The organism is Xenophilus azovorans DSM 13620, from assembly GCF_000745855.1.
Lineage (GTDB): Bacteria > Pseudomonadota > Gammaproteobacteria > Burkholderiales > Burkholderiaceae_C > Xenophilus > Xenophilus azovorans.
The window spans coordinates 54,964-110,645 of sequence record NZ_JQKD01000006.1 but is presented as its reverse complement, the minus strand read 5'-3'; the positions used below and the strand labels follow the sequence as shown (position 1 = coordinate 110,645).

Below are 55,682 nucleotides of genomic sequence, written 5' to 3'. Positions count from 1 at the left end.
GTCACCCGCGTCTTCTCCTTCCAGGGCGACGTCTGGCAGTGGCGCTACCTGCAGCTCAATTCGCCGCGCCTGCTCTTCATCTACATCGACCCGCAGGGCGTGGTGCGCCGCTACCACACGGGGGACGACCTGCGCTTCGTGCCGCCGTCGCCCGGCCGCAACTGAAAGGCCCCGTGAGGATCGTCTTCGCGGGCACGCCCGAGTTCGCGCGCGTCGCCCTGGCGACGCTGGACGCCGCCGGCTTCGACATCGCCCTGGTGCTCACCCAGCCCGACCGGCCCGCCGGCCGAGGCATGAAGCTGCAGCCCTCGCCGGTCAAGGCACTGGCGCTGGAACGCGGCTGGCCCGTCGCGCAGCCGCGCAGCCTGCGTCTGGACGGCAAGTACCCCGATGACGCCGCCGCCGCCCGCGCCGCCCTGGAGGCCGCCGGCGCCGACGCCATGGTGGTCGCTGCCTACGGCCTGATCCTGCCGCAGTGGGTGCTGGACCTGCCACGGCTCGGGTGCCTCAATATCCACGCCAGCCTGCTGCCCCGCTGGCGCGGCGCGGCACCCATCCACCGTGCCATCGAGGCCGGCGATGCGACCACGGGCGTGACCATCATGCAGATGGACGCCGGCCTGGACACCGGCGGCATGCTGCTGGCCGAGGCGCTGGACATCGGCGACGACAGCACCGCCCGCCTGCACGACCGGCTGGCCGCGCTGGGCGGCCGGCTCGTCGTCCAGGCCCTGCGCGACGCCGAAGCCGGGCGCCTGCGGCCCGTGCCCCAGCCTGCCGAAGGCGTGACCTACGCCGCCAAGGTCGAGAAGGCCGAGGCGCGCATCGACTGGGCGCAGGACGGCGGCGCCATCGTGCGCCGCATCCGCGCTTTCGACCCCTTCCCCGGCGCCAGCACCGAACTGGACGGCGAGGTGCTCAAGCTCTGGGCCGCCAGCGCGCGCGCCGCCGCGGTGGAGGAGCGCCCCGGCACCGTGCTGGCCGCCGGGCCGGCCGGCATCGAGGTGGCGGCCGGCGGCGGCGTGGTCACCCTCACCGAACTGCAGCGCGCCGGCGGCCGGCGCCTGGGCGCGGCGGACTTCCTGCGAGGCTTCGACGTCAAGCCGGGCCAGGTGTTCGGCTGATGTTCCTTTCCTCCGCCATCCGCCGGCGGCCGGCCTTCCGCGAGGGCTGGCGCACCATGGCGCCGGTGGCCCTGGGCATCGGCGCCTGGGGGCTGATGACCGGCGTGGCGATGCTCAAGTCGGGCCTGAGCGTCTTCGAGTCCGTCGCGATGACGCTGCTGGTGTACGCGGGCAGTTCGCAGCTTGCCGCGCTGCCGCTGCTGGTCGCCGGCGCGCCGGCCTGGGTCATCCTGGCCACCGGCTTCTGCGTCAACCTGCGCTTCGTCGTGTTCAGCCTGCACCTGCGGCCCTACCTGCTGCACATGCCGCGCTGGCGGCGCCTGCTGCACGGCTACCTGACGGCCGACCTGAGCTACGTGATGTTCACCCGGCGCTTTCCGCGGCCCGCCGATACGCCCGCCGGGCTCGACGCGCAGGAGGCCTACCTCACCGGCGGCTACGCCGTCACCTGGCTCGCCTGGATGCTGCTCAGCCTCACCGGCATCGCACTGGCGAACTTCATTCCCACCCACTGGGGGCTGGGCTTCGCCGGCGTGCTCAGCCTGGTGGCGATCGTCTGCTCGATGGCCACCACGCGGCTGCGCATCCTGGCTGTGCTGGTGGCCGCGGCCACCGCGGTGGCCGCCTACGCGCTGCCGCTGAAGCTCAACATCGTGGTGGCGATCGGCGCGGCGGTGCTGCTGTGCTTCTGGCTGGAGAAGCGGCTCGGGCTGGATCCGGCGCAGGAGGACGAGGTATGACGGCGGAGCAGACCGACGCCTGGACGCTCCTGGTCATCGTCGGCCTGGCCGGCGTGACGGTGCTCACGCGCTGCTTCTTCTTCATCCTCGACCGGCCCTGGACGCTGCCGGACTGGGCCCACCGGGCGCTGCACTATGCGCCCGGAGCCGCGCTGGCGGCGGTGATCGCGCCCGAGATCCTGATGACGGGCGGCCACTTCATCGATACCTGGCGCGACGCGCGGCTGTACGCCGCGGCTGTCGGCGTCGCCTGGTACTTCTGGCGCGGCGGCGTGCTGGGCACCATGCTCGCCGGCATGGCGGTGTACCTGCCGCTGCACCTCGCGCTGGGCTGGTAGCGGCCGGGCCGAACGCGGCCGGCGCGGGTCCGGCATTCAGTGGCCGGCGTCGCCGGCAGCGGACAGGGACGGTACGGGCAGTGCGTGGAGGGCGTCGGCCAGTGCCTGGCGGCATCGTGCCTCGTCGCCGAGCTGCTCGAACAGCAGCAGCGCCAGGCGGGCCAGCAAGAGCGACTCGCGCTCGGCGCCGGCCTCGCTGACGGCGCGGGCGCACTCGGCGTACAGGCGGTCGCGTGCCTCGGGGGCGAGGGTGGCGGTCATGCGGTCTCCTTGACTTTGACGGTGTGCACCGAGGCGCGCTGCAGCGCGGCGGCGATCTGCGCCGCCGAAGGGGCGCGCCAGCGCGCGGCCACATGGCCATCCGGGCGCAGCAGGTAGACCGCGCCGCCCGGCTCGGCGCCCAGGGCGCGCAGCACCTCGGCATCGGCCTGCGCGTCCGCGCCTTCATCGCCGCCGATGCGCACCACCCGCAGCACCGGCGGCAGGCCCGCTCCGGGCAGGCGTGCCTCGCCCAGCACCAGCAGCGTGAAGCACGGCCCGATCCAGTCCGTCAGGTGACCCCGGCGCAGCGGCTGGTCGGCCATCACCTCGCCGGGCACCGGGCCAGCCGGCAGATCGTCGCCGGGGCTGGACAGGGGCGAGTCGGCGTAGCACACCGCCTGCGTCTGCCGCGGATTGACCAACTGCGCGATGCCGCGGTGCTTCTCGGCCAGCGACAGCGCCGCCTCGCGCAGCAGGTCGAAGCCGCGCGAGGGCGGCGACATGAACTCCGTGCTGCGCATCGCGTTCTCGGCGTTGACGTGGAAGGCGGCGATGCGCTCGGCCGAGTAGCTGTCCAGCAGCGCGGCATCGGACTCGCCCTTGGCCACGGCCGCCAGCTTCCAGGCCAGGTTGTCCGCGTCGTCGAAGCCGGAGTTCAGCCCGCGCACGCCGAAGATCGGCATGGCGTGCGCCGCGTTGCCGGCGAACAGGATGCGCCCGTGCCGGTAGTCGGCCAGGGTCATCGCGCCGGCGCGGTACACCGAGGTCCACACCGGCTTCCAGGGCAGGTGGCCCTCGCCGATGGCGTCCAGGTGGCGCTGCACGAATTCGCGCACCGCCTCGGGGGTGAGCGCCTGCTCGGTGCTCTGGCCGGGGCGAAGCTGGTAGTCGATGCGCCAGATGTCGTCCGGCTGGGGGTGCATCAGCACGGTGGAGCCGGGGTTCCAGGGCGGGTCGAACCAGGCGCGGCGCTCGGTGCGGTGGCGGCTGGGCAGCTCGATGTCGATGATCACGTAGCGGCCCTCGTAGGCCGCGCCCTCCAGGGCCAGGCCGAGCGACCTGCGCACGAAGCTCTGGCCGCCGTCGCAGGCGGCCAGCCAGCCGGCGTGCAGGGTGTAGGTGCCCAGCGCGTTGCGCGCCTGCAGGGTCACGCCGCCTTCGTCCTGCGAGAAGCCGCTCAGCTCGGTGCCCCAGCGGATGTCGATCAGGCCCGGCTGCGCGGTGTTGCGCCTTTCGATCTCGTCCAGCAGGTACTGCTCGATGTAGTACTGCTCCAGGTTGATCATCGGCGGCAGCTTCTCGCCCGGGTGCGTGGGCATCTCGAAGCGGAACACCTCGGTGGTCTTGTAGAAGCTGGTGCCGGAAGTCCAGGGCAGGCCTTTGGCCATGAAGGCATGCAGCGCACCCAGGCGCTCCACGATCTCCAGGCTGCGGCGCGAGATGCAGATCGCGCGGCTGCCCACGCACACCGTGTCGTCCGCCTCCAGGACCACGCTGGGCACGCCGTGGTTGGCCAGGCCCAGCGCCAGCGCCATGCCTACCGGGCCGCCGCCGGCGATCGCCACTGCGTGGCGCTGCGTCTCCGTGCCGTCCTGCAGCGCGGGCAGGCGTGGCGCGAAGCGCGTGTAGTGGAAGGGGCCCACCGGCGGCGGCAAGGCGTCCGTGGCGGCGGGAGGGACCGGGCCGCCGGTGGCATCGGCGCCGCGGGCGCCGGGGACCGCGGCCGGGGTGGCTGCGCTCGTCATCGTCTGTCTCCTTCAAGAGCGGATGCGGGGAATTGTCCTGATGCGCCGCGAGCCAGGGTGTCGTAACTTCTTATGAAGTGTTGACCCTGATCCAACCCCGGATGCCCGCATGAGGCGCTGGCGCATCCGTCCCTCCGCCCAGCCGCTGGCGCCGCGCCTGGTCAGCGGCGTGCTGGCGGGCGTCGGCACGCCCGAGTTGGCGGCGCGCTACCTGGCGGCGATGCAGCAGCAGTTGCCCGTCACCTTCTGTACCGTGTTCGCCGTCGGCGCGCACGGCCGGCTGGAGACCGTCTCCGCCGCCAGCACCTACGGCCAGACGGCCGAGCGCACTGCAGAGCGCTACGTGGCCCGCCGCTTCGACCGGCTCGATCCGCACATGGCCTGGCTGGCCACGCGCCAGCGCCCGGCGCGCATGCAGCTCTGGCTGGGCCACCACCGCGGCGACGAACTGGCCGACGCCGACTACCGCGCCGCCTGTTATGGCGACGTGGGCATCCGCGAGCGCGCCTCGGTGCTGATGCTGCTGCCCACCGGCCAGCGCGCGGCCGTGAGCTTCTACCGCAGTCTGGCGCAGCCCGAGTTCGATGCCGGCGACTTCGCGCTGCTGGAGGCGCATGCCGGCCTGCTGGCCGACGCCACCGCCGCGCACGGCCGCATCGCCCTGGCCACCGGCGCCACCGTGGAGCCCGGCTTCGCCGCGCGCCTGCTGGCCCTGAGCCTGCGCGAGCGCGAGGTCATCGCCCACCTGCGCGAGGGCCGCACCGCCAAGGAGGCCGCCCGCGCGCTGGGGCTGGAACTGAGCACCGTGCGCACCCATCAGTACCGGGCGTTCCGGCGGCTGGGGATCCGGACGGTGAAGGAACTGCTGCGGGGTGCCGTAGCCTAGTGTGCTGTCCCGCAAATACCTGCACATGAAGTCGCGTCTTCGCGTCCAGGGCGGCGTTGCAAATCCTCGCGATAGCTTCGGCTATCGCTGCGGTTTGTGCCTTGCCCTGCACACGAATCCATCGATTTCATTTTGTGCAGCTATTTACGGGACAGCACACTGGGCGGACCGCTGCGTCAAGCCGAGCATCGACGTCACGTGGCGCTGGTGCAGCTCGAACACTTGCGTCATCTTGTCCAGCACCGTGCGTTCGGCGTCCGTGGGTGCATCGTGTGCATCGATCTGCGTGCGCACCTTGTCCCACGCGGGGAGCAAGGCCAGCGCCAGCGCCTGCAACTCCTTCAGCGTTTCTTTCGCCGCAAAGCCGCAATCCTGGCAAAAGCCCTCCCAGGAGTGCATGCCCACCGCGTCGAAGCTGTCCTCGTCGCCGATGAACAGGGCCAGTCCCGTGTCGCCATAGGCGCGTACACAGACCAGATCGTAGAAGGGCGCGAGCCTGAATCCCGGCCGGCCGCCGTCGATCAGCACCGACAGGTTCTTCGCGTGCGCGTCTGCATTGCCGATCAGGTAGTTGAACATCACCCAGCGCTGAAAGGCGAGCATGTCCTTTCCTCGCACGCCCAGCGCGCGCAGGGCCTGCACGAGCTTCGGCAGGCTCACCAGCCCCCCGCTGCGCTCGTATTTCCAGTGCGGACCGTGGCCCAGGAGCTGGCAGCCGTCGATCTGGTGCAGGCTCACGATGTCGCCATGGGCGGGAACCTCGCGGTCGTAGCGCTCGACCACATAGGCCGCCTCCGGCACGCGCAGCAGCCACACCCTGGGCACGGGCAGCTTGAGCGAACGCGCCAGCTTCATGCAGGCGTATTCGTTGATGACGCTGGGCGCGTAGCGTGCCTGGCGGATGTCGGGCTTGAGGATGTGCGTGGTGGGCGACGGCCCCAGGCTGTCCCACAACCGGTTCGTCTTCGCGTCGAAGCGCAGGCCGATCTTGTCCTGTGCGCCGGCCAGCGACATCGTGGTGTGCGTGTTGGCCACCAGCAGCGGCACCTGCTCGCGGGCGCCGATGCGCTGGCTCAGCGTGTCGTGCGGCAGGGGCGCGTAGGCCTGCTGCTGCGTGCGCACCTCGTCCTCGGGCAGCAGGCTCAGCACGCCGGGCAATTCCTTGCCCAGCACGCCCAGCACCTCGAATGGCGAGGGATTGCGCAGGTGGACGGCGGCCAGCACGTCTTCCAGCGCCTGGCCCTCGGGCAGCAGGTTCTCGAAGAAGTTGCGCACCGGAGCGCCCCTGAAGCGCTGCGGCCCCAGGGCGAACTGCGGCGCCAGCACGTAGCCCCCTGGCTGCTGGAGCCATTGGCCGTCGTACTCGAAATAGAACTCGCCGGCCTCGTGTCCGAACCAGCCCATCGGCCGCGCATTGGCCCACACGCGCAGGCGGGTCATGCGGGCCCCGGTCCTTCACGCTCGGACGCTGTTGGCAGCGTCGGCGTTTCGTCCGACCAGCCATGCGTCTCCAGGCTCAGGCCCAGCCCGCGCATCAGCAGCAGCAGCTTGCCGAGGGAGCAGCGTGCCGGGTCGCTTTCGGCATCGCGGATGAAGGACGTGCTTACGTTGCATACGGCCGCGGCCTGTTCGCGCGACAGTCTCTGGTGTTTGCGTTCGGCCTGAAGCCGCCTGGCCAGTGCGGGCAGCGTCTCGGATGCGATGTTCATGAAAATGTCCTGAGCGGAACATTTTCAATGAGCAAGGACGCAAAGTCGACTGAAAACGTTCTCTTGGGAGCAAATTTTCGGCTGCGCATTGTCAGTTGAAAATTTTGTCCTTAAGAGAGCAATATCTATCGAAGCGGCAAGCGTAGTCGGATATTTGTTCCTGAGAGAGCAAATATCTACACCCAAAGAAGTCCGATGAAATCTGCTCAGTCTTCGAGCGCCTCATCGTCGGCACGCCCGTTCGGCGTCGCGTGCTCCGCCGCCTGGCGGCGCCCGCCCGGCGGCACCACCTCCTGCTCGATCGCCCCGAACAGCGACCGGCCGTCCAGCCCCTTCATCTCGATGCGGATGGTGTCGCCGAACTTCATGAACTCGGTCTTCGGCTCGCCGTCGAGGATGGTTTCCATGCTGCGCTTCTCGGCGATGCACGCGTAGCCCTTGGGCCATTCCATGCGGCCGTTCTTCTCCACGCCGGGGTTGCTCACCGTGCCGCTGCCGACGATGCTGCCGGCGCGCACGTTGCGCGTCTTCGCGATGTGGGCGATGAGCTGGCCGAAGTGGAAGCTCATGTCGGGGCCGGCGTCGGTGAGGCCGACCTTGCGGCCGTTCCAGGTGCTCTGCAGCGCCAGGTGCACCCGGCCCTGCTCCCACGCCGGGCCCAGCTCGTCCAGCGTCACGGCCACCGGGCTGAAGGCGGTGGCGGGCTTGCTCTGGAAGAAGCCGAAGCCCTTCGCCAGCTCGGCCGGGATCAGGTGGCGCAGGCTCACGTCGTTGGCCAGCATCACCAGCCGGACGGCGTCCAGCGCCTCGTCGGGGCCGGTGCCCATCTTCACGTCGCCGGTGACGACGGCGATCTCGGCCTCGAAGTCGATGCCCATCGCCTCGCTCGGCACCACGATGTCGTCGCAGGGGCCGAGGAAGTCGTCGCTGCCGCCCTGGTACATCAGCGGGTCGGTGTAGAAGGAGGCGGGCACCTCGGCGCCGCGCGCCTTGCGCACCAGCTCCACGTGGTTCAGGTAGGCCGAGCCGTCGGCCCACTGGTAGGCGCGCGGCAGCGGCGCCATGCACTGCGCCGGGTCGAAGGGGAAGGCGTGGCGCGCGCGGCCGTGGTTGAGCTGCGTGGACAGGTCCTCCAGTTGTGGAGCCAGAAAGCCCCAGTCGTCCAGCACCTGCTGCAGCCGGTGGGCGATGCCGGTGGCGTAGTGGGCGTGCGAGAGATCGCGCGAGACGACGACCAGCTGGCCGTCGCGCGAGCCGTCCTTGAGGGTGGCGAGTTTCATGGGAGGGCCGGGCGCCCGCGACGGCGCCATGACTAAACTGGTTGGGCGGCCGGCAGTGTAGCGAGCGCCATGGATGCCACCTTTCCCCCCTTTCACGCGGCGCCGCGCCGGCCCTGGCGGGCGCTCGCGTTGTTGACGCTGACCGTGGCGCTGGTGCACGTCGGCGTGCTCGGCCTGGCGCCGCTGGGCAACGAGCCCGAGGCGCTGCCGCTGACGCAGCATTTCAGCACCCGCACGATCGTGATCGCGCCGCCGGCGCCGGCCCCTGCGCCCGCCGCCGCGCCGCCCGCGCAGGCGGCACCGGCAGCGGCGGCCCCGAAGCGGCCCTCCGCCCAGTTGCGCAAGGCGCCACGGCCCCGTCCGCCGCCCGAAGCCGCGCCGGCGCCCGAGCCGCCACCCGTATTGGCTGGAGACACGGACACCGAGGCGACCGCGCCGCCGCCGGCCGAAACCGCACCCTCTCCAGCAGAACCGGCGCCCGCCGAGGCCGGGCAGGGCGAAGGCAGTGACGCCCCGGCCGCGGCGCCGGGCCAGGGCGAGGCGTCCGGCGCGGGGGCCGCCGGCGGCACCCCCGGCGCCACCCGGGCGCTCCAGGTGCCGGGCTCCGTCACCCTGGACTTCGCCGTCACCGGCCAGCAGGGCCCGCAGCCCCTGTCGGGCGTGTTCGGCGAGCTGGTGTGGCTGCAGGACGGCGGCCAGTACAACGCCCGCCTGTCGCTGAAGATGCTGTTCCGCACCCTGCGCGCACAAACCAGCGTGGGCCGCGTCGGGCCGGACGGCATCGAGCCCCTGCGCTTCTCCGACCGGCGCAAGAGCGAGGTGGCGACGCACTTCGTGCGCGAGGGGCCGGGCGCCGGCGAGATCGTCTTCAGCAGCAGCAACCAGCGCGTGCCCCTGGCACCCGGCGCGCAGGACCGCCTCTCGGTCGTGATGCAGATCGTCGCCCTGCTGGCCGGCGATCCGGCCGCCTACCCGGCGGGCAGCCGCATCGCCATGCAGACGGCCGGCCCGCGCGATGCGGAGACCTGGACCTTCACCGTCGACGGCGACGAGGCCCTGGACATGCCGGCCGGCCACTACCAGACGCGCAAGCTCACCCGCCTGCCGCGCAAGGAGATGGACCAGAAGATCGAACTCTGGCTCGCGCCCGAGATCGGATGGTTGCCCGTGCGCATCCGGCAGACGCAGCCCAACGGCGATTCCGCTGACATGCAACTGCGCGGCGTGGGCGCGCCGCGGCCCGCTGAATGACATCCGGCAGGCCGCCGCGGGAACACCGTCACGCCACGGTCGTACGCGGCGCGGCCGTTGCGCCTACAACACGTCGGCGCCTCTTGAAACTGGCGCGTTGATTGCTAAATGCCGAACATGTCCCTCATCGACACCCTGAAGCACCCCGCCATGCGCATGCTCTACGACTCCGAGGCCTTTGCCGTCGTCCACGTGCAGCCCAACGCGGACGACGCCCCCGTGGCGCCGCACGTGCCGGCCCTGGCGCGCGACGGGTTCGAGATCGTCGACAAGCGCTCCGGCAAGGAGGTGTACCTCGACGGCTCCTGGGCCGAGCTGTTCCAGCAGCAGATCGCCGCCTGGCAGCTCAACACCCCGACGCAGGAAGAGGTGGAGGACACGCTGGAAGGCTATGCCGAGCTGGCCCAGACCCCGGTGGTGATGCACTGAGCGGCCCGCCTCCCGGTTCGACGAGCCCCGCCCTGCGCGGGGCTTTTTGTTGGGCGCGCGACGAATGAAAGTATTTGCTTACTTTCAGAATGAATCCGTGTGGCCGTACAGCCACCCGTACAGCGGCCCCGTCAGCACCAGCACCGCCACCAGCCGGCACACCTGGAAGGCAGTGACCACCGGCACGCCGAGCTGCAGCACCTTGGCCGTGATCGACATCTCCGCGATGCCGCCCGGCGAGGTGCCCAGCACCATCGTCGCCCAGTGCAGCCCGGTGGCGCGCGCCAGCAGCACCGCGAAGCCGCCGCACAGCACGACCATGACCACCGTGCCCCCGGCCGTTGCGGCCAGCCAGCGCGGCGCCGTGTGCAGGAACTCGCGCGAGAAGCGCACGCCCAGGCTCACCGCGATGACGAGCTGTGCCGCGTTCGACAACCACAGGGGCACCGCCGACAGCGTGTGCCCGCCGAGCGTGAAGCCCATCGCCACCAGCAGCGGCCCGATGAACCAGGGATTGGTGCGCCGCAGCGCCTGCATCGCCAGCGCCCCGGCGGCCGTGCAGGCGGCCAGCACCGCCAGGCCGCCCCAGTGCACCTCGCGCGAGGCGGGCGGCAGGTTGTCCAGCCCGTGCAGGCCGCTCCACTGCATGGCGAAGGGGATGCCCACCGTCACCACCACCAGCCGCACGCTGTGGGCGGCGGCGACCAAGTCGGTGCGGGCGCCGGCGCGCTCGGCCATCAGCGTCATCTCCGAGGCGCCGCCGATGGCACCGGCGAAGTAGCTGGTGGCGCGCATCGCCGGCGCGGGCACGTGCGGCATCCGGTGCGCGTGCAGCCGCTGCAGCGCCAGGCCGAAGCCCCAGCCCAGCGCCAGCGCCCAGGCGATGGCCAGCGCGATGGCCCACCACAGCCCCGCCACCAGCGCGCCTACCTGCGGCGTGAAGTACAGGCCGAGCGCCGCGCCGATCACCCACTGCCCCGCGTTGCGCAGCGGCACGGCGCTGGCCGTCGGCAGCCCCGCGATGGACGCCAGCGACACCGCCAGCAGCGGCCCGATCATCCAGGGCAGCGGCGCGTGCAGCACCAGGCACAGCCCGGCGGCGGCCAGGGCCAGCGCCAGGGTGGCGGCGGTGCGAAGCAGGTAGCGCGGGGAGAAGAAGAACAACGACAACGAGAAGAGGCGGCGGACGGCAGCCGTGCGGCAGCGTGGCCGGCATAGTATGGCGCGATGGCTGCACTGACCCTGTCCCTGCGCGCATCGCGCCGGCCCGCCGGCGCGATGCTGGCGGCGATCGCCCTGCTGCTGGCCGGCTGCGCGGCCGGCCAGCGGGCCTCCGACCCCGACGCCCCCGTGCCCGAGCGCATCGAGGCCCTGCTGCCGGCCGACGTGCTGGTGCTCGGCGAGCAGCACGATGCGCCCGAGCACCATGCCCTGGAGCGCGAGGCGGTCGAGGCGCTGGCCGCGCGCGGCCGGCTCGCCGCGCTGGCGCTGGAGATGGCCGAGTCGGGCCGCAGCACCGCCCGGCTGCCGGCCGCCGCCACCGAGGCGCAGGCGCGCGCCGCGCTCGGCTGGGACGCGAAGGCCTGGCCCTGGGACGACTACGGCCCCGTCGTCATGGCAGCCGTGCGCGCCGGCGTGCCGGTGCTCGGCGCCAACCTGCCGCGCGAGCGCATGAAGGCCGCGATGGCCGACGTCTCGCTCGACGCACAGCTGAGCCCCGAGGCCCTGGCCGCCCAGCGCGCCGCCGTGCGCGACGGCCACTGCGGGCTGCTGCCCGCAGCGCAGATCGAGCCCATGACGCGCATCCAGATCGCCCGCGACCGCGCCATGGCGCAGACGCTGATCAAGGCGCTGGAGCCGCGCGCGCCGGGCCGCACCGTGCTGCTCGTCACCGGCGCCGGCCACGCCGAGCGTGCCCTGGGTGTGCCGCAGCACCTGCCCACCGACCTGGTGGTGCGCACCGTGCGCCTGGCCGCCGGCGGTGGCGATGCCCCGGGCTTCGACGCCACATGGCCCACGCCCGCGCTGCCGGCCAGGGACTATTGCGCCGGCGTCCGGCCCAAAGGCTGAGCGGCCGCGTGCGGATGGGGCGGCACCGATAATCCCGCCCCTCATGAGCGTTTACATCCTCACCCTCTCCTGCCCGGACCGCGTGGGCATCGTGCATGCCGTCTCGGGCTTCCTGCTCGAGCGCGGCGGCAACATCGAAGAGGCCGCCCAGTACAACGACCACGGCACGGGCCTGTTCTTCATGCGCGTGCGCTTCGCCTGCGAGCGTGTGCCCGAGGCGCAACTGCGCACCGACCTCGGCGGCCTGGCCGAAGGCTTCGGCATGGCGTGGAAGCTGCACGCCGCCGAGCAGCCGATGAAGACCGTCATCCTCGTCAGCAGGGAGGGCCACTGCCTGAACGACCTGCTGTTCCGCTGGAAGAGCGGTCTGCTGCCGGTCCACATCGCCGCCATCATCAGCAACCACCGCGACTTCTACCAGCTCGCCGCCAGCTACAACGTGCCCTTCCACCACATCCCGGTGACGGCCGCCACCAAGGCCCAGGCCGAGGCGCGGCAGCTCGAGGTGATCGAGGCCGAGGGCGCGCAGCTCGTGGTGCTGGCGCGCTACATGCAGATCCTGTCGAACGAGCTGTGCGGCCAACTGCAGGGCCGCGCCATCAACATCCACCACTCCTTCCTGCCCAGCTTCAAGGGCGCCAAGCCCTACTACCAGGCGCACGACCGCGGCGTGAAGCTGATCGGCGCCACTGCCCACTACGTGACGGCCGACCTCGACGAGGGCCCCATCATCGAGCAGGACGTGGCCCGCGCCGACCACACCGACACGGTGGAGGATCTCACGGCGCGTGGGCGCGACACCGAGAGCCTGGTGCTCGCGCGCGCCGTCAAGTGGCACAGCGAGCACCGCGTGCTGCTCAACGGCCACCGTACCGTCGTCTTCCGCTGAAATGTTCCCACCCCCAGTCTCCGCGGACTTCGTTCCGCTCCGCCAACCCCCTCAAGGGGGCACATCCTGCGGCCCGGCAAAGCCGGTTCCGCGGATGTTCCCGCATGGCCTGCTCCGCGGCCTTCGGTGCGGCGGCGTTTCGTGTGCGCAGGGCGCGCCTTCCTGCGAGGCGATGAGTCCATGAATGGCCTGCGCGGCCTGGCCTGGCTGCTGGTCTTCCAGTCGGCCGGCGAGCTGATCTCGCGGGCGCTCGCGCTGCCGCTGCCCGGGCCGGTGCTGGGGCTGGTGTTCGTGCTCGTCGCCCTGCGCTGGCCGGTGGTGCGCGAGCCGGTGAGCGAATGCGCGCATTTCCTGCTCACGCACCTGTCGCTGCTGTTCGTGCCGGTGGGCGTGGGCGTGATGACGCACCTGGCACTGCTCACGCAGTACGGGCTGCGCATCCTGGTCGTCATCGCCCTGTCGACCTGGATCGGCCTGGCGGTCACGGCGCTGGTGCTGTACGGCTGGCCGCGCCGCGGGGAGGCCCGCTGATGCCGCGCTTCGTCGAGCTGTGGGTCTACCTCTCGGCCACGCCGCTGTTCGGTCTGACGGCCACGCTGGTGGTCTACCTGCTGGCGCAGGCCGCGTATGCGCGGCTGGGCAGCCCGCCCTGGGCCAACCCGGTCATGTGGTCGGTGGTGGCCCTGGCCTGCCTGCTCACCGCCACCGGGGTGGACTACCCGAGCTACTTCGCCGGCGCGCAGTTCATCCACTTCCTGCTCGGGCCGGCGGTGGTGGCGCTGGCCTGGCCGCTGTGGCTGCGCCGCGCCGAACTGCGGGCGCGCGGCATGCGGGTGATGCTGGCGGCGCTGCTCGGCGGCGGCGCGGCGGCCGCGTCGGCCGTGGGCCTGGCCTGGGCCTTCGGCCTGCCGCCCGAGGTGGTGCTGTCGATGGCGCCCAAGTCCGTCACCGCGCCGGTGGCCATGGGCATCGCCGAGAAGATCGGCGGCGTGCCGGCGCTGTCGGCGGTGTTCGCGGTCATCACCGGCATGGTGGGCGCGCTGACCGGCAAGTACCTGTTCGACCTGCTGCGCGTGCCGGCCGCCGGCGAGGGCTGGACGGCGCGCGGCTTCGCGCTGGGCACCGCCTCGCACGGCATCGGCGCGGCGCGGGCGCTGCAGGTCAACGCCGACGCGGGCGCCTACGCCGGGCTGGCGCTGGGGCTGCAGGTGGTGCTGGCGGCGCTGCTGATGCCCCTGGTGTTCCGGCTGCTCTGAGCGGCCGCGCCGCGGCGGCGCTCCTACAATCGGCGCGCTTTTTCGTTCAGCAAGCCGTGCGTCCTGCGGGGACAGCGCTGCCAGCCAGCCCTGTCCCCTTCTTCCTCGCAGGAGCACCCCATGCCTTCATCTCCAAGGCGGTGGGCCGGCGCGTCGCCGACCCCCCTGGCGCTGGCCGCCGCCGTCCTCGTCCTTCTGTACGGCAGCGCCCGCGCGCAGGACGCCGCTTCCGGCGCCTCCACCAAGGACCTCGATGCCGTCACCGTCGAGGGCGCGCGCGAAAGCGCCTCCACCCGGCTGCCGCTCACCGCCAAGGAGACGCCGCAGTCCGTCAGCACCGTCGACCGCGAGCAGATCGAGCGCCAGACGCTGACCAGCATCGACTCGGTGATGCGCAACGTGACCGGCGTGGCGGTGAGCTTCTACGACACGCAGCGCCCGCTGTACTACGCGCGCGGCTTCCAGATCACCGACTTCCAGATCGACGGGCTGCCCAGCTACAGCGCCAACACCAACCAGGAGTTCGACACCGCGCTGTACGAGCGCATCGACATCGTGCGCGGCGCCAACGGCATCCTGACCGGCGTGGGCACGCCCTCGGCCACCGTCAACCTGATCCGCAAGCGGCCGCAGCGCACCTTCGGCGGCTCGGTGGCGCTGACGGCCGGCTCGTGGGACTTCTTCCGCGCCGAGGCCGACCTGAACGTGCCGCTCAACGCCGACGGCAGCGTGCGCAGCCGCTTCGTCATCGCGCCGCAGAAGAAGGACAGCTTCCGCGACCGCTATTCGGAGGACAAGCTGGCCCTGCTGGCCGCGGTGGAGGCCGACCTCGGCGCGCACACCATCGTCTCGCTGGGCTTCCAGCGCCAGCGCAACGACCCCAAGGCGCCCATCTGGGGCACCATCCCGCGCTTTGCCAGCGACGGCGGCACGATCGACCTGCCCACCTCGACCAGCTTCTCGCCCTCGTGGACGCGATGGAAGCGCGAGTCCGAGACGCTCTACGCCACGCTGGAGCACCAGTTCAACGAGGACTGGAGCCTCAAGGCCAGCCTCGCGCGCACCGAGGGCGAGACCTTCAGCCTGCGCACCTACGGCTACGGGCGCACCACCGCCACGCCCCTCTTCATCAACCGCTACACCGGCGCCGGCGCCACGATCTACGCCGGCCTGGGCGGCGGCAGCGAGACGCAGACCGCGCTGGACACCTACGTCTCGGGCAAGCTGCCGCTGTTCGGCCGCAAGCACGACCTGGTGCTGGGCGTGAGCACCTCGCGCACCGAGGGCCGCACCGACGGCTACACCTCGGTGGCGCGCTGGAACTACGTCATCCCCAACATCTACACCTGGGACGGCTACGCGCCGCCGCCGATGTACGCCAAGACCGGCGCGTGGACCATGCAGACCACCCGGCAGATCGGCCTGTACGCCTCGGCCCGCTGGCGCCTGACGGACGCGCTGTCGCTGCTGACCGGCGTGCGCCTGACCAACTGGAGCCGCCAGACCGACGCCTTCAACACCGCCGGCCTGTACACCGGCACCACCGGCGTGCAGCGCGTGCACCGCAAGGCCACGCCCTTCGTCGGGCTGGTCTACGACATCACGCCCGAGCTGAGCGCCTATGCCAGCTACGGCCGCATCTTCAACCCGCAGAACTACAAGGACGTGAACAACCAGCCGCTGCCGCCGGTGCAGGGCAGCAACGCGGAGCTGGGGCTGAAGGGCCAGTTCCTCGACGGCCGGCTGAACGGCAGCTTCGCGCTGTACGAGACCAAGCAGGACAACTTCGGCGTGCGCGACAGCAGCGTGCCGCCGGGCACCCTGCCCGACGGCGGTTCCGCCTACCGCGCGGTGAGCGGCACGCGCTCCTACGGCTTCGAGGCCGAGCTGTCGGGCTACATCACGCCGCGCTGGCGCATCGGCGCGGGGCTGACGCGCACCAAGGTCGAGCGCAACGCCAGCGACCTGATCTACGCCAACTTTCCCGAGTACCTGATGCAGCTGTCCACCGACTACCAGTTCAGCGGCGCGCTGGCGCCGCTGTCGCTGGGCGGCAGCCTGCAGTGGCAGACCAAGATCGAGGGCTTCAACATCCCGCATCCGCTGCTCGGCACGGTGACGGTGACCGACCCGCCCTACGCGCTGCTGAACCTGCGCGCGACCTGGCGCTTCAACGACCGCCTGAGCGCCACGCTGGCGCTCAACAACGTCACCAACAAGAAGTACTGGGCCAACCTGGACTACGCCAACTACGGCGACCCGCGCAACGTCATGCTGACGGTGCGGGCGAAGTTCTGACCACCGCCGCACACGAAAAAAAAGCGCCTGCCCAGGACGGCAGGCGCTTTTTTCTTAGGGCCGTTCAGCCCGCGTCAGTTGCGGTACGGGTTGTCGGGCCGGCGGTCGTAGCGGTTCGGCACGCCGTCGCGGTCGCGGTCCCAGCGGCCGGAGCGGTATTCCCAGCGGCCGTTGCGCTCGCGCCATTCGGGCGCGCGGTAGGCGTAGCCGGGGCGGGCCTTGATCCAGGTGCCGCGCACCCACACGTGGCGGTGGCCGCGCGCCTCCCAGTGGCCCGGCGCCCACACGTAGCCGCGGCGCGGCGGCGGCACGCGCTCGAAGCGCGGCGGCGGAGGCGGGCCGATCTGCACGTTGATGACGGGCTGGGCCTGCGCGGCGGTCGGCAGCGCGAAGCCGCCGATCGACAGCAGCGCGGCAGCGCCGGCCGCGAGGGTGATCTTCGAGAGTGCCTTCTTCATGGTGTGATACCTCGGGAGGGATGAACGAGCCTTCATCGTGCCGGCCCGTTGTGAAGGCGCCGTCAACCCCGAGCGAAGCTTTGTGTAAGGCTGTATCGCGTGCGTGTGATGCACAGGTCAGCGCTCACTCTCGCAGTTCGGGCACGTCTGCCGCGGCGGCCATCGCGGCGAAGCCGGCTTCGCTGGGGTGCAGGTGGTCGCCGCTGTCGAAGGCGGGATGCAGCATCAGCGCATCCTCCTTCGCGCGCAGCGCGGCGTCGAAGTCGATCACCGCGTCCACGTCCTGGCGGCCGCGGATCCAGCGGTTGACGGCCTGGCGCGTGCGCTCGTTGTCTTCGCTCCAGTAGGGCGAGCCCTTGAAGGGCGGCAGCGTGCCCAGCAGCACCTTCACGCCCTGCGCGCGCGCTTCGCCCACCAGCCGCTGCAGCCCGGCCGTGATGGCATCGGGCGTGGCCACGTCCCACGGCGGCACCAGCCAGACCGGCCGCTCGCCGCCGGCGGTGCCCCAGCCGATGTCGTTGATGCCGATGAGCACGATCACGTGGGTCACGCCGCTCACCTGCAGCGCATCGTGCGCGAAGCGGGCCAGGCCGCGCGGCCCGGTGCCGTCGCGCAGCAGGCGGTTGCCCGACAGGCCGGCGTTGAGCACCACCACCGGCGGCGCCTCGCGCGCGCCGCGCAGGCGGGCGGCCAGCCGGGCCGGGTAGCTGGCGGCGGTGCTGTCCGCGGCGCTCGCGCCCTGCGTGATCGAGTCGCCGAAGGCCACCACCACCTTGGCCGGCTGCTGCGCGATGCGCACGTCGATGGCGGTGACGATGGGGTTCCACGGCAGGTCGACCGGCGCGGCCAGGCGCGAGTGCATCACCTGGTCGCCCGCGGCGGCCTGGCTGCTCGCGGGGCTGGTCGCGTGGCCGGTGCCGATCACCGTGGCCTGCGGCAGGTGCAGGCTGACGGCCAGGCGCTGGTCGGCCGTCACCTCCAGCGCCACCGGGTCGCTCCAGCGCTCGGTGTGGGGCGCGAGCGTGGTGCCCGGCCGGCCGTCGAAGCGCAGCGGCCGCAGGGTGCCGGGCGAGAGCGCGTCCGGCCCGGTGCACAGGCCGACCCCGGCCGCGCCGACGACCAGGGGCTGGTCGCCGAAGCGGTTGGACAGGCGCACGCGCAGTGCATGGCCGCCGGCGGCCACGAGCATGTGCTGGCGCACGGTCTGGTCCTGCAGCACCACCGGCGGCATGCCCAGCGGCAGCAGCAGGGCGCGATGGTCGTGCGCGGCGGCGATCCAGCCCGCCACCCATTCTTCGTCCTCCGCCGGCTCGGCGCGCGCCGCCATAGGCCGCCAAGGCAGACAGGCGCAGGCGAGCAGCCCGAGGCAGCGGCGGCGGGTGAGGAGCGAGGCGGGGGAAGCGGGCGCGAAAGGCAAGACCCCGCAGTGTAGGGATGCCGCGCCCGGCCGTTGCCGGCGCCTACCAGGTGTCCACGTAGGCGGTGGGCGCGTCCGGCGGCCGATGCGCCGAGGCCAGCCCGCGCAGCAGCCAGGCACGCGTGTCGGCGGGGTCGATCACGGCGTCGATCTCCAGGGTCTGCGCCATGTTGATCGCCTCGCCGTCGGCGTACTGCTGCGCCACCAGCTTCCTGAACAGCGCCTCGCGCTCGGGGCCTTCCGGCGCGGCCTCCAGCTCCTTGCGGAAGCCCAGCCGCACCGCGCCCTCCAGCCCCATCGCGCCGAACTCGCCGCTGGGCCACGAGATGTTGAACACCGGCGCGTCGAAGCCGCCCGCCGTCATCGCCTGCGCACCCAGCCCGTAGCCCTTGCGCAGCACCACTGCGAAGAAGGGCACCGTCAGGTGCGAGGCGATCATGAACATGCGGCAGACGTGGCGCACCTGCGCCTGCGCCTCGACGTCGGGGCCGACCATGAAGCCGGGGGTGTCGACCAGCGAGACGATGGGCAGGCCGTGCGCGTTGGCCAGTTGCATGAAGCGGGCGGCCTTGTCGGCGGCATCGACATCGATCGCACCGCCCAGGTGATGCGGGTTGTTGGCGAGCACCGCGACCGGGCGCCCCTCGATGCGCGCCAGCGCCGTCACCATGCCGGCGCCGAAGCCGGCGCGCAGCTCCAGCAGCGAGCCGGCGTCGAACAGGCCGCGCATCACGGCGCGCACGTCGTACACGCGCAGGCGGTTCTCGGGCACGGCGTGGCGCAGCAGGCGCTGGTCGGCGCACTGCCATTCGGCCAGCGGGCCCTGGAAGTAGCCCAGGTACTGCTTGGCTACGGCCACTGCCTCGGCCTCGTCCTCCACCAGCACGTCGATCACGCCGTTGGCCGACTGCACGCGGCTGGGCCCGATCTGCTCGGGCGTGAAGGTGCCCAGGCCGCCGCCCTCGATCATGGCCGGCCCGCTCATGCCGATGTTGCTGGCACGCGTGGCGATGATCACGTCGCAGCAGCCCAGCAGCGCCGCGTTGCCGGCGAAGCAGCGCCCGTGCACCACGCCCACCACCGGCACCTTGCCCGACAGCGCCGCGAACTGGCTGAAGGTGTGGTTGTTCAGCCCCGCGACGATCGGCATGTCGGTGTCGCCCGGCCGGCCGCCGCCGCCCTCGGCGAACAGCACCATCGGCAGCTTCAGCTGGTGCGCGACGGCGAGCATGCGGTCCTGCTTGTGGTGGTTGCGCATGCCCTGCGTGCCGGCCAGCACGGTGTAGTCGTAGGCCATCACGACGGCGCGCGAGCGCTCGGGGCCGAAGTGCTTCGCGTTGACGCTGCCGATGCCGGTGACGATGCCGTCGGCCGGCGTGTTGGCGACCAGGTCCTCCAGGCTGCGGCGGCGCGTCTGCGCGGCGATGGCGAGCTGGCCGTACTCGATGAAGTTGCCGGGGTCGTCGGCCAGTTCGCACAGGTCGGCGACGTTCTCGCGCGCGGTGCGCCCGCCCTGCGCATGGCGCTTGGCGACGGCCTTCCCGCGGTTCACGTCGAGCGTGGGCGCGTGGCGGTCGATCACCTTCTGCAGGTCGGGGCGGATCGCGTCGAGGTCGAGTTCGGCGCCCTGCTGCACCTGCACGGCGCCGGCGTCGACGGCCTCCAGCCGCACCAGCGGCTGGCCTTCGGTGAGGTAGTCGCCGGGCTGCGCGAGCAGCGCGACCACGCGGCCGGCCTGCGGCGCGTGCAGCAGGTGCTCCATCTTCATCGCCTCCAGCACGCCGAGCTGCGCGCCGGCGGGCAGGATGTCGTCCACCTCGACCTCGAACTGCACCAGCCTGGCCGGCATCGGCGCGCGCACGGTGTGGATGCCTTCGGCATCGGTCTCTTCGGCGGCCGACGGCTCGGCGGCGTCCGGTACGGCCGTGGCGAGTGTCCTGCCGGTCTTCGCGATCGCGTCGGCCGCTGCGAGCAGGTCGCCCAGATACTCCTCCACGAAGCGCGTATGCACCGCCTGTGCCGTGAACTCGGGCCGCTCGCCGATGGCGCGCAGCAGCGCCAGGTTGGTGGCCACGCCCTCGATGCGGCATTCGGCCAGTGCGCGCAGCGAGCGGCGCTGCGCGTCGGCGAAGTGGGGCGAAGCGCTGCTGACGATCAGCTTGGCCAGCAGCGTGTCGTAGTGCGGCGAGGGCGCCAGGCCCGCGTAGCCCTGCGTGTCCACGCGCACGCCGGGCCCGGTGGGCAGGTCGAAACGCGCCAGCCGCCCGCCGCTGGGGCGCGCCTGGCCCTGCGTGTCCAGCGTCTCGGCATTGATGCGCCACTGGATCGCGAAGCCCTTCTGCGGCGCGGTGGCATCAGCCTGCACGCCCAGCGCGGCCAGCGTCTGCCCGGCCGCCACGCCGATCTGCAGTTGCACCAGGTCCAGTCCGGTCACGGCTTCGGTGACGGTGTGTTCCACCTGCAGGCGCGGGTTGGCCTCGATGAAGACGAAGGGCAGGGATGTGGCCCCCACGCTCCCCGCTGCGCGTGGTTCGCTGCCCCCCGAGGGGGCGCTCGCCGCCTTGGGGCGGCCCGGCGGCGGCTCGACGGCATGCTCGTCCACCAGGAACTCGAAGGTGCCCAGCCCGCGGTAGCCGACCTGCTGCGCCATGCGCAGCGCGGCCTGCGTGATGCGCGCGCGCAGCGCCTCGGGCAGCGAAGGGCTGGGCGCGATCTCCACCAGCTTCTGGAAGCGCCGCTGCAGGGTGCATTCGCGCTCGCCCAGGCTGGCGACGGCGCGGCCGTCGCCGAGGACCTGGATCTCGATGTGGCGCGCCTGCTTCATCAGCCGCTCCACGTACACGCCCTCGACACCGAAAGCGGCCTTCGCCTCCGACATGCAGCGCGCGTGCGCCTCGGGCAGGTCCTCGGCGCACAGCACCGAGCGCATGCCGCGCCCGCCGCCGCCGCCGATGGCCTTGATCATCACGCCGGCGCCGTCCTTCGCCTGCTCGGCAAAGAAGGCCTGCGCCTCCGCAAGCGTCACGGCGCCGGCGCTGCCGGGCATCACCGGCACGTCGCATTGCTGCGCCAGTTCGCGGGCGCGGGCCTTGTCGCCGAAGAGCGCGAGCTGCTCCGGCGTGGGACCGATGAAGACCAGGCCCGCATCGGCACAGGCCTGCGCGAAGTCGGCGCGTTCGCTGAGGAAGCCGTAGCCCGGGTGCACCGCGTCGCAGCCCTGCGCCTTCGCCACCGCCAGCAGCGCGGGGATGTCGAGATACGCCGAGGGGCCGGTGCCCTGCAGCGCGACGGCGGTGTCGGCCAACTGCACGTGCAGTGCCTGCGCATCGTCCTTCGCGTGGACCGCGACGCTGGCGATGCCCAGGTCCTGCAACGCGCGCACGAGTCGCACGGCGATCTCGCCGCGGTTGGCGATCAGTACCTTCGTGAACATGAGTCAGTTTTCCGTTGCGTTGGGCATCGCCAGGGGGCCATGAAATACCTCTGCACCAGAGGCCGCGGAGCAGGCCATGCGGGAACACGCGCGGAACCGGCTTTGCCGGTCCGCTGCGTGTGCCCCCTGGAGGGGGTTGGCGGAGCGGAACGAAGTCCGCGGAGACTGGGGGTGTTTCACATGTCTTTCAGCATGCGGCGCAGCACCTTGCCAGCGCCCGTGGCCGGCAATGCGTCGATGAAGCGAATGTGCTTTGGCGCCTTGTAGGTGGCCATGTTCTCGCGCGACCAGGCGGTGATCTCCTCGGCCGACACCTGCGCGCCCGGCTTCTTCACGATGAAGGCCTTCACCACTTCGCCCTTGTCGGGATCGGGCTGGGCGATCACGGCCGCCTGCGCGACGGCCGGGTGTTTGATGAGGATGGCCTCGACCTCCTCCGGGAACACGCTGTAGCCCGAGACCTTGATCATCTCCTTGAAGCGGCCGGTGAAGGTGAGGTAGCCGTCCTCGTCGAACTTGCCCATGTCGCCGGTGTGCACCCAGCCGTCGCGCAGCGTGGCGGCGGTGGCCTCGGGCTTGTTCCAGTAGCCCTTGAAGACGCCCGGGCTGGTCAGCACGATCTCGCCCAGTTCGCCGGTGGGCAGGTCGCGGCCCGTCTCGGGGTCGACGATGCGGATGGTCACGCCCGGCGCCGGGATGCCCTGCGTGCCCCACTTCGCCTTGCCCGCGGGCGTGTAGGTGTCGCAGGTGTGCGTCTCCGACAGGCCGTAGGCCGCCTCCTGCGAGGTGCAGTTCTTCGCGAAGGAGCGCCACTGCGCCGCCAGCGGCTCGGTGAAGGCGATGCCGAAGCTGGTCACCGGGTTCATCTTGAGGCTGGAGAGATCGAAGGCGGCGATGTCCGGCTGCTGCATGCAGGCCACGTTCATCGGCGCGATGCTGTACCACCAGGTGACCTTGTAGCGGTCGATGGCCTGCAGCACCGCGTGCGGGTCGAAGCGGTGCAGCAGCACGCTGGTGGCGCCGGTGATCACCGGCACGTTCACGCCCATCAGCATGCCGGCGATGTGGTACAGCGGCGCGATGGACAGCAGCACGTCGTCCGGCTGCACGCCGTTGCAGTCGGCGGCCACCGTGGTCTTGAACAGGGCGTTGCCGTAGCTGAGCATGGCGCCCTTGGGCAGGCCGGTGGTGCCCGAGGTGTAGGTCATCAGCGCCACGTCGTCCAGCGAGAGCTCGACCGGCGCCGGCTTCGCGTCGCCGCGCATGGCGGCGAGGAAGTCCTCGCAGCCGGCGGGCACGGCGCGCGCCTCCTGCTGCGCGGCTGCGAGTTCGGCGGGCAGGTCCAGCGTCGGCCCGGCCGGCAGCAGGTCGGCGTAGTGCACCGCGAAGACGTGCGCCAGCGCGCTGCCGGGCCTCACCTTCTCGACCACCGGCACCAGGTTCGAGGCCGCCACGATGACGCGCGCCTTCAGGTCGTTCACCTGGTAGGCGAGCTCGTGCTCCTTGTTCAGCGGGCCGCTGGGGCAGACGATGGCGCCGATCTTCTGGATCCCGTAGTGCGCCACCAGGTACTGCGGGCAGTTGTTGAGGAAGAGCACGACCGGGTCGCCCTTGCCCACGCCCAGCGCCTGCAGCCGCGCGCCGAAGGCGTCGCTCGCGCGGTCCAGCTCGGCCCAGCTCATCGCGCTGCCGTACCAGATGCAGGCGGGGTGGTCGGGGCGCTCGCGCGCGTTGGCGCGCAGGTACGCGTGCAGCGGCTGCTGCGGCCGCGAGGGCAGGGCGGCGGGGGTGGTGCTTGTCTCCATGGTGTCAGCCTGTCAGGGTTATCGATAGCCGTGGATGGCGCGCGGATGCTTGCCGTGGAACCGATGGTGCCCCAACAATCCTACCGATGGGTAGAACATCGGAGACACCGCACAAACCCCCGCACCCTTCGCACCTGCCGCAGGGCACGGGCCGTCAGCGCGCGAGCACGCCCGGCACCGACGTGCAGCGCGAGCGCATCCTGCAGGCGGCGGCGCGCCTGTTCGCGGCGCAGGGCTATGCCAACACGACCATGGCGCAGATCGTGCGCGAGCTGGGCGTGAGCAAGCCTTTCGTCTACTACTACTTCCGCGACAAGCAGGAGATCTTCGAGACGCTGTCGTGGAAGCCGGCGGTCGAGTGCTTCACCGTGCTGGACTTCGCCGACACGGACACGCGCCGCGCCAGCGAGAAGGTGATGGAAGGGCTGGAGCGGCTGATCCGCGCCACCATCGAGAACCAGCCGGTGGCTTTCTTCCCCTACCGCGAGCCGCAGGTCTACCGGCCCGAGTACCTGGCCGCGCAGAAGAAGCTGGCGAACCACTTCTACGACCGGCTGTGCCCGCTGCTGGAGCAGGCGCGCCGCGACGGCGACCTCGACTTCAACGACACGCGGATCACCGCGCTGGCGGCCTGCAGCCTGCCGGGCTTTCTCTACAACTGGTACCGGCCGGGCGGGCGCTTCTCGCCCGACGAGGTCGTCGCCGAACTCACGATGCTCGCCTCGCGCGTCATCGGCCTGCGCCGTGCGCCCGCGCGCGGCAGGGGCTGAATTCCGGCCCTTCTTCCATTCCAGCGATTCCGCCTGTTCATCTGCCGCGCCCTGCGCGCGGATGCCGTTCCTTCCCCCTTTTCCTTGGAGACCCTCGCCATGACCGTGCCACGCCGACTCGCCCCGCTCGCCCTCGCCGCCGCCCTCGCGGCCGCAGGCGCCCACGCCCAGGAGGTCTACAAGATCGCCTACATCGACCCGCTGTCCGGCCCCTTCGCCAACGTGGGCGAGCTGATGCTCATGCACGTGCAGTACGCGGTGGAGGACGTCAACGCCAAGGGCGGCGCGCTCAAGGGCACCAAGCTGCAGCTGCTGCAGTTCGACAGCAAGCTCTCGGCACAGGAGAGCCAGAGCGCGCTGCAGGCCGCCATCGACCAAGGCGCGCGGGCCATCGTCACCGGCGGCTCGGGCTCGTCGGTGGTGACGGCGCTGGTGCAGGCCGTCAACCGCTGGAACCAGCGCAACCCGGGCAAGGAGATCCTGGTGATGAACCACTCCTCCATCGACCCGGAACTGACCGGCAAGGCCTGCAGTTTCTGGCACTTCCAGACCGAGGCCAACACGGCGATGAAGATGAAGGCCATCGCCAACTACGTCAAGAAGACGCCGCAGGTGAAGAAGGTCTACCTGCTCAACCAGGACTACGCGCACGGCCGCCAGTGGGCGGCCTACGGCAAGCAGATGGTGGGGCTGGCACGGCCGGACGTGCAGTTCGTCGGCGAGACCTTCCATCCCATCGGCCGGGTGAAGGACTTCGCGCCCTACGTCGCCAGCATCAAGGCGGCCGGCGCGGACTCGGTGATCTCCGGCAACTGGGGGCAGGACATGACGCTGCTGCTCAAGGCGGCCGGCGACGCGGGCTACAACCTGCACTACTTCAACCACAGCGCCGGCTCGGTGCCGGGCACGGTGACGGCCGTGTCGCAGGCCAAGCTGGGCGAGTTGACTTGGGTGGCCGAGTGGCACCCGGGCCAGGCCGACACGCCGAAGGTCGATGCGCTCGCCAAGGCCTACAAGGCCCGCACCGGCAAGGACTTCCTCGCGCCGCGCATCGACATGGTGCCGCGCCTGCTGGCGGCGGCCATCGACAAGGCGGGCAGCACCGACACGGTGAAGGTGGCCCGCGCGCTGGAGGACCTGACCTACGATTCCGTCGTCGGCCCGGTGCGCATGCGCGCCGAGGACCACCAGCTGCTGCTGCCGCAGGTGGTCAACACCATCGCGCCGGTGGACGGCAAGGCGGTGAAGGCCGGCTACGAGGGGACGAACTACGGCTTCCGCACCGATGCGGTCTACACCGGCAACGAGATCGCGCAGGGGACGGAGTGCAAGATGCAGCGGCCGTGACGACAAAAGCAAAAGGGCGCCCGAGGCGCCCTTTTTGCTCTGCGTTCCGTCGTCAGGCCCGCGTCGGGTCCGGGTACACCAGCGGCCCCAGCAGCTTGCTGTCGAAGGGCGCCCATCCACCCTCGGGCTGGGCCAGGCGGTCGGCCAGGGCATAGAGCACGGCGGGGTGCGCGCCCAGGCCGATGTGGCTGGCCAGCACCTCGATGTTCTCGGCCTGCGGGCCGGGGTCGTTCAGGCTGCACTGCCAGGCCACCACGCCGTCGCTGCGGCTGAAGATGGAGGTGGTGGGCATCTCGGGCAGCGGGGTCACCATGCGCATGCGATCGGGGTCGCGCGAGCTGCGGCCGCTGACCAGCTCGTAGACGCGCCATGCGTTGGTGGACTGCGCATGCCCGCGCAGCGGGCTGCCCAGGGTGACGACGTTGCGAACGCGGTCGGGGTGCCTGTTGGCCAGCATCCGGGCGTAGATGCCGCCCAGGCTCCAGCCGACCAGGCTGACCTTGCGGCCGTGGCGCTCGTTCAGCTCGTGCAGCAGGCGCTCCATGCCGGCCTCCACGCCTTCGCGCGGACCGAAGTTGCGGCCCAGGCCCCAGCCGTGCGCGTCGTAGCCGCGGCCCTTGAGGTAGCGCCGCAGCAGGCGCGTGGAGGCGTCGCTGGCCACCAGGCCGGGCAGCACCAGCACCGGGTGGCCGTCACCGCGCGGCGCCAGCTGCAGCCAGGGCCACATGGCGATGGTGGCGCCCGCTTCCCAGAACACGCGGCCCTCGGCCAGCATGAGCAGGTGCGACGGGGGCGGCACCACCGAATCGTGGCTGTCGGCAGCGATGGATGAGGGGTTCGACATGCTTCTTTCCTCCGGGTTGGATGCGGTCAGCCGAGGTACTTGGCTCGCAGGTAGTCAAGGTAAGCCCTGGATTCGCGGGAAACATAGGGAGAAACCAGCGTCAGCGTGTAGTACGCCGCCAATCCGGTGTCGCCTTGGGGACGCTGGGCGGGGCCGGGCACCATCTGCTCGAAGCCGAGCCAGCAGGTGGTGGTGAAGACGATCTGCAGCGCCAGCGTCTGCGCCTGCTCGGGCGTGGCGTCGATCACGCCCGCGTCCGCCAGCGACTCGCACAGCGCCTGCATGGCCACCAGGCTGCGGCCGTTGAGGTCGCGGATGCGCTGGCCCAGCGGCGGGTATTCCAGCGCCAGATGCCCCATGTCGCGGTAGACGAAGCGCCAGGCCTGGATCGCCTCGAAGCGCAGGTGCAGCGCCAGCCACAGGTCGTCGATGGCGCCGATGCCGCCGGCCGAGGCGTCGAGCGTGTCGATGCGCTCCTCGAAGCGGCGCAGCAGCCACTCGACGATCTTCTGCTTGGTGCTGAAGTGGTAGTGCAGGTTGCCGGCGCTGATGCCGGTCTCGGCGGCGATGCGGTGCGTCGAGACCGCGGCCAGCCCGTGTTCGTTGAACAGCTGCAGGCTGGCCTGCAGGATGCGCTCGCGGGTGGGGTGTCCGGCCACGCGATGATGCCCGTGCGTCAGCGGCCTGTGGTGCGGGGCGCGCGGCGCGCGGCGGGCGGCTTCTTCGCGGGCTTGCCCGCTGCCGTCGCGGCGGGCGGGCCGGCCGGAGGCGCCGCGCCCAGGCGCTCCAGTTGCGCCAGCACCGCGTCGAGCTGGGCGCGCAGCGCCTGCAGCTCGTCGCGCGTGGGCATGCCCAGGCGCTCGAGGGCGGCGGCCACGCGCTGGTCGAACACGTCCTCGAACTTGCGCAGGCCGAAAGGATCGAGGCCGGGGAAGACGCCGTGCGGCGCAGCGGCCTCCTCGACCACGCGCCGCACCGGGGCGATGCCCAGCAGCGACTCGATGACGCTGGCGTGGCGGCGGGCGGCGTCCTGCCGCACCGTGTCCAGCGCCTTCAGGCCGGCCTGCCACAGGCTGGCGCCCTGCTGCGCTTCCTCTGCGCCGCGTTCGGCCGGCGCCTGCGGTGCCGGGGTTGGCCCCTTGCGGGCCGCGGCCCGGCGGGGCCGCGGCGGCGGCTGGCCGTCGGCGGGAGCGTTGGAGCGTCGTCGGGTGGCCATGGCAGTCTCCAGTCGTCGTCAAGGGGCGCGGCGGCCCCGGGATGCAGCGCCGGGCCGGCGGGAGAAGGCTCAGGCCTTCTCGGCGGCGGCGCGGGCGCGCTGCGACTTCACGCGCACGGTGGTCGCGCCGTCGGCCGATTCTGCCGTGGCGGCCACGCGGGCTTCCAGTTGCTCGGCGCCGGTGGCGATGCTGTCGGCCACCTTCAGCGAGATCTGGGCCAGCGGCAGGTGCAGCGCGCGCAGCGTGTTCAGCAGCGACACGCCGGGCTCGACCGTCACGCGCTGGGCGGCGTCGGCCACGGCCTGGATGCCGCCGGTCGTGCGGTCGGCCACGATGTCCATGACCTGCGCGGCCAGGGCGGTGTCCTTGTCGAGGCGGTCGGCCAGGAAGCCGTTGAACTTCGCCTGCGCCTCGGCCACTTGCTGGCCGATCTTCTCGCCGACGAAGGCGGGGGTGGCCGGCGTGCGGGTGGCGGCGCCGTCCAGCAGGCGGCGGGCGCCGGCGCGGTACGCGCCCAGCAGGTGCTTGCCGGCGGCGTTGTACTGGCCCACCACGTCGATGGCGATGGCGTGCAGGGAGGTGTCGGCGGTGGTCATGTTCGTGTTCCTCTGAAAGGTGATCTGGATGGGATGGCATGGATCATCCGGCCAAAGCCCTGGGGCGGTGAAGCCAGAAAGTGCAGGAACTTAGGGCAGTTGCCCTATCCGGAGCGCCTGCTCCGTACACTGCCCGCGATGAACACCGTGCGACTCATCGGCGCGCCCACCGACGTGGGCGCCAGCGTGCGCGGCGCCGGCATGGGCCCCGATGCGCTGCGCGTGGCCGGCCTGCCCGAGGTGCTGGCGCGGCAGGGCCTGAAGGTGGTCGATGCCGGCAACCTGGCCGGCCCTGCCACGCCGTGGCGCGCACCCGAGGGCGGCCTGCGCCACCTGCCCGAGGTGGTGGCCTGGAACCGCGCCGTCTACGAGGCGGTGGACGCCGCGCTGGGCGCCGGCGAGGTGCCGCTGCTGATGGGGGGCGACCACTGCCTGGCGATCGGCTCCATCAGCGCCGTGGCCTGGCATGCGCGCCGGCGCGGGCAGCAGTTGCGCGTGCTGTGGCTGGACGCGCACTCCGACGTCAACACCGAGGCCACCAGCCCCAGCGGCAACATCCACGGCATGCCGGTGGCCTGCCTGCTGGGCCACGGCCCGGCCGCGCTTACCGGCTGGAGCGGCGCGCCCGGCGCGCTGGACGCCGACGCCGTCCGCTTCCTCGGCATCCGCAGCGTCGACGCCGCGGAGCGCGAGGCCATCCGCGACCTGGGCCTCGCGGTCTTCGACATGCGCCACATCGACGAGCACGGCATGCGCACCACGATGCTGGAGGCGCTGCAGGACGTGGACGAGGCCACCCACCTGCACGTGAGCTTCGACCTCGACTGCCTGGACCCGGGCGATGCGCCCGGCGTGGGCACCGGCGTGCGCGGCGGCCCGACCTACCGCGAGATGCAGCTGTGCATGGAGATGATCGCGGACACCGGCCGGCTGGCCTCGCTCGACGTGGTCGAGATCAACCCGGCGCTGGACGTGCGCAACCGCACCGCCGAGGTGGCGGTGGAGCTGATCGAGAGCCTGTTCGGCAAGTCGACGCTGGTGCGCTGACGGCCCGGCGTTTTCTCCTACACGCGTCGGCGCCACGGCTGTCGTCGCGGCGGCGGTGCGGCGCCGTAGAGTGGCGGCCTCATGCCAGACGTCCCTGCCGCTCCCGTGCTCTTCCGCACCCTGCGCGTGCTGGTGGTCGACAACGACCGGCGGCAGCTGCGCGCCACGCTCGACATGCTGGCGGCGCTGGGGCACTGGGCCACCGGCGTCGACAGCGCGGAGCAGGCCTGCACGCGCTGGTTCGACGGCGCCTTCGACCTGGTGCTGACCGAGGTCCGCCTGCCGGCGCTTTCCGGCTTCGACCTGGCCGAGACCCTGCGCCGGGGACGCGCCGTGCGGGTGCTCTTCGCCACCGGCCTGCCGCGGCCCGCGGCGCGCCTGCCGGTCCGCACGGGCTGGCTGGCCAAGCCCTTCGGCCGCGACGAGCTGGCGGCGGCGCTCGATGCGCTGGTGTCCGTCAGCCTCGCGACGCCGTCGGCGGTATGGGCACGTCCGCAGGAGACGGCGTCGCTGCCGGAGCGGCTGGCGCCAGTTCGCGCACCGGCGGTGGCTTCGCCTGGGTCACCGGCACGGCGACCGAGCCTGCCGCGCCGGATGGCGCTGCCGGCGGTGCGGGCAGGTAGCGCTCCATCAGCGTGAAGAAGCGGTCGTAGAAGTCGTCGCCTGTCAGCGTCTCGCTGGCCACCTTGACCAGCGCGTCGCTGCTGGCGGCGAAGGGCAGCGACAGCGAGCCGATGGCGCCCACGCCCACGCTGGCGGAGTTGTTGACCTTCTTCAGTTCGTAGCGGTCCTGCACGGCGGTGGCGAAGGCGGTGGAGCCCGGCCGGCCCGCCGCGGCGGGCGCGCAGACGACGCGCATCTCCACCTCCACGTGCACCTCGGCCGCCGGCTGGAACTGCTTGCGGCCGCTGAGCTGCTCGTCCGACGCCGCGGAGATGAAGAAGCCCTGGCTCAGCAGGGCGCGGCGCGCCGCCTCGCAGGTGTCGGCCGCCGCGGCCGGGTAGTCGCGCGTGTGGGTGGTGGTGGTGGCGAAGTCCTCTGTCGCGTAGCGCGGGGCGCGCGGCCCCGGGCCGGCGCAGCCGGCGGCGAGGGCCGCGGCCAGCAGCGGCAGGGCCGCGGCGAGAGGCAGGCGCCGGGCGCGAAGCGGCGGACGGGGCGGATCGGAGCGGGGCATGGACAGGGAAGCGGGCGGGAAGACGCCGCACGGCGCGGCGTTCGAGAGAGGAGGGCGCGGGCCGGAGGTTCCCGCCGGCCGCGGTGCGCCGGCGATTCTGCCCTCAGCCGGGCCAGCGGAACACGTGGTCCGCGCGCGCCCGGCCGGCGGCGATGCGCTGCGCGTTGGGCTCGTCGGTGGTCTCCACCCAGCGGCGCGCCGCCTCGGTGCTGCGGCCGAAGCGCCGGTGCCGCTCCACCAGGCGCTCGCGGCGCAGCGCGTCGTCCACCTCGACCCACCAGCAGGCGTCCAGCAGCGGGCGCACGCCGGCCCAGCCGCCTTCGTCCAGCAGCAGGTAGTTGCCCTCGGTGATGACCAGCGGCACGTGGGCCTCGACCGCGATGGCGCCGGCCACCGGCTCCTCGATCTCGCGGCGGAAGGCCGGCGCGTAGACGGCCGGGTCGCCCGGCCGCTGCGCCCGCAGCCGCGCCAGCAGCGCGGCGTAGCCGGCCGCGTCGAAGGTGTCGGGCGCGCCCTTGCGCCCGGCGCGGCCGAGCCGCTGCAACTCGGCCTGCGCGAGGTGGAAGCCGTCCATCGGCACCACCACCGCCCGCGCGCCGCAGTGCGCCGCCAGCGCCTCGGCCAGCGTGGACTTGCCCGCGCCCGGCGGCCCGGCCAGGCCCAGAAGGAAGCGCCGCCCGGCGGCCATCAGGCCATCGAGGCGGCGAAGGGTGTCGGCGGGCAGGGCGGGGGTGGCGTCGGCCATGCCCCCGATGATGCCTGTCAGGGGTACAGGCCGCGTTCCTCGCGGGCGATCAGGATGCGCTCGCAGGCCACCGCGTAGGTGGCGGTGCGCAGCGGGATCTTGTGCTCCTCGCCCTTGGCCCAGATGTGGTCGAAGGCGCCGACCATGATGCGGTCCAGCCGCTGGTTGATCTCGTCCTCGGTCCAGAAGAAGCTGGAGAAGTCCTGCACCCACTCGAAGTACGAGACCGTCACGCCGCCGGCGTTGCAGATCACGTCGGGCACCACCAGCACGCCGCGCTGCGCCAGGATGTCGTCCGCCTCGGGCACCGTCGGGCCGTTGGCGCCCTCGAGCACCAGCTTGGCCGTCAGCTGGCGCGCGCGCGCGGCGGTGATCTGGCCTTCCAGCGCGGCCGGGATCAGGATGTCGCACTTCACGCCCCAGAAGGCGTCGTTGTCCACCTTCTCGCCGTCCTTGAAGCCGGCGATGCCGCCTTCCTTCTGCGAGAAGGCGATCAGCGCCTTCATGTCGAAGCCGTTCTCGTTGACCAGCGTGCCGGTGTGGTCCTGCACCGCCACCACCTTGGCGCCGGCCTCGGCGAACAGCTCCGCCGCCACCGAGCCCACGTTGCCGAAGCCCTGCACCGCCACGCGCGCGTTCTCCAGCTTCAGGCCCATGCGGCGCGCCGCCTCGCGGCCGGTGACGAACACGCCGCGGCCGGTGGCCTTCACGCGGCCGAGCGAGCCGCCCAGGTGGATCGGCTTGCCGGTGACCACGCCGGTGGCGGTGGCACCGGTGTTCATCGAGTAGGTGTCCATCATCCAGGCCATGATCTGGCCGTTGGTGTTCACGTCCGGCGCCGGGATGTCGGAGTGCGGGCCGATGATCAGGCCGATCTCGCTGGTGTAGCGGCGGGTGACTTTCTCCAGCTCGTTGCGCGAGAGCTTCTTCGGATCGACGCGGATGCCGCCCTTGGCGCCGCCGTAGGGCAGGTTGACGGCCGCGCACTTGACGGTCATCCAGGCCGACAGGGCCATCACCTCTTCCAGCGTCACTTCCGGGTGGAAGCGCACGCCGCCCTTGCCGGGGCCGCGGCTGAGGTTGTGCTGCACGCGGTAGCCCTCGTAGTGGGCGATGGTGCCGTCGTCCATCTCGATCGGCACGTCCACGATCAGCGCGCGCTTGGGGCGCTTGAGCGTTTCGGTCCAGCGCGCCAGCTTGCCGAGGTAGGGCACCACCCGGTCGACCTGCGACAGGTAGGTGCCCCAGGGGCTGGTGGGCGAGGGGTGGACGTACGAGAGTTCGCTGAGGTGGCTCATGGCGGCAGCAGGCGCGAAGTTGGGATGGCCGCTACCTTATTCCTCGGCTGCCGGCGATGCCAGCGGGTATGCGCGGCGCGGCGGATCGTATGCGCGAGCCGCAAGGGCCGGCGCGCGCTCAGCGCCGGCCGAAGATCGCCGTGCCCACCCGCACCATCGTGCTGCCGGCGGCGACGGCGGCCTCCAGGTCGGCGCTCATGCCCAGCGAGAGGGTGTCCAGCACGATGCCTGCCGCGCGAAGCTGGTCGAAGACGGCCGCGGCGCGCAGGAACAGGGCCCGCTGCGCTTCGAAATCGGGAGCGGGTTCGGGGATCGCCATCAGCCCGCGCAGGCGCAGCCCGGGCAGCGCCGCCACCGCCCGCGCCAGCGGCAGCGCTTCCCCGGGTGGCACGCCGGACTTGTTGGCGCCTGCGTCCACGTTCACCTGCAGGCAGACCGAGAGCGGCGGCAGGTGCGCCGGCCGCTGTTCGGACAGGCGCTGCGCGATCTTCAGCCGGTCGACGCTGTGGACCCAGTCGAAGTGCTCGGCCACCGGCCGCGTCTTGTTGCTCTGCAGCGGGCCGATGCAGTGCCATTCCAGTTCGCCGCGCAGGTCCGCCAGCGCCTCGATCTTGGTCAGGCCCTCCTGCACGTAGTTCTCGCCGAAGGCGCGCTGGCCGGCGGCGTGGGCGGCGCGCACCGCCTCCGGCCCGAAGGTCTTGGACACCGCCAGCAGTTGCACGCCCGCCGCATCCCGGCCCGCTGCCGTGCAGGCCGTCACGATGCGAGCACGTACTTGTTGGAGGTTGGCGGCAATCATCGTCATAATCTTACAAAGCGTTTCAAAACGTCACGGTGCGGCGGCGCCCGCCTGCCGGGGACGATTTCCCCCTACCGAGGAACTCGCGTGGACATCACCCAGCTGCTGGCATTCAGCGTCAAGAACAAGGCTTCCGACCTGCACCTCTCGGCCGGCCTGCCGCCGATGATCCGCGTGCACGGCGACGTGCGGCGCATCAACGTCGACGCGCTCGATCACAAGGCGGTGCACGCCATGGTGTACGACATCATGAGCGACACCCAGCGCAAGCACTACGAGGAGTTCCTGGAAGTGGACTTCTCCTTCGAGATCGAGGGGCTGGCGCGCTTCCGGGTCAACGCCTTCAACCAGAACCGCGGCGCCGCGGCCGTGTTCCGGACCATCCCGAGCAAGATCCTCACGCTGGAGCAGCTCAACGCGCCCAAGATCTTCGGCGAACTGGCGCTCAAGCCCCGAGGGCTGGTGCTCGTCACGGGCCCCACCGGCTCGGGCAAGTCCACCACGCTGGCCGCGATGATCAACTACCTGAACGAGACCGAGTACGGCCACATCCTGACGGTGGAGGACCCGATCGAGTTCGTGCACGAATCCAAGAAGTGCCTGATCAACCAGCGCGAGGTCGGGCCGATGACGCTCTCCTTCGCCAACGCGCTGCGCTCGGCGCTGCGCGAAGACCCGGACGCCATCCTCGTCGGCGAAATGCGCGACCTGGAGACCATCCGCCTGGCGATGACGGCGGCCGAGACGGGCCACCTGGTCTTCGGCACCCTGCACACCTCCAGCGCCGCCAAGACGATCGACCGGATCATCGACGTCTTCCCCGGCGAGGAAAAAGAGATGATCCGCGCCATGCTGTCCGAGTCGCTGCAGGCCGTGATCTCGCAGACCCTGTGCAAGACCAAGGACGGCTCGGGCCGCGTGGCGGCGCACGAGATCATGCTGGGCACCCCCGCCATCCGCAACCTGATCCGCGAGGCCAAGGTGGCGCAGATGTACTCCTCCATCCAGACCGGCCAGGGCCAGGGCATGCAGACGCTGGACCAGTGCCTGACGGACCTGGTGCGGCGCGGCATGATCTCCGCCGCCGAGGCGCGCGGCAAGGCCAAGATCCCGGAAAACTTCCCGGGCTGAGCCCGCAGCCCTTTCGACGGAGCGCACGCACATGGAACGCGATCAAGCCAGCCAGTTCATCAACGACCTGCTCAAGCTGATGGTCAGCCGCGGCGGCAGCGACCTGTTCATCACGGCCGACTTCCCGCCCGCCATCAAGATCGACGGCAAGGTGACCAAGGTGTCGCAGCAGGCCCTGTCGGGCCAGCACACGCTGGCGCTGACGCGCTCCATCATGAACGACCGCCAGACGGCCGAGTTCGAGCGCACCAAGGAGTGCAACTTCGCCATCTCGCCCTCGGGCATCGGGCGCTTCCGCGTCAACGCCTTCGTGCAGCAGGGCCGCGTGGGCATGGTGCTGCGGACCATCCCGCAGCAGCTCCCCACCATCGACGGCCTGAACATGCCGCAGGTGCTCAAGGACATCGCCATGACCAAGCGAGGCCTGGTCATCCTGGTGGGCGCCACGGGCTCTGGCAAGTCCACCACCCTGGCGGCCATGGTCGACTGGCGCAACGAGAACTCGCAGGGCCACATCGTCACGGTGGAGGACCCGATCGAGTTCGTGCACCCGCACAAGAACTGCGTGGTCACGCAGCGCGAGGTGGGCATCGACACCGACAGCTGGGAAGCGGCGCTGAAGAACACGCTGCGCCAGGCGCCCGACGTCATCCTCATGGGCGAGATCCGCGACCGCGAGACGATGGACAACGCCATCGCCTTCGCCGAGACCGGCCACCTGTGCATGGCCACGCTGCACGCCAACAGCGCCAATCAGGCGCTGGACCGCGTCATCAACTTCTTCCCCGAGGAGCGGCGCATGCAGCTCCTGATGGACCTGTCGCTCAACCTGCGCAGCCTGATCTCGCAGCGCCTGATCCCCACCGAGGACGGGCGCGGCCGCGCCGCCGCGGTGGAGATCCTGCTGAACACGCCGCTGATCTCCGACCTCATCTTCAAGGGCGAGGTGGGCGAGATCAAGGAGATCATGAAGAAGAGCCGCAACCTCGGCATGCAGACCTTCGACCAGGCGCTGTTCGACCTGTTCGAGCAGCACACCATCTCCTTCGAGGATGCCCTGCGCAACGCCGACTCGGCCAACGACCTGCGCCTGCAGATCAAGCTGCAGAGCCAGCGCGCCCGCACCACCGACCTGGCGGCGGGCACGGAGCACATGACGATCGTTTGACCGACCGGCCGGGCAGCCTACCTGGCGTAGGCCCGCCGCGACCCGTCCTCGAACACCTCGTCGTCGCGCAGCGGCCGGCCGTCGTCGCTCCAGCCGCGCTCGCGCTTGAGGCGGCCCGCATCGTCGTAGCTGGACTCGGCCACCAGCGTGCCCTGCTCGTTGAAGCGCTGGTGGACGCCCACCGGCACCTGCCGGCCGTAGCGGCCGGTGAGCGCGTAGCGCCCCGCGGCCGCGCGCTGGCCGTTGTCGAAGAACTCGGTCACCTCCAGCGTGCGCGCCTCGCCGCTGCCGCCGTAGACCGCCTTGCGGCGCGGCTGGCCGTTGAGGTAGTAGCTGTCCTCGGCCAGCGGCTCGCCCTCGGGCGACCAGCGCTGCTCGCGCACCAGCGTGCCGCGCTCCGAGAACTCGGCCTCGCGCAGGCGGACGCTGCCGCGCTCGGTCACCCGCGCCTCGCGCTCCCGGCGCTTCACGCCCTCGGGCGAGAACTGCTGCTCGGTGAGCCGGTCGCCCTCCTGCGCCATCCGGGCCGCGACCTGGCCGTTGTCGTGGAAGCGCTCGGCGCGCACGCGCTGGCCGGCGCGCAGGGCCAGCCGCTGGCGCAGCGTGCCGCGGCTGTCGAACAGGTCGACGCCGGCGGGCGACGCGCCCGCATGCCCGCACAGCTTCGCGTCGTCCACGGCGGGCGCCAGCACCGGCCGGTCGGCGCAGCGCAGCTCGGTGAGCTGGCCGCGCTCGTTGAACTCGGCCACCGCGCGCTCGCCGCCGGGCTCCTCGTGGAAGGACACGCGGCGCAACTGCCCGGTGGGATAAAAGCTGCGCGCCAGCCCGACCGTGCGGCCGTTGGCGTAGGTCGCCTCGCGCACCACCTTGCCGGCGGCGTCGAACTCGCGCGCGCGGCCGTCCATGTTGCCCTTCTCGTTGACGCTGTGTTCCTTGCGCAGCCTGCCCTGCTCGTAGAAGCGCACCAGGCCCATGAACACGCCGTTGCGAAGCTCCTGCTCGCGGCGGATCTGGCCGCTGTCGCGGTCGCGGCAGCGCATCAGGCCGGTCAGGCCGGCGGTGGTGTGGCCGTTGGCCGGGTTCACGCTGCGGCCGTCGACCTCGCAGTCCTGCACCGCATGGGCCGTGGCCGCCAGGCCGGCCGCCGCCACGACGAGGAGCAGATGTCGTGCAGTGCGCCTCATTGGATAACCACCGTGCTTCGCACTGCGGTGCGAGCCCCCAAGCAGCCAAAGGCTGCGCTTCGCTTGCCGGGAACGGCCGGGCGAGGGCTCATGCCTTCGCATACACCGTGTCCAGCGAACGGAAGCCCTTCACCTCGATCGGGTTGCCGAAGGGGTCGCAGAAGAACATCGTCCACTGCTCGCCCGGCTGGCCCTCGAAGCGCACCTGCGGCTTCAGCACGAAGTCGGTGCCCGCCGTCTCCAGCCGCGCGGCCATGGCCTGCCAGTCCGGCAGTTCCAGGATCAGGCCCAGGTGCGGCATCGGCACCAGCGCGTCGCCCACGTGGCCGGTGCGGGCGGTGGCGAAGGGCTCGCCCAGGTGCAGCGAGATCTGGTGGCCGAAGAAATCGAAGTCGACCCAGGTGTCGGTGCTGCGGCCCTCGGCGCAGCCCAGCACGCCGCCGTAGAAGCGGCGCGCCTCGCCCAGATCGCGGACGTTGTAGGCCAGATGGAAGATGCTCTTCATGGCACGGATCATAGGCAGCCGCTGACAATGCGGGCCCCCTCGCCCGTTCTCATGCCGATGACCCTTGCCTTGCTCGCGGCGCTGCGCCGCCGCCGCTTCCCTGGTGCCGCGGCGGTGCTCGCCGCATGGGCGATGGCGGCGTTGCCCGCGGCGGCGGGGCCGGCCTGTCCGCCCACCGCGCAGTCGCAGATGAGCCCCGCGGCGATGAAGGAGGCCCAGCGCCGCCCGCAGGACCGCGGCTACCTCTGGCGGCTCGACAAGGACGGCCGCGTCTCGTGGCTGTACGGCACGCTGCACCTGGGCCGCGCGGCATGGACGGTGCCCGGCCCGCGCCTGGCCGCGGCGCTGCGCCAGGCCGACACCCTCGCGCTGGAGCTGGACCCGCTGGACGCCGAGGCGATGAAGCCGCTGCTGGCGCCGGGCGATCCGGCGCGACGCGCCCAGGTGCTCACCGCCGAGCGGGCGCGCCGGCTGCAGCGCCAGTGGCAGGCCGTGTGCGCGGCCGAGGAAGGCCGGCTGCTCGCCGCCCTGCCGCCGGTGCTGCAGGTCACGGCCCTGAGCGGCCACGCCGCGCGCGCCGACGGCCTGCATCCCGAGTTCGCCATCGACGCCGTGCTGGCCGGCTACGCCCGGCGCGCCCGGCTGCCGCTGGTCGCGCTCGAAAGCGCCCGCGACCAGCGCGCGCTGTTCGTGCCCGAGACGGCGGCCGAGGAGGCCGAGCAGGTCGACGACGCGCTGGTCGAGCTGGAGAACGGCCGCCTGCGCCACCGCATGGGCGAGCTGGCGCAGATGTGGGCCAGCGGCGACCTGGCCCGCCTCGCCAGCTACCCGCAGTGGTGCGAGTGCATGCAGACGCCGGCCGAGCGGGCGCTGATGCACCAGCTGCTGGAGGCGCGCAACCCGGCGCTGGCCCGCGGCATCGCCGCCCTGCACGACGGCGGCCTGCGCGTGTTCGCCGCCGTCGGGGCGCTGCACATGGTGGGCGCCGAGGGCCTGGTGGCGCTGCTGCAGCGGCGCGGTTTCGCGGTGACGCAGGTGCTGCCGCCGCCCTGACACGCATAATCCGGCGCTTCCATGGCGCGCTTCCATCGTTTCTGCCTGCTCGGCCGCGCGGTGCTGCTGTGCTTCGCGCTGTCGCTGGGGGCGGCCGTCGCCTCGCCCCTGGTGCACCCGCAGGCCATGGAACTGGTGTGCTCGGCCAGCGGCGCGGTCAAGCTCGTCGTGAAGACCGACGACGGCGCGCAGGAGATGGGTGCGACGCACCTGGACTGCCCGATGTGCCTGCTCGCCGGCGCGCCGCCGCCGGCGCCCGCCGCCCTGGCGCTGCCGCATCCCCTGCCGCTGGGCCATGCGCTGCAGTCCATCGAGGCCGCGCGGCTGGCCGCGGCCACCGCGGCCCCGCTGCCCGCGCGCGGGCCCCCGGCCTGATCTTGCCCTGACGCCGTCGCCGCAGGCGCCTGCCATTCGACATGGCGGGTGCCGGCGGCCGATTCCGTGTGCAAGACAGCGGCCGTGCAGGCACGGCCGCGAAAGGCCTGCTTCCCATGAATTCCCTCTTGCCGACGCGCGCATGGCGCCGCGCGGCCTGCTTCCTTCTTTTTTCGCCCTGCCTGGCCGCGCCGTCGTCCTGGGCGCAGCCGGCGGCCGACGACGCGCCGGAGCGCGTCAAGTCGCTGGGCGTGGTCACCGTCACCGGCGGCCAGCCGACCTCGCTGCCCACGCAGATCCCCACCACCATCGAGGGCCTCACGCGCGAGGAGATCGACACGCGCGTCAACGCCACCGACAGCGAGGACGCCCTGAAGTACCTGCCCAGCCTGCTGGTGCGCAAGCGCTACATCGGCGACTACAACCACGCCATCCTCTCCACCCGCGCCTCGGGCACCGGCAACAGCGCGCGCTCGGCGGTGTACGCCGACGGCATCCTGCTGTCGAACTACCTGGGCAACGGCATCGCCAACGGCACCAACTACGCGCCGCGCTGGGGCCTGGTCTCGCCCGAGGAGATCGAGCGCGTGGACGTGATGTACGGCCCCTTCTCCGCCGCCTACCCGGGCAACTCGGCCGGCGCCGTGGTGGACTACGTGACGCGCATGCCGACGAAGCTGGAAGCGCACGTCAGCGCCGGCTACGCCGCCCAGCCCAACGATCTGTACCGCACCCGCGCGACGTTCAACAGCTGGCGCACCAGCGCCTCGCTGGGCAGCAGGGCGGGGGACTGGTCGTGGTGGCTCAGCCTCTCGCACACCGACAGCGAGGGCCAGCCGCAGACCTTCACCACCGCCACCGTCGCCTCCGGCCGCCCGGGCGCCGCCGGCACGCCGGTCGTCGGCTGGGTGGGCGGCCTCAACACCACCAACACGCCCTGGTACATCCTGGGCACCGGCACGCAATACCGCACCGCGCAGGACCAGGCCAAGCTCAAGCTGGCCTACGACATCACGCCCACGCTGCGCGCCAGCTACACGCTGGGCTGGTGGCGCAACAGCGCGCAGGGCCGCCCTGCGAGCTACCTCGCCGGCCCCGGCGGCGTGCCGGTCTACAGCGGCGCGGTCAACATCCTGGGCCGCACCTACACCCTGGCCGACACCGCCTTCCCGCTCACCGACGACGCGCAGACCCACCTGATGCACGGCCTCTCGCTCAGGAGCCGCACGCAGGGCACCTTCGACTGGGAGCTCGCGGCCAGCGTGTACGACTACGCGAAGGACCGACAGCGCGCACCCACCGCCGCGCTGCCGCTGGCCGCCGCCGGCGGCGCCGGCACCGTGCAGGACCAGGACGGCACCGGCTGGCGCACCCTGGCCGCCAAAGGCACCTGGCGGCCCGGCGGCATGCAGGGCGCGCACATCGTGGACTTCGGCCTCGGGCGGGACAGCTACAGGCTGGCCATCGACAAGTACGGCGTCAGCGGCCACTGGCAGGACGGCCCGGCGGACCCGCTCTCGGTCGTCAGCCGCGTGGGCGGCCGCACCGAGACCACCAGCGTCTGGGTGCAGGACGCCTGGCGCCTCGCGCCGCGGTGGCAGGCCGTGCTCGGCCTGCGCTGGGAGGACTGGACCGCGCACCGCGGCTTCACCGCCACCGGGTCCAGCCTGCAGCGCTACGACCGCCGCAGCGAATCGCACGTCTCGCCCAAGGCGGCGCTGATGTGGCAGGCGGCGCCCGACACGGTGATCAAGGCCTCGGCCGGTCGCGCGGTGCGCTTCCCCACCGTGGGCGAGTTGTACGGCGCCACCACCGGCGGCGCGCTGTCCTTCGTCAACGACCCGGCGCTCAGGCCCGAGAAGTCGTGGACCGGCGAGCTGAGCGCCGAGAAGGACCTCGGCAGCGGCCTCGCCCGCGCCACGCTGTTCCACGAGACGACGAAGGACGCGCTCTACAGCCAGCGCGTGCCCGACACCACCGTCTCGCGCGTGCAGAACGTGGACAAGGTGCGCACCACCGGCATCGAGCTGGCCTACACCGGCAGCGACGTGTGGGTGCGCGGACTGGACCTGGGCGGCAGCCTCACCTACGCCGACTCGAAGACCGTCGCCAACGCCAACAACCCCGCCAGCGTCGGCCGGTGGCAGCCGCGCGTGCCGCGCTGGCGCGCCACCGTCCATGCGACCTGGCGGCCCGACGAGCGCTGGGCCTTCACCGTCGCCGCGCGCTACAGCGGCCGCCAGTACTCCAACCTCGACAACAGCGACGTCAACGCCGACGCCTACTTCGGCGCCAGCCGCTACTTCACCGTCGACCTGCGCGTGCGCTGGCAGATCGGCCGCCACTGGTCCGCCGCCTTCGGCATCGACAACGTCAACAACGCGAAGTACTGGAACTTCCATCCCTATCCCCAGCGCACCTATACCGCCTCGCTGCGCTGGGATCTCTGACACTCACCACTTGAAGGAGCCTTTCGATGACTTTCCTTTCCTCCACCCTCCGATCCGCCGCAGCCCTCGTCCTCCTGGCGGGCGCCGCAGCCGCCTTCGCGCAGCCGGCCGCGCCGGTGCAGGCCGACGGCGCCTGGGTGCGCGCCACCGTGCCGGGCCAGAGCGGCACCGGCGCCTTCATGACGCTCACCGCCCAGGCGCCGCTGAAGCTGGTGGGCGTGAGCACGCCCGCCGCCGACGTCGCCGAGGTGCACGAGATGAAGATGGAAGGCGACACCATGCGCATGCGCGGCATCCCGTCGCTGGCGCTGCCCGCGCACCAGGCCGTCGAACTCAAGCCCGGCGGCTACCACGTCATGCTGATGGACCTGGCGCAGCCGCTGAAGGCCGGCGCCACGGTGCCGCTGACGCTGCGCTTCGAGGATGCGCAGGGCGCCGCCAGCACGCTGACCGTCCAGGCGCCCGTGCGCGCGGCGGCCCCGGGCGGCGGCGCGCACCGGCACTGAACGCGCTGCGCCGGGAGCCGGGTGGAGTAAGCTGGACGCGCGGCGCCTGCCGCGCTGCGCGACGCCACCAAACCACCCGATCCCGAGGTTCAGAGGAGACCGCATGACCGACAACGCCAAGCCCTTCGCCTTCAGCCAGTTCGTGCCCGGTTTCGACTTTCTCAAAAGCCTGACCGGCGCGGCCGCGTCGGGCGTCGTGCCGGGCATGCCCAGCCTGTCGAACTGGGTGGCGCCGACCCTCAGCGTCGAAGAGATCGACAAGCGCATCAAGGAACTCAAGACCGTCCAGTTCTGGCTGGAGCAGAACGTGCACGCGCTCAAGGCCACCATCCAGGCGCTGGAGGTGCAGAAGATGACCCTGTCCACGCTGCAGGGCATGAACGTGCGCATGGAGGACCTTGCCAACGCCTTCGCCCGCTCGACCGTCAGCGCCGCCGAAGCGGTGCGCGGCGCCGCAGCAGCAGCGGCGTCCGCGCCGGCGGAGCCGCCGCAGCCGGCACCCGAGCCGCCGCCCCCGCCCGCCGCGCCCGAGCCCGTGCAGGACGAGGCCGATGCCGAGGAGGAGCAGGAGCAAGAGCAGCCCGCCGACGCCGCTGCGAAGCAGGCCGAGGCGCCGGCCGCCGCGCCGGGCGTGATCGACCCGCTCCAGTGGTGGGGCGCGCTCACCCAGCAGTTCCGCGAGATCGCCAGCAACGCGTTGCAGGACGCGGCCCACCTGCGCATGCCGGTGATGCCGGGCGGTGATGCAGGCGCCGGCGGCGCGAAACGCAGGAAGGCCGCCGCCCCCGCTGCCGCTCGCAAGACCCCGGCGAAGAAGAAGGCGCCCGCAGCGGCGGCACGCGCACCGGCCCGCAAGACGGCCGCGCGTGCACGCCCCAAGGCCAAGGCCGCGCCCGCCTCCCGTCGATGACCCTCACACCCGCCGGCCGCCGCGCCGGCCGCTGCCGCCCATGAAGCTGTTCCCCTCCGGCCACGCCACCCATCCGCAATGGCGCATGGCCGCCGGCCTCGTGCTCGCCCAACTGCGCGCACAGATGGCCCTGCCGGACCACGAGTCCGCGCCCACCCTGGGCCTGCTCTACATCACCGACCACTATGCCGCCGAGGCGCAGGAGATCCTCGACCACCTCGCCGCCGAACTGCCCGAAATCACCGACTGGGCCGGCACCGTGGGCGCCGGCATCGTCGCCAACAACGCCGAGTACATCGACGAGCCCGCCCTGAGCGTGCTGCTGGCGGCGCTGCCCGGCGACCAGTACCGCGTGTTCTCTGGCGTCGCGCCGCTGACCGCCGGTGCGGGGCCGAACGCGCGCTTCCGGCCGCACACCGCCCTGGTGCACGCCGACGGCGAGACGCCCGACCTGCCCGACCTCATCGCGGAGATCGCGGGCCGCACCGACACCGGCTACCTCTTCGGCGGCCTGTCGTCCGGGCGCACCGGGGCGCTGCAGTTCGCCGTCGGCGGCAACGGCAACCTGCGCGGGCAGGGCGCAGCGCGCGGCGTGTTCCGCGGCGGCCTGTCGGGCGTGGCCTTCGGCGCCGGCGTGCGGCTGGTCTCGCGCGTCACCCAGGGCTGCCAGCCGGTCGCGGCCGAGCGCGAGATCACCGGCGCCGACGGCAACCTCGTGCTCACGCTCGACGGTGCGCCGGCGCTGGACGTGCTGCTGGCCGACCTGAACGTCTCGCTGGAGGACGACCCCGAGCAGGCCATCGAGACCGTGCGCGCCACGCTCGCCGGCCTGGCCTCGCCCGGCGCCGACGGCGGCCGCCGCACGCGCCACCTGGGCGCCGACGTGCGGGTGCGCCACATCATCGGGCTCGACCCCAACCGCCGCGGCGTCGCCATCGCCGACCAGGTCGAGTCCGGCATGCGCCTGGCCTTCGTGCGGCGCAGCGCCCAGGCGGCCCGCGCCGACCTGATGCGCATCTGCGCCGAGATCCGCGAGGAACTGGAGCCGCAGGAGCAGAGCCTGGCCGTCGCGCGCGCCGTCGCCGCCACCGACGCCGAGGCCGCGCCGCACCCCGCGCGCCGCATCGCCGGCGCCGTGTACGTGAGCTGCATCGGCCGCGGCGGCCCTCACTTCGGCGCGCCCAACGCCGAGCTGCAGATCGTGCGCCACGCGCTGGGCGACGTGCCGCTGACTGGCTTCTTCGCCGGCGGAGAGATCGCGCGGCACCACCTGTACGGCTATACCGGGGTGCTGACGGTGTTCACCACCGATTGAGCGGGCAGCGCCGACCGCCTCGCGTGATGGCCGGCCCGAAAGAAGGCGCTCCCCGGGGCCGCCGCGCACCGCTGGCCTGGACGCTGGTGGCCGTGCTGGCGGCCCTGGTCGCCGCGCTTGCCTGGCTCGCGTTCCATCGCCCGCCCTTCGGCCGTGGCGACGTCGCAGTCCACGTGCTCGACCCGGCGCGGGTGGTGGTGCTGCGAACGCCCGGCGGCCATCTGGATGTGTCCACGCTGGTGAAGGTGGAGGAGTTCGGCTGGCGCTCGTCGCGCACCTGCCTGTGGCGCGATTGCGGCTGGCTGCTGGGGCAGCGGGTGGGGACCATCAAGGTCCCGGTGCACTACACGTACCGCATCCCGCTGGCGGACAACTGGACCCTGCGGCCGTCGGGCGACGGCTACGTGTTGAGCGTGCCCGCGCCGCAACCGCTGCTGCCGCCGGCCATCGACCTTGAGAAGGCGCAGTTCCGCAGCGAGACAGGCGGCCTGCTGGCGCCGGGTTCCGCCGCCAACCAGGCGCTGCTGCTCAAGCACCTGGGACCCGAACTCGCCCGCCGCGCCGAGCGTGTCGACTACCTGCAGATGCAGGCGCCGGCAGCCGAGAAGACGATCCGTGAATTCGCGCAGCAATGGATGCGCGAACAGATCCAGCCCCCGGCCGCGGCGGTGCGGATCGAGGTCCGCATGGGCGACGGCGGGTAGCCGGCGGTCTAAGTCAACTCGACCACCCGCGGTGCATCGGCACTCAAGGGCATTTCCTCGCGTTGCCGGCAGATGCCTGCTCTTGAGGCGCATTGCGGTTGCGTGCAAGGCGGGAAGGTTTTTGCTTTTGTGACATTGCGCGCCTAAATGTGTCAAACAGTGTGTCGTGAGGGGTAAGAAAAAGGGCCTCCTGGGGAAGATCGGCGCTGCCTCAAGCAGGTATGCGCAATCAATGGGCCGCGAGGGCGGCGACTCAGGAGAGAACTTCATGAACAGAATCCATCGTTCCATTTGGAACGAATCGCTCGGGGCGTGGGTGGCCGCGTCTGAAATCAGCCCAGCAGGCGGCAAGAGAAGCGGCGGCCGGTCGCTGCGCAGCGTGGCAGTGGCCGTGCTGGTCGCGCTTGGCGGGGCGCAGGCGGCCGTGGCGCAAACTGCCATTGGCACGGGTTTCACGGGTGGCGCGGGCGCCACGGCCACGGGTGCGGGCGACATTGCCGTCGGCGACGGCGCCCTGGCCAACTTTGGAGGCACCGGAGCGCCAGCCATTGCCATTGGCGCCATTGCTCACGCAACTGCCGGTGGTACCACTGCCATCGGCAACGGTGCGGAAGCGCTCACAGTCAACTCCACTGCGATTGGCATCAATTCAAAGGTTGAGGGCTTTGGTTCGGGAACGGCACTGGGTTCCTGGGCCTACGTCAACGGCACGGCTGGCGTGGCCCTTGGCGACGCCGCCAAGGCCTGGGCAAGCAGCGCCACGGCGGTGGGCAACTTGGCGCACGTTTACACCACTTCGGGCTATGCCGGTGGCTACAGGGCGCGCGCAGGGTCGGTCCTGCCGCCTGGCGCCACGAGCGCGCAGAAGGATGAGGACTACGGCGCCGTGGCGCTGGGCTCCCTGTCCGTCAGCGACGGCCACGCGACGGTCGCGATCGGCGTGGGCACCAACGCCAATGGCAATAACGCGATCGCCATCGGCGGCGGCACGCTCCAGGACCTGATCGACAACGGCGACACCGCCCCCAACACCGCGGCCTATGCCACGGGCGACCGGAGCATCGCCATCGGCTATGCCTCCAAGGGCATCAGCGCCGACGCGGTTGCCATCGGCCGCAACGCCCAGGTCAGCAGCACCGGCACCGACACCAACGTCGCGCTCGGCGCGAACAGCATCGCCAACGGCAGCACGCTCTCCGCCGGGGCGTTTATTCCCGTCGATCCGGCGACCGGCGCGCCGAGCACGAAGGTGGCGGGCCTGGCGCCGGTGGGCGAGGTGTCCGTGGGCGCGGCCGGCAGCGAGCGGCGCATCACCAACGTGGCCGCCGGCTCCGCGCCGACGGACGCGGTGAACGTGAGCCAGCTCACCCGGGTGGACGAGACCGCGAACGCCGGCTGGAACGTGACGACCGGCGCCACCGGCACCGGCGTGGCGACGGGCACCAGCGTCGCCAACGTGGGGCCGTCCGACACGGCCAAGTTCGTGGCGGGCAACAACATCGCGATCACGCAGGCCGGCAAGGACCTGACCATCGCCACGAGCATGACGCCTACCTTCACCAGCGTGACGGCGACCAGCGGCGTCTTCGTGACGGGCGGCCCGAGTATGACGGCCACCGGCATCGACGCGGCCGACATGAAGATCACCAACGTCGCGCCGGGCACCATCAGCAGCACCAGCGAAGACGCCGTCAACGGCAGCCAACTCCACGGCCTGGGCACCACCATCGCCAATTCGATCGGCGGCACCACCACCTACGACGGGAACACCAACACGCTCACCACCGGGCTGACGGTGGGAGGCACCACCTACAACACGGTGCAGGACGCGCTGGGCTACGTCGGCCAGGGCTGGAACGTGACCACGGCCGCGACCGGCACGGGCACGGCATCGGGCACCAGCGTCGCCAACGTGGCGCCCGGCGGCACCGCCACGTTCACGGCCGGCAACAACATGGCGCTGACCCAGAGCGGCACGGGCGTGACCATCGGCACCAGCATGACGCCCACCTTCACCACCGTGACGACCGGCGGCACGGTGATGAACGCCTCCGGCGTGACCATTGCCGGCGGGCCGAGCATGACCACCACGGGCATCAATGCCGGCGGCCTGGTCATCACGAACGTCGCGGCGGGGACCAATCCGACCGATGCCGTCAACGTGAGCCAGCTCAGCAGCAACCAGACCCACTACTACAGCGTCAACGACGGCACCACGACGCAGGGCAACTACGACAACGACGGCGCGGCGGGCACGAATTCGCTGGCTGCGGGCACCCGTGCGTCCGCGCAGCTCGACGAAGACGTCGCGATCGGGGCGGGCGCCTCGGCGAACGGCCAGCGCCTGCCCACGTCGCCCAATCCGGCGGGTGACAAGGGCAGGTCGATCGCCGTCGGCTACGAGGCGGCGACGGAGTCGGTCAGGTCCATCGCCATCGGCCCGGAAGCCAAGGTGCTCGGCGGCGGCAGCGAGAAGTCGATCGTGATCGGCGACGCCTCCGTCATCGACAACAGCACGAATTCCTGGACGCTGGGCCAGACCAACAACACGACGGACTCCACGCAGGCGGGCGTCATCGGCGGCTTCAACAACGTGACCGGCGCCACCAGTTCCATGGTCTTCGGCTCCAACAACGAGCTGACCGGCGGCCAGGGGGTCATGGTCAGCGGGGCGCTGAACAAGGTCAGCAACTCGAACGTCAGCGCGATCACGGGTGCCAACCTCAACGTGGCCAATGCTACGGGCAGCGTCATCACCGGCATGAACGCGCTGGGCAACACCAGCGTGCTGACCGGCCTGACCAACAGCCAGCTCATCGGCAACAACACCCAGAACGTCGGTGCAGGGGTCGTCAACTCGCAGCTCCTCGGTAACAACCTGAGCGTTGCCGCCGCGGCGGACAGCGTGGTCGGGATCGGCCATGGCGCCGTGCTGGGCGCCAGCAACACGGTGGCCGTCGGGGCGGGCGCCGCGGCGAACAACGTCGACGACGTGGCGTTGGGCTCCGGCAGCACGACCGCCGCGGCCAACCCCACCGCGAGCGTCACCATCAATGGCACGACCTACAACTTCCAGGGCATCAACCCGACCAGCGTGGTGAGCGTCGGCGCCGCGGATTCGGAGCGCCAGATCACCAACGTGGCCGCCGGCCGCATCAGCCAGACCAGCACCGATGCGATCAACGGAAGCCAGTTGTACGCCACCAACCAGGCGATCGAGGCCGTCACCAAGGTCGCAGGCGCGGGCTGGAACCTCCAGGCCAACGGCGACGCCGCGAGCAACGTCGCACCGGGCGACACGGTGCAGTTTCTCGATGGCGACAACATCGAGATCACCCGCAACGGCAGCGACGTGACCGTGGCGACCAAGAAGGACGTCAGCTTCGACAGCGTGACCACCGGCGATACGGTGATGAACACCGACGGGGTGACCATCGCCGGCGGACCCAGCATGACCACCGCGGGCATCGACGCCGGCAATCTGGTGATCACCAACGTCGCGCCGGGCACCATCGGCAGCACCAGCACCGATGCGGTGAACGGCAGCCAGTTGTATGGCCTCGGCACGACCATTGCCAATTCCATCGGCGGCGGTACGACGTACAACCCGGCCACGAACGTGCTGAACACGGTGCTGACGGTGGGGGGCAACACCTACAACACGGTGCAGGACGCGCTGCAGCAGGTCAGCAGCACGGCCAGCGCCGGCTGGAACATGACCACCGGGCAGACCGGCACCGGCACGGTCAGCGGCACCTCCGTGGCCAACGTGGCGCCGAGCGGGACGGCCACCTACGTGGCGGGCGACAACATCTCGCTGACGCAGAACGGCAGCACGCTGACCATCGCCACGAATCCGAACGTGTCGTTCGACAGCGTGACCACCGGCAACACCACGATGAACACCGACGGCGTGAGCATCGCCGGCGGTCCCAACGGCACGGTGAGCCTCACCAACACCGGCCTGAACAACGGCGGCAACGTGATCACGAACGTCGCGGCCGGCGTCAACCAGACGGACGCGGTGAACGTGAGCCAGCTGGAGGCGGTGTCCAGCGTGGCCAATGCCGGCTGGAACCTGGGCGTGAACGGCGGCCCCGCCACCAACGTGGGGCCGGGCGGCACGGTGCAGGTGAATGCCGGTACCAACATGGTCGTCACGCAAAGCGGCACCAACCTGACGATCGGCACCTCGCCGGACCTGACGGCCGACAGCGTGACCATCAACAACGGCGGCCCGACGATCAACCAGACCGGCATCACCATGCAGGCGGGCAACACGCTCAACATGGGCGGCAACACCATCACCAACGTGGCGGTGGGCGTCAACCCGACCGACGCGGTGAACCTGAGCCAGCTGCAGCAGGTCCAGGCCGGCGGCGTCCAGTACGACACGCATGTGGACGGCACCACCAACTACAACAGCGTCACGCTCAACCCGGGCGGCAGCGGCCCGACGTCGATCCACAACGTGGCACCCGGCGTGGCGGGCACGGATGCGGTGAACGTCAACCAGCTCAACGCGGCCACCGGCAACCTGCAGAACCAGATCAACGGCCTGGACAACCGGGTGACGAAGATGGGCAAGGAGCTGTCGGGCGGCATCGCGGCCTCGGCGGCGATGGCGGTGGTCACGCCGGTGGAGCCGGGCCGCTACCACCTCACGGGGGCCGTGGCTGCCTACAACGGGCAGGTGGGCATCGGCTTCAACCTGCTCAAGCGTTCCGACAACGGCCAGACCACGTTGCACGCCGGCGTGGGCTGGGGCTCGGGCGGCAGCAAGCCGATCGCGCGCGTGGGATTCGGTTTCTCGTTCGACTGATGCGGGTCGGAGATCACAACATCATGAAAAGCAAGCAAATGAAGTTCGTCCGTGCGGCGCGTGTGGCGTCGGCGGTGGCCGCGGCTGCCGTGCTCGCTGCCTGCGGCAGCACAGGGTCCAAGGTGGAGGCCACCAACGTGGCGCATGGCGCTCCGGCAGAGAAGGTGGAGGTGCGCTTCCCCGAGCCGGGCAGCGCCTGGCTCAAGGGCGGCGCCTTCGTCGACGTGGAGCAGTTGCGCCGCATCGGCCGCGGCATGACGAAGAACCAGGTGCGCGGGCTGATCAGCCACCCGCATTTCGGCGAAGGGCTGTTCGGGCCCACCGAATGGGACTACCTGTTCAACTTCCGCACGGGCAAGGGCGACGAGTTCGTGACCTGCCAGTACAAAGTGGTGTTCAAGGAGGGGGTGTCCGACCAGTTCTACTGGCGCGAGCCGGCCTGTGCGGACTATCTCAAGCCCAAGGTCGCAGAGGTGGTGCGCGTCCCGGCGGCGACGCCGGAGCGCTTCCAGCTCGGCGCCGATGCGCTGTTCGCCTTCGACAAGTCGGGGCCGGGCGACATCCTGCCCGAGGGGCGCCGCCAGCTCGACGAGCTGGCCGCGAAGCTCAAGGGTGCCTACAAGCGGCTGGACAGCATCACCATCGTCGGCCACACCGACCGGCTGGGCAGCGAGGCCTACAACCAGCGCCTGTCGATGGCGCGCGCCGCGACGGTGCGCGACTACCTGGCGGCGCGCGGGCTGCCGCAGGGCGCGCTGCGCGCCCACGGCGTGGGCGAGGCACAACCGGTAGCGCAGTGCGCGGACAGCCTGCCGCGCGCGGCACTGATCGCCTGCCTGCAACCGAACCGCCGGGTCGAGCTGGAGGTGCGCGGCGAGCGCTAGAAGCCGCCGGCAGTCGCCGTACGGGTCGAGAGCACAAGAGCAGAGCAGGGCGCGGGCATGACAGGGGGAGCGCATGAACGGACAGCCGTCCCATTTCGTCGCCGTGCTGGACCCGGTGCGCTACAGCCAGGCACGCACGCGGCGCCTGCTGGCTGAACTGGGCCTGCCGGCGACGGTCTTCGAACGCGCCGCCGACCTGGGCGCGGCCCTGGCGGCCGGCCGGCGCTTCTCCATGCTGGTGCTGTCCTTCGAGGGCAGCCTGATCGTCGCGCGGGCGGAACTGGAGCACGTGAAGGCCCATGCCGGACCGGGCATGCCGCTCATGCTGCTGATGTCGCCGCTGCATGTGGAGCTCGCGACGTGCGTCATGTCCAGCCCGCATGCCGACTTCCTGCTCGCTCCCTTCACCGAGGACGAACTGCGCGAGCGCCTGCGGATGCTGCATCTGTGCCGCATCGAGGTGTTCGTGCCGCCTGCCGCGGCGGACGACGACATGCCGATGGACACGATGCCGCCGCAGCTTCCACCTAACGAAGACAGTCGGCCTTTGGCCCTGTGAGCCGCATGCGGGCGTACACTTTTCCCGTACGCGGCTCGAGCCGCAGCGACGGCGTGGAGGAGCGCCAGGAGACACAGGCATGGCGACGTTGAACAACCTGCCGGTCAGCTTTCGTGCAGGGCATTCCGACGAGACGCTCAGGCGCGTGGCCCTGCTGGAGGATTCGCCGGAGGAGGCGCAGGCGCTGAAGGAACTGCTCGGCGCCAACGGCGTGGAAGTGCGGCACCAGACGCGGGCCGAAACCTTCCTGAACATGCTGCGGCGTGACAGCTTCGACGTGCTGATCCTCGACTGGAACCTGCCCGACGCGACGGGCTACGAGGTGCTGCGCAAGGTACGCGACGACCTGGGCTTGAGCATTCCGGTGCTGATGCTGACGGCGCGCAGCGGCGAGTTCGAGATCGTGCAGGCCCTCAGCGGCGGCGCGAGCGACTATGTCATCAAGCCGTGGCGCCCCTTCGAGCTGCTGGCGCGCCTGAAAGTGCTGATGCGCGGGCCGGTCTCGGCGCAAAGGGCGCCCTACCAGGAAGTGATCGAGGGCTGGTGCTTCGATGCGGCACAGCGGCAGGTCAGCCACGGCGAGGTGGCGATCCGGCTGGCCGGCAAGGAGTTCGAGGTCGCGCGGCTCTTGTTCCGGCACCTGGGGCGTTCGGTGTCGCGCGAGCACATCACGCAGACGGTGTGGGGCGGCGACGCGCCCAGCCGCACGGTGGACACGCACGTGTCTCGGGTGCGCGTCCGTCTGGGCCTGACGGCCGCCAACGGTTTCCAGCTTCAATCGATCTACGGCTTCGGCTACCGGCTGGACCGGGTGGCGCCCGGCGCGCCATGACCCGGCGCCGTTCGAGCCGCATCGGCCTCTGTGCGCTGGCCCTGTTCGAAGGGCTGGCCGGTCCGGCCTCGGCGCAGCAGCCGTCACCGCCGCCGGGCCGCACGCACATCGTGCGCCCGGGCGAGACGCTGTGGGACATCACGCGCCAGCACCTGGGCCGGCCACTGCTGTGGCCCGGCGTGCAGCAGCGCAACCGCGTGGGCGAGCCGCGGCTGCTGCAGATCGGCCGGGTGCTGCATTTCGACGACAGCGAGCGGCAGGCGGTGGTGCTGGCGGCCACCGGCGACGTGCGGATGGTGGACGGCCTGGCGGTGGCGGGCGGCCCTCCGGCGGGCGCGCTGCTGGCGGCGGGCTCGCGCCTGCCCGAAGGCAGCCGGTTGCGCACCGGTGCCGACAGCTTCGTCACCCTGCGCCTGCCCGACGGTTCGAGGACCACGCTGCCTTCCCGGTCGCAGGCGCGGCTGGTGCGCTACTTCGATGCATCGGGCCGCCCGTCGGTGCTGGTGGAGCTGGAGTCCGGCGACCTCGAGTCGCGGGTGCCGCCGCGCGGCCACGCCCCGGCGGCCGATGCATGGCGGGTGCGCACCCGGATGGCGACGATCGGCGTGCGCGGCACGCACTTCCGAGTGAGCCTGCCCGATCCGGCCAATGCCGCGGTCAGCGTGCTGGAGAGCGCGGTGGCGGTGCAGGCGCCGGCGCGCGCGCCCGTGCGGGTGCCCGAGGCCAAGGGCCTGCTGGCCGGCGACAGCCCGCTGGCCGGGCAGGTACAGGATCTGCTGCCCGCCCCGGATTGGGTGGAGCCCGGCCGACCGCAGAACCAGCCGGGCGTGCTGCTGGCCTGGAACGGCGTGGCCGGCGCCGGCAGCTACCACGTGCAACTGGCGCGCGACGCGGAGTTCATCGACCTGGCGGCCGAGCAGCGCCTGCCCGCCGGCGGCGGGCGCGAGCTGGCCCTGTTCGACGGCATCGCGCCGGGCAGCTACTTCGCCCGCGTGGCGGCGGTCACGCCCGAAGGGGTGGAAGGGCTGCTGTCGATGGCCGGCTTCTCGCGCGCCCAGGCGTCGCTGGACGGCACGGCGCGCTGGCTGGCGGACCGGGGCGAACTGGCCTTCTCGTGGAGCGCGGTGCCCGGCGCCACCTACACGCTGGAGGTGGCGGACGACGAGCAGTTCCATCGCCTGGCCGTGCAGGTCGGCGGGCTGCAGGGCGAGGAAGCCCGCGTGCAGGCGTTGCCGCCCGGCCAGTACTGGTGGCGCGTGCGCGCCGAGGTGGTGGACCAGGGCCAGCGCAGCGAGCTGGTCGGCCCGGCCCGGCCGCTGCTGGTGGAGGGTGTGCGCTGATTCGACAACATCCACCGCTCACGCCGAGCTTGGCCCGTCCTGAGCCTGTCGAAGGGTCGAAGCGCCGTGCCCGGCTTCGACAAGCTCAGCCCGAACGGTGTGTGTCGATCGAACGCGAATCCATATGAACGCCGCGCCGTCGACCCCCAGCCGCCTGCGGCGCGAGTGGCTGCTGTGCCTGGCAGCGGTGCTCGCCTGCGCCTTGCTCCTGCTGCGCAGCGGCGCGATGGAGCGGGTCGACCTGGCCGTGTACGACGCGGCGCTGCGGCTGGACGGCGCGCAGCCGCACCCGGACATCCTGATCGTGGCGGTGGACGAGGCGAGCCTCTCGGCCCTCGGGCGCTGGCCCTGGCCGCGCGAGCACCATGCGCAGCTGCTGCGCATCCTGGCCACCGCGCAGCCGCGCGCGGTCGCGCTGGACCTGCTCTTCACCGAGCCGGCCGAGCGCCCCGCCGCCGACGATGCGCTGGCGGGCGCGCTGGCGGCGCTGCGCGAGGCGGCCCCCGTCTTCCTGCCGCTGACGCTCGGCGAGCCACTGGCGCGGGGGCGCGCGCCGCAGCCCCTGCTGCCGCTGCCGGCCTTCGAGCGCGCGGCGAGCGGGCTGGGGCACATCCACGTCGAGCTGGACAGCGACAGCGTGGCGCGCAGCCTGTACCTGTACGAAGGCACGGCGGGCCGGCGGTGGGGTGCGCTGTCGCTGCGGCTGGCGCAGGCGGCCGGTGCCGGCACACCCCCGCGCGGCCCCGATGCGCCGCCCGACGGCACGGGCTGGCTTCGCGAATCGCGCCTGCTGGTGCCCTTCGTCGGCGGGCCTGGCGCCTACCGCACGGTGCCCTACGTCAGCGTGCTGCGCGGCGAGGTGCCGGCCGCTGCGCTGCGCGACAAGGTCGTGCTGGTGGGCCTGACGGCCACCGGCGTGGGCGACCGCTACCCGACGCCGCTGTCGGGCGCCTCGGCGCTCACGCCGGGCGTGGAGATCAATGCCGCCGCGGTGGACGGCCTGCTGACCGGCCGCATGCTGCGTCCGGTCGGCGCTGGAATGCAGATGCTTGCTGCGGTGCTGGCGCTGATCGCGTGGATGGCTTGCCTCTGGCGGCTGGGGCCGCGCGGCGGGGTGGGGGGGCTGTTCGCCTTCGCGCTGCTGGCGCTGGGCGTGTCGGCCAGCATGCAGGGGCTGCTGCGCTGGTGGCTGCCGGTGGCCTCGTGGTGGATCGCGGCGCTGCTGGGCTACCTGCTGTGGAGCTGGCGGCGGCTCGCGGCCCTGCTGGCCGACCTGTACCGGCGCGCGGAGACGCTGCGCCCCGGCGCCGCTGCCGAAGCCGCGGGGCCGGGCGGCTGGCAGCACGTGGTGGACGCGCTGGACCGCGGCCTGGCCGCGGAGCAGCAGGTACAGCGCCAGCGCAACGAGGCGCTGCAACTGCTGTCGCACGACCTGCGCGCGCCGCAGTCGGCCATCCTGGCGCTGCTCCATGGCGCGGGGCAAGCGCCGAGCGCCCAGGCGGCCGAGCTGCACGGCCGCATCGAGCAGCAGGTGCGCGCCACGCTGGACCTCGCCGACGACTTCGTGATGCAGCTCCGCGCCGAAGGCGACGCCTACGACTGGCAGGAGGTGGATCTCGCGCAGCTGGCCATCGATGTGCACGACCGGGCCTGGCCGCTGGCGAAGGCCAAGGACATCGCGCTGGCGCTGCAACTGCCGCGCGAAGAGGATGCCGGTGTCGCCGAGAGCTGCTGGATGAACGTCGACCCGCGCATGCTCGGCCGCGCGCTGTTCAACCTGGTCGAGAACGCCATCAAGTACAGCCCGCCGCACACCGGCGTGGATCTGGCCCTGGCCTGGCAGCAGGGCGAGGACGCCGTGTTCACCGTGCGCGACCAGGGCGTGGGCATCGCACCGGCCGACCTGCCGCGCCTGTTCGAGCGCTACGGCCGTGTCGGCGACACCGGCGCCACGACCGGCCACGGGCTGGGGCTGAGCCTGGTGAAGACCGTGGCCGAGCGCCATGGCGGCCATGTGCAGTGCGCCAGCACGCCGGGGGAGGGCAGCGTGTTCACGCTGGCGGTGCCGGGGCGGCGGGCGGTGCCCGAAGTTGGCGTCTGAGCCTCATCCGGCGTCAGGCGATGGACTGAATGCCGTTCTTTTCCACTACCGTCAGCAGGCGCAAGGCCGGGCCACCCGGCTTCTTGACGCCCCGTTCCCAATCGGAAACAAGGTTCTTGCTCACGTTCAGGTAGAGCGCAAAGACGGGCTGTGACAGATGTTCGCGCTCGCGCAGCGCACGAATGCGTTCCGGCGACATGGGCTGCGTGGGTGTCAGGCAGCTTTGGTCGAACTCGCGCATGGTCTGCTTGTCGATGGCGCCGATGTCATGCAGAGCCTCCATCGTTTCGTGGATGGCCGCGTACGCCTCACTTCGGTATTTCTTCGCCATGACCATGTACCTCTGAAAATTGCTTCCTACCGATCAGTTCGGACAGATCCGCATCCGACAGACCAAGTACGAAGGCTGCAGCCTTCCTGAATGCGGCTTCTTCGTCGTCGTCGATGTTGTCGCGGCCGCTCTTGGCGAACCCGTAGACGAAGAACGCGCGCTCCGCCGCCCGGTACAGGACGATGGTGCGGAACCCGCCGGACTTGCCATGCCCCGGCCGGGCCACCCGCTGTTTGATGACGCCGCCACCCAGGTCGGCATCGATCAGGCCCCGTTCGATGCGGCC

52 protein-coding genes and 2 pseudogenes (2 of these 54 only partly in view) are annotated in these 55,682 nt (G+C 71.6%); 32 read left to right on the top strand and 22 right to left on the bottom strand.

The annotated features are described in order from the left end of the window. The 4 genes in view from Q392_RS04850 to Q392_RS04835 are tightly spaced (at most 8 nt apart) and all read left to right on the top strand, a layout consistent with a single transcriptional unit that may run on beyond the window. Positions 1–165: the 3' portion of a hypothetical protein gene (locus Q392_RS04850; protein ID WP_038202211.1), read on the top strand. Its footprint begins 336 nt before the window's first position; 165 of the gene's 501 nt are visible here — the last part of the coding sequence; the start codon falls outside the window, past its left edge; its stop codon occupies positions 163–165. An 8-nt stretch (positions 166–173) separates the two neighbouring features. Further along, positions 174–1,124, top strand: coding sequence for a methionyl-tRNA formyltransferase (gene fmt / locus Q392_RS04845; protein ID WP_038202206.1), 951 nt, complete (start codon positions 174–176; stop codon positions 1,122–1,124). Then, positions 1,124–1,864 (top strand): AzlC family ABC transporter permease, encoded by a 741-nt coding sequence (locus Q392_RS04840; RefSeq protein ID WP_038202203.1) that lies wholly within the window; start codon positions 1,124–1,126, stop codon positions 1,862–1,864. Before fmt ends, Q392_RS04840 begins: the two co-directional genes overlap by 1 nt. Beyond that, positions 1,861–2,202, top strand: a complete 342-nt coding sequence (locus Q392_RS04835; protein ID WP_038202201.1) for an AzlD domain-containing protein — start codon at positions 1,861–1,863, stop codon at positions 2,200–2,202. The genes Q392_RS04840 and Q392_RS04835 overlap by 4 nt, the downstream gene beginning before the upstream one ends. Before the next feature lie 36 nt (positions 2,203–2,238). Here Q392_RS04835 and Q392_RS04830 read toward each other — a convergent pair whose 3' ends face one another. Both Q392_RS04830 and Q392_RS04825 read right to left on the bottom strand, forming a co-directional pair. Continuing rightward, a complete protein-coding gene (locus Q392_RS04830) occupies positions 2,239–2,463 on the bottom strand; it encodes a hypothetical protein (RefSeq protein WP_038202198.1) in 225 nt (74 codons plus the stop codon). Beyond that, complete coding sequence (locus Q392_RS04825; protein ID WP_084216842.1) at positions 2,460–4,208, bottom strand: FAD-dependent monooxygenase; 1,749 nt, start codon at positions 4,206–4,208, stop codon at positions 2,460–2,462. The genes Q392_RS04830 and Q392_RS04825 overlap by 4 nt, the downstream gene beginning before the upstream one ends. Positions 4,209–4,317: 109 nt before the next feature. Between Q392_RS04825 and Q392_RS04820 the strand changes: the two genes are divergently transcribed. Then, positions 4,318–5,094, top strand: coding sequence for a response regulator transcription factor (locus tag Q392_RS04820; protein ID WP_038202194.1), 777 nt, complete (start codon positions 4,318–4,320; stop codon positions 5,092–5,094). A gap of 144 nt (positions 5,095–5,238) precedes the next feature. On the opposite strand, the gene Q392_RS04815 is transcribed toward Q392_RS04820, so the two are convergent. From Q392_RS04815 to Q392_RS04805, 3 genes are all read right to left on the bottom strand, one after another. Further along, positions 5,239–6,534: a HipA domain-containing protein gene (locus Q392_RS04815; protein WP_051952908.1), complete on the bottom strand. Its 1,296-nt coding sequence runs from the start codon at positions 6,532–6,534 to the stop codon at positions 5,239–5,241. Continuing rightward, positions 6,531–6,803 (bottom strand): helix-turn-helix domain-containing protein, encoded by a 273-nt coding sequence (locus tag Q392_RS04810; RefSeq protein WP_051952906.1) that lies wholly within the window; start codon positions 6,801–6,803, stop codon positions 6,531–6,533. Before Q392_RS04810 ends, Q392_RS04815 begins: the two co-directional genes overlap by 4 nt. Before the next feature lie 206 nt (positions 6,804–7,009). Next, positions 7,010–8,083: a fumarylacetoacetate hydrolase family protein gene (locus Q392_RS04805; RefSeq protein WP_038202191.1), complete on the bottom strand. Its 1,074-nt coding sequence runs from the start codon at positions 8,081–8,083 to the stop codon at positions 7,010–7,012. A 69-nt stretch (positions 8,084–8,152) separates the two neighbouring features. Between Q392_RS04805 and Q392_RS04800 the strand changes: the two genes are divergently transcribed. Continuing rightward, complete coding sequence (locus Q392_RS04800; protein WP_038202188.1) at positions 8,153–9,334, top strand: DUF3108 domain-containing protein; 1,182 nt, start codon at positions 8,153–8,155, stop codon at positions 9,332–9,334. 150 nt (positions 9,335–9,484) lie between these two features. After that, a complete protein-coding gene (locus tag Q392_RS04795; protein WP_038202725.1) occupies positions 9,485–9,763 on the top strand; it encodes a BTH_I0359 family protein in 279 nt (92 codons plus the stop codon). 84 nt (positions 9,764–9,847) lie between these two features. On the opposite strand, the gene Q392_RS04790 is transcribed toward Q392_RS04795, so the two are convergent. Then, positions 9,848–10,927, bottom strand: a complete 1,080-nt coding sequence (locus tag Q392_RS04790) for an AbrB family transcriptional regulator (protein WP_038202185.1) — start codon at positions 10,925–10,927, stop codon at positions 9,848–9,850. Positions 10,928–10,990: 63 nt separating this feature from the next. Between Q392_RS04790 and Q392_RS04785 the strand changes: the two genes are divergently transcribed. The 5 genes from Q392_RS04785 (at position 10,991) to Q392_RS04765 (ending at position 16,276) form a co-directional block, all read left to right on the top strand. Then, the gene (locus Q392_RS04785) at positions 10,991–11,833 is read left to right on the top strand and encodes a ChaN family lipoprotein (protein ID WP_245610640.1); all 843 of its coding nucleotides are present in this window, start codon (positions 10,991–10,993) and stop codon (positions 11,831–11,833) included. 43 nt (positions 11,834–11,876) lie between these two features. Beyond that, positions 11,877–12,722, top strand: coding sequence for a formyltetrahydrofolate deformylase (gene purU, locus Q392_RS04780; protein WP_038202171.1), 846 nt, complete (start codon positions 11,877–11,879; stop codon positions 12,720–12,722). 180 nt (positions 12,723–12,902) lie between these two features. Then, a complete protein-coding gene (locus Q392_RS04775; protein WP_038202168.1) occupies positions 12,903–13,253 on the top strand; it encodes a CidA/LrgA family protein in 351 nt (116 codons plus the stop codon). Beyond that, positions 13,253–13,978 carry an LrgB family protein gene (locus tag Q392_RS04770; RefSeq protein ID WP_038202164.1) on the top strand — a complete coding sequence of 242 codons (726 nt, stop codon included), beginning with the start codon at positions 13,253–13,255 and terminating at the stop codon, positions 13,976–13,978. The genes Q392_RS04775 and Q392_RS04770 overlap by 1 nt, the downstream gene beginning before the upstream one ends. Positions 13,979–14,098: 120 nt before the next feature. Then, the gene (locus Q392_RS04765) at positions 14,099–16,276 is read left to right on the top strand and encodes a TonB-dependent siderophore receptor (RefSeq protein ID WP_038202161.1); all 2,178 of its coding nucleotides are present in this window, start codon (positions 14,099–14,101) and stop codon (positions 16,274–16,276) included. A gap of 74 nt (positions 16,277–16,350) precedes the next feature. On the opposite strand, the gene Q392_RS04760 is transcribed toward Q392_RS04765, so the two are convergent. The 4 genes from Q392_RS04760 to Q392_RS04745 all read right to left on the bottom strand — a co-directional run bounded on the left by Q392_RS04760 (position 16,351) and on the right by Q392_RS04745 (position 23,389). Next, on the bottom strand, positions 16,351–16,734 hold the full coding sequence (locus Q392_RS04760) for a YXWGXW repeat-containing protein (RefSeq protein ID WP_038202158.1): 384 nt from the start codon (positions 16,732–16,734) through the stop codon (positions 16,351–16,353). Between the two features lie 124 nt (positions 16,735–16,858). Further along, positions 16,859–18,061, bottom strand: a complete 1,203-nt coding sequence (locus Q392_RS04755; RefSeq protein WP_051952904.1) for a GDSL-type esterase/lipase family protein — start codon at positions 18,059–18,061, stop codon at positions 16,859–16,861. Positions 18,062–18,194: 133 nt separating this feature from the next. After that, positions 18,195–21,584, bottom strand: a complete 3,390-nt coding sequence (locus tag Q392_RS04750) for a carboxyl transferase domain-containing protein (protein ID WP_038202155.1) — start codon at positions 21,582–21,584, stop codon at positions 18,195–18,197. A gap of 176 nt (positions 21,585–21,760) precedes the next feature. Beyond that, complete coding sequence (locus tag Q392_RS04745) at positions 21,761–23,389, bottom strand: AMP-binding protein (RefSeq protein WP_038202152.1); 1,629 nt, start codon at positions 23,387–23,389, stop codon at positions 21,761–21,763. Positions 23,390–23,475: 86 nt separating this feature from the next. Between Q392_RS04745 and Q392_RS04740 the strand changes: the two genes are divergently transcribed. Further along, entirely contained in the window at positions 23,476–24,159 is a 684-nt protein-coding gene (locus Q392_RS04740; protein WP_038202149.1) for a TetR/AcrR family transcriptional regulator, read from the top strand. A 99-nt stretch (positions 24,160–24,258) separates the two neighbouring features. Continuing rightward, positions 24,259–25,506, top strand: coding sequence for a branched-chain amino acid ABC transporter substrate-binding protein (locus tag Q392_RS04735; RefSeq protein ID WP_038202130.1), 1,248 nt, complete (start codon positions 24,259–24,261; stop codon positions 25,504–25,506). A 52-nt stretch (positions 25,507–25,558) separates the two neighbouring features. Here Q392_RS04735 and Q392_RS04730 read toward each other — a convergent pair whose 3' ends face one another. The 4 genes from Q392_RS04730 to Q392_RS04715 all read right to left on the bottom strand — a co-directional run bounded on the left by Q392_RS04730 (position 25,559) and on the right by Q392_RS04715 (position 28,163). Then, a complete protein-coding gene (locus Q392_RS04730; protein ID WP_051952902.1) occupies positions 25,559–26,350 on the bottom strand; it encodes an esterase/lipase family protein in 792 nt (263 codons plus the stop codon). Positions 26,351–26,376: 26 nt separating this feature from the next. Continuing rightward, positions 26,377–27,009, bottom strand: coding sequence for a TetR/AcrR family transcriptional regulator (locus tag Q392_RS04725; protein ID WP_038202127.1), 633 nt, complete (start codon positions 27,007–27,009; stop codon positions 26,377–26,379). 17 nt (positions 27,010–27,026) lie between these two features. After that, the gene (locus Q392_RS04720) at positions 27,027–27,566 is read right to left on the bottom strand and encodes a phasin family protein (RefSeq protein WP_084216840.1); all 540 of its coding nucleotides are present in this window, start codon (positions 27,564–27,566) and stop codon (positions 27,027–27,029) included. Between the two features lie 69 nt (positions 27,567–27,635). Next, the gene (locus Q392_RS04715; RefSeq protein WP_038202125.1) at positions 27,636–28,163 is read right to left on the bottom strand and encodes a hypothetical protein; all 528 of its coding nucleotides are present in this window, start codon (positions 28,161–28,163) and stop codon (positions 27,636–27,638) included. Positions 28,164–28,301: 138 nt separating this feature from the next. On the opposite strand from Q392_RS04715, the gene rocF reads away from it, so the two are divergent. Together rocF and Q392_RS34015 are read left to right on the top strand one after the other, a co-directional pair. Further along, on the top strand, positions 28,302–29,210 hold the full coding sequence (rocF, locus tag Q392_RS04710; RefSeq protein ID WP_038202122.1) for an arginase: 909 nt from the start codon (positions 28,302–28,304) through the stop codon (positions 29,208–29,210). A gap of 81 nt (positions 29,211–29,291) precedes the next feature. Then, positions 29,292–29,639, top strand: a pseudogene (locus Q392_RS34015) (response regulator); the annotation flags it as partial. 28 nt (positions 29,640–29,667) lie between these two features. Here the strand turns inward: Q392_RS34015 and Q392_RS04705 are convergent. The 4 genes from Q392_RS04705 to Q392_RS04690 all read right to left on the bottom strand — a co-directional run bounded on the left by Q392_RS04705 (position 29,668) and on the right by Q392_RS04690 (position 33,232). Then, entirely contained in the window at positions 29,668–30,384 is a 717-nt protein-coding gene (locus Q392_RS04705) for a DUF2242 domain-containing protein (protein WP_051952900.1), read from the bottom strand. Positions 30,385–30,487: 103 nt separating this feature from the next. Continuing rightward, positions 30,488–31,129: a nucleoside/nucleotide kinase family protein gene (locus Q392_RS04700; RefSeq protein ID WP_038202119.1), complete on the bottom strand. Its 642-nt coding sequence runs from the start codon at positions 31,127–31,129 to the stop codon at positions 30,488–30,490. Between the two features lie 17 nt (positions 31,130–31,146). Continuing rightward, the gene (locus Q392_RS04695; protein ID WP_038202116.1) at positions 31,147–32,427 is read right to left on the bottom strand and encodes a Glu/Leu/Phe/Val family dehydrogenase; all 1,281 of its coding nucleotides are present in this window, start codon (positions 32,425–32,427) and stop codon (positions 31,147–31,149) included. A gap of 118 nt (positions 32,428–32,545) precedes the next feature. Beyond that, positions 32,546–33,232, bottom strand: a complete 687-nt coding sequence (locus Q392_RS04690) for a YggS family pyridoxal phosphate-dependent enzyme (RefSeq protein WP_038202113.1) — start codon at positions 33,230–33,232, stop codon at positions 32,546–32,548. An 81-nt stretch (positions 33,233–33,313) separates the two neighbouring features. Between Q392_RS04690 and Q392_RS04685 the strand changes: the two genes are divergently transcribed. Next, positions 33,314–34,357, top strand: a complete 1,044-nt coding sequence (locus Q392_RS04685; protein ID WP_038202097.1) for a type IV pilus twitching motility protein PilT — start codon at positions 33,314–33,316, stop codon at positions 34,355–34,357. Between the two features lie 31 nt (positions 34,358–34,388). Further along, positions 34,389–35,525 (top strand): PilT/PilU family type 4a pilus ATPase, encoded by a 1,137-nt coding sequence (locus Q392_RS04680; RefSeq protein ID WP_038202094.1) that lies wholly within the window; start codon positions 34,389–34,391, stop codon positions 35,523–35,525. A 17-nt stretch (positions 35,526–35,542) separates the two neighbouring features. On the opposite strand, the gene Q392_RS04675 is transcribed toward Q392_RS04680, so the two are convergent. Further along, a complete protein-coding gene (locus Q392_RS04675) occupies positions 35,543–36,709 on the bottom strand; it encodes a toxin-antitoxin system YwqK family antitoxin (RefSeq protein ID WP_038202091.1) in 1,167 nt (388 codons plus the stop codon). Positions 36,710–36,797: 88 nt separating this feature from the next. Further along, on the bottom strand, positions 36,798–37,214 hold the full coding sequence (locus Q392_RS04670) for a VOC family protein (protein WP_038202683.1): 417 nt from the start codon (positions 37,212–37,214) through the stop codon (positions 36,798–36,800). Positions 37,215–37,265: 51 nt separating this feature from the next. Between Q392_RS04670 and Q392_RS04665 the strand changes: the two genes are divergently transcribed. The 14 genes and pseudogenes from Q392_RS04665 (at position 37,266) to Q392_RS04605 (ending at position 55,065) form a co-directional block, all read left to right on the top strand. After that, positions 37,266–38,267, top strand: a complete 1,002-nt coding sequence (locus Q392_RS04665; RefSeq protein WP_038202088.1) for a TraB/GumN family protein — start codon at positions 37,266–37,268, stop codon at positions 38,265–38,267. Positions 38,268–38,288: 21 nt separating this feature from the next. Continuing rightward, positions 38,289–38,642: a DUF2946 family protein gene (locus tag Q392_RS04660; RefSeq protein ID WP_038202085.1), complete on the top strand. Its 354-nt coding sequence runs from the start codon at positions 38,289–38,291 to the stop codon at positions 38,640–38,642. Between the two features lie 116 nt (positions 38,643–38,758). After that, a complete protein-coding gene (locus Q392_RS04655) occupies positions 38,759–41,092 on the top strand; it encodes a TonB-dependent receptor (protein WP_084216834.1) in 2,334 nt (777 codons plus the stop codon). A 26-nt stretch (positions 41,093–41,118) separates the two neighbouring features. Further along, positions 41,119–41,598: a copper chaperone PCu(A)C gene (locus tag Q392_RS04650; RefSeq protein ID WP_038202082.1), complete on the top strand. Its 480-nt coding sequence runs from the start codon at positions 41,119–41,121 to the stop codon at positions 41,596–41,598. Positions 41,599–41,701: 103 nt separating this feature from the next. Further along, on the top strand, positions 41,702–42,508 hold the full coding sequence (locus Q392_RS04645) for a PhaM family polyhydroxyalkanoate granule multifunctional regulatory protein (protein WP_038202079.1): 807 nt from the start codon (positions 41,702–41,704) through the stop codon (positions 42,506–42,508). 40 nt (positions 42,509–42,548) lie between these two features. Then, positions 42,549–43,823 carry an FIST signal transduction protein gene (locus Q392_RS04640; RefSeq protein ID WP_038202063.1) on the top strand — a complete coding sequence of 425 codons (1,275 nt, stop codon included), beginning with the start codon at positions 42,549–42,551 and terminating at the stop codon, positions 43,821–43,823. 26 nt (positions 43,824–43,849) lie between these two features. Then, positions 43,850–44,527, top strand: coding sequence for a hypothetical protein (locus Q392_RS04635; RefSeq protein ID WP_038202060.1), 678 nt, complete (start codon positions 43,850–43,852; stop codon positions 44,525–44,527). A 232-nt stretch (positions 44,528–44,759) separates the two neighbouring features. Next, positions 44,760–44,930: pseudogene (locus Q392_RS34160) on the top strand (ESPR domain-containing protein); the annotation flags it as partial. A gap of 315 nt (positions 44,931–45,245) precedes the next feature. Next, entirely contained in the window at positions 45,246–49,349 is a 4,104-nt protein-coding gene (locus Q392_RS04630) for a beta strand repeat-containing protein (RefSeq protein WP_038202057.1), read from the top strand. Positions 49,350–49,372: 23 nt separating this feature from the next. Continuing rightward, positions 49,373–50,233: an OmpA family protein gene (locus Q392_RS04625; RefSeq protein ID WP_169748280.1), complete on the top strand. Its 861-nt coding sequence runs from the start codon at positions 49,373–49,375 to the stop codon at positions 50,231–50,233. Between the two features lie 73 nt (positions 50,234–50,306). Continuing rightward, on the top strand, positions 50,307–50,792 hold the full coding sequence (locus Q392_RS33355; RefSeq protein ID WP_038202051.1) for a hypothetical protein: 486 nt from the start codon (positions 50,307–50,309) through the stop codon (positions 50,790–50,792). Between the two features lie 79 nt (positions 50,793–50,871). Beyond that, a complete protein-coding gene (locus Q392_RS04615) occupies positions 50,872–51,624 on the top strand; it encodes a response regulator transcription factor (RefSeq protein WP_169748279.1) in 753 nt (250 codons plus the stop codon). Further along, entirely contained in the window at positions 51,621–52,964 is a 1,344-nt protein-coding gene (locus Q392_RS04610) for a FecR family protein (protein ID WP_038202048.1), read from the top strand. The genes Q392_RS04615 and Q392_RS04610 overlap by 4 nt, the downstream gene beginning before the upstream one ends. A gap of 124 nt (positions 52,965–53,088) precedes the next feature. Then, positions 53,089–55,065: a CHASE2 domain-containing protein gene (locus tag Q392_RS04605; protein ID WP_038202045.1), complete on the top strand. Its 1,977-nt coding sequence runs from the start codon at positions 53,089–53,091 to the stop codon at positions 55,063–55,065. A 13-nt stretch (positions 55,066–55,078) separates the two neighbouring features. On the opposite strand, the gene Q392_RS04600 is transcribed toward Q392_RS04605, so the two are convergent. After that, complete coding sequence (locus tag Q392_RS04600; protein WP_038202041.1) at positions 55,079–55,396, bottom strand: helix-turn-helix domain-containing protein; 318 nt, start codon at positions 55,394–55,396, stop codon at positions 55,079–55,081. Continuing rightward, positions 55,374–55,682, bottom strand: partial view of a type II toxin-antitoxin system RelE/ParE family toxin gene (locus Q392_RS04595; protein ID WP_038202039.1) — the 3' portion only. Its footprint extends 81 nt past the window's final position; 309 of the gene's 390 nt are visible here — the last part of the coding sequence; the start codon falls outside the window, past its right edge; the stop codon is at positions 55,374–55,376. The genes Q392_RS04600 and Q392_RS04595 overlap by 23 nt, the downstream gene beginning before the upstream one ends.

Excerpts from the sequence above, each read along its gene's own strand:
- Q392_RS04610 (WP_038202048.1), top strand. The coding sequence starts at position 51,621 with ATGACCCGGCGCCGTTCGAGCCGCATCGGCCTCTGTGCGCTGGCCCTG.
- Q392_RS04795 (WP_038202725.1), top strand. The coding sequence starts at position 9,485 with ATGCGCATGCTCTACGACTCCGAGGCCTTTGCCGTCGTCCACGTGCAG.
- Q392_RS04820 (WP_038202194.1), top strand. The coding sequence starts at position 4,318 with ATGAGGCGCTGGCGCATCCGTCCCTCCGCCCAGCCGCTGGCGCCGCGC.
- Q392_RS04775 (WP_038202168.1), top strand. The coding sequence starts at position 12,903 with ATGAATGGCCTGCGCGGCCTGGCCTGGCTGCTGGTCTTCCAGTCGGCC.
- Q392_RS04660 (WP_038202085.1), top strand. The coding sequence starts at position 38,289 with ATGGCGCGCTTCCATCGTTTCTGCCTGCTCGGCCGCGCGGTGCTGCTG.
- rocF (WP_038202122.1), top strand. The coding sequence starts at position 28,302 with ATGAACACCGTGCGACTCATCGGCGCGCCCACCGACGTGGGCGCCAGC.
- Q392_RS04625 (WP_169748280.1), top strand. The coding sequence starts at position 49,373 with ATGAAAAGCAAGCAAATGAAGTTCGTCCGTGCGGCGCGTGTGGCGTCG.
- Q392_RS04740 (WP_038202149.1), top strand. The coding sequence starts at position 23,476 with ATGGGTAGAACATCGGAGACACCGCACAAACCCCCGCACCCTTCGCAC.
- Q392_RS04715 (WP_038202125.1), bottom strand. The coding sequence starts at position 28,163 with ATGACCACCGCCGACACCTCCCTGCACGCCATCGCCATCGACGTGGTG.
- Q392_RS04680 (WP_038202094.1), top strand. The coding sequence starts at position 34,389 with ATGGAACGCGATCAAGCCAGCCAGTTCATCAACGACCTGCTCAAGCTG.
- purU (WP_038202171.1), top strand. The coding sequence starts at position 11,877 with ATGAGCGTTTACATCCTCACCCTCTCCTGCCCGGACCGCGTGGGCATC.
- Q392_RS04825 (WP_084216842.1), bottom strand. The coding sequence starts at position 4,208 with ATGACGAGCGCAGCCACCCCGGCCGCGGTCCCCGGCGCCCGCGGCGCC.
- Q392_RS04810 (WP_051952906.1), bottom strand. The coding sequence starts at position 6,803 with ATGAACATCGCATCCGAGACGCTGCCCGCACTGGCCAGGCGGCTTCAG.
- Q392_RS04830 (WP_038202198.1), bottom strand. The coding sequence starts at position 2,463 with ATGACCGCCACCCTCGCCCCCGAGGCACGCGACCGCCTGTACGCCGAG.
- Q392_RS04650 (WP_038202082.1), top strand. The coding sequence starts at position 41,119 with ATGACTTTCCTTTCCTCCACCCTCCGATCCGCCGCAGCCCTCGTCCTC.
- Q392_RS04675 (WP_038202091.1), bottom strand. The coding sequence starts at position 36,709 with ATGAGGCGCACTGCACGACATCTGCTCCTCGTCGTGGCGGCGGCCGGC.
- Q392_RS04670 (WP_038202683.1), bottom strand. The coding sequence starts at position 37,214 with ATGAAGAGCATCTTCCATCTGGCCTACAACGTCCGCGATCTGGGCGAG.
- Q392_RS04835 (WP_038202201.1), top strand. The coding sequence starts at position 1,861 with ATGACGGCGGAGCAGACCGACGCCTGGACGCTCCTGGTCATCGTCGGC.
- Q392_RS04770 (WP_038202164.1), top strand. The coding sequence starts at position 13,253 with ATGCCGCGCTTCGTCGAGCTGTGGGTCTACCTCTCGGCCACGCCGCTG.
- Q392_RS04800 (WP_038202188.1), top strand. The coding sequence starts at position 8,153 with ATGGATGCCACCTTTCCCCCCTTTCACGCGGCGCCGCGCCGGCCCTGG.
- Q392_RS04695 (WP_038202116.1), bottom strand. The coding sequence starts at position 32,427 with ATGAGCCACCTCAGCGAACTCTCGTACGTCCACCCCTCGCCCACCAGC.
- Q392_RS04640 (WP_038202063.1), top strand. The coding sequence starts at position 42,549 with ATGAAGCTGTTCCCCTCCGGCCACGCCACCCATCCGCAATGGCGCATG.
- Q392_RS04655 (WP_084216834.1), top strand. The coding sequence starts at position 38,759 with ATGAATTCCCTCTTGCCGACGCGCGCATGGCGCCGCGCGGCCTGCTTC.
- Q392_RS04605 (WP_038202045.1), top strand. The coding sequence starts at position 53,089 with ATGAACGCCGCGCCGTCGACCCCCAGCCGCCTGCGGCGCGAGTGGCTG.
- Q392_RS04600 (WP_038202041.1), bottom strand. The coding sequence starts at position 55,396 with ATGGCGAAGAAATACCGAAGTGAGGCGTACGCGGCCATCCACGAAACG.
- Q392_RS04785 (WP_245610640.1), top strand. The coding sequence starts at position 10,991 with ATGGCTGCACTGACCCTGTCCCTGCGCGCATCGCGCCGGCCCGCCGGC.
- Q392_RS04755 (WP_051952904.1), bottom strand. The coding sequence starts at position 18,061 with ATGGCGGCGCGCGCCGAGCCGGCGGAGGACGAAGAATGGGTGGCGGGC.
- Q392_RS04635 (WP_038202060.1), top strand. The coding sequence starts at position 43,850 with ATGGCCGGCCCGAAAGAAGGCGCTCCCCGGGGCCGCCGCGCACCGCTG.
- Q392_RS04645 (WP_038202079.1), top strand. The coding sequence starts at position 41,702 with ATGACCGACAACGCCAAGCCCTTCGCCTTCAGCCAGTTCGTGCCCGGT.
- Q392_RS04760 (WP_038202158.1), bottom strand. The coding sequence starts at position 16,734 with ATGAAGAAGGCACTCTCGAAGATCACCCTCGCGGCCGGCGCTGCCGCG.
- Q392_RS04735 (WP_038202130.1), top strand. The coding sequence starts at position 24,259 with ATGACCGTGCCACGCCGACTCGCCCCGCTCGCCCTCGCCGCCGCCCTC.
- Q392_RS04765 (WP_038202161.1), top strand. The coding sequence starts at position 14,099 with ATGCCTTCATCTCCAAGGCGGTGGGCCGGCGCGTCGCCGACCCCCCTG.
- Q392_RS04750 (WP_038202155.1), bottom strand. The coding sequence starts at position 21,584 with ATGTTCACGAAGGTACTGATCGCCAACCGCGGCGAGATCGCCGTGCGA.
- Q392_RS04705 (WP_051952900.1), bottom strand. The coding sequence starts at position 30,384 with ATGCCCCGCTCCGATCCGCCCCGTCCGCCGCTTCGCGCCCGGCGCCTG.
- Q392_RS04720 (WP_084216840.1), bottom strand. The coding sequence starts at position 27,566 with ATGGCCACCCGACGACGCTCCAACGCTCCCGCCGACGGCCAGCCGCCG.
- Q392_RS04700 (WP_038202119.1), bottom strand. The coding sequence starts at position 31,129 with ATGGCCGACGCCACCCCCGCCCTGCCCGCCGACACCCTTCGCCGCCTC.
- Q392_RS04690 (WP_038202113.1), bottom strand. The coding sequence starts at position 33,232 with ATGACGATGATTGCCGCCAACCTCCAACAAGTACGTGCTCGCATCGTG.
- Q392_RS33355 (WP_038202051.1), top strand. The coding sequence starts at position 50,307 with ATGAACGGACAGCCGTCCCATTTCGTCGCCGTGCTGGACCCGGTGCGC.
- Q392_RS04615 (WP_169748279.1), top strand. The coding sequence starts at position 50,872 with ATGGCGACGTTGAACAACCTGCCGGTCAGCTTTCGTGCAGGGCATTCC.
- Q392_RS04730 (WP_051952902.1), bottom strand. The coding sequence starts at position 26,350 with ATGTCGAACCCCTCATCCATCGCTGCCGACAGCCACGATTCGGTGGTG.
- Q392_RS04840 (WP_038202203.1), top strand. The coding sequence starts at position 1,124 with ATGTTCCTTTCCTCCGCCATCCGCCGGCGGCCGGCCTTCCGCGAGGGC.
- Q392_RS04665 (WP_038202088.1), top strand. The coding sequence starts at position 37,266 with ATGCCGATGACCCTTGCCTTGCTCGCGGCGCTGCGCCGCCGCCGCTTC.
- Q392_RS04815 (WP_051952908.1), bottom strand. The coding sequence starts at position 6,534 with ATGACCCGCCTGCGCGTGTGGGCCAATGCGCGGCCGATGGGCTGGTTC.
- Q392_RS04745 (WP_038202152.1), bottom strand. The coding sequence starts at position 23,389 with ATGGAGACAAGCACCACCCCCGCCGCCCTGCCCTCGCGGCCGCAGCAG.
- Q392_RS04805 (WP_038202191.1), bottom strand. The coding sequence starts at position 8,083 with ATGAAACTCGCCACCCTCAAGGACGGCTCGCGCGACGGCCAGCTGGTC.